The following is a 56,135-nucleotide window of genomic DNA, read 5'->3' on the forward strand; positions in this document are numbered from 1 at the left end:
CAGTGCCATCCGTCGGATCGGTGCCATCGGTCGGATCAGTGCCATCCGTCGGATCGGTGCCATCCGTCGGATCCGTGCCGTCGGTCGGATCGGTGCCATCCGTCGGATCAGTGCCATCCGTCGGATCGGTGCCGTCCGTCGGATCAGCATCATCGTCGTCGCTGCCAAAGGCTATCAGGCCCGCGCCCAGACCTGCGGCGCCAAGGGCGATCATCTCATCAGTGTTGAGCATCCCGGTCCCCGCCCCTTCAGGGTCTTCCCCGGGGACGGGATTGATGACCGTGCCATCCCCCAGAACCAGCAGATGTGGTTCACCATTGGCGGCGGGCTGGTAGAAGCCATTGATCCGGATCGCTTCCCCGCTTTTCAACTCCACCACAAGATCGTCGCCGGATTTGGCATACTGCTGAATATCTGCCCTCAGGGCGTGAATCGGCACATCCTTGATCGTGCCTGCCTGAATTACGTTTTGTGCCATTGCGCGCTCCAGTATTTGGTCCCCTCGGGGAAGGTCCGAATGATGGGGCCTGCGGCCAACAACATCCAATAGTATGCATGCTATATACATACTATTGGATGTGTCAACTGAGTCGCAGGCCACGCCGCCTGCTGCCGCCGATCCGCGTGCAGGGTTGCGTCGAAGGGCGCGCGGAGGGTTTTGGCGGAAATCAACATCCATTGCAGGACGGCCAGATAATGACGCCAGTCGTAAATCGACTTTGGTGGCAGCTTGTGACTGCGTTCGATCACGCGCGTATGTTCGCGCAGGATGTTGCCCTCGGCCGCAACGACCAGCCGGTCGGGATGCCAGAGCTTGAACTGGTCACAAAGATCTTGGGGCTGCTCTATCGACAGGCTCAAATCTACAGTCGTCAGGGTGTGGCCTTGACCGTTCGAACCTCACCGATTGGGTCGGTCGGGCCGCCTTCGAACTCCGCACCGTTTATACCGCGCTGATGGCCGATCTGAAGTGGCCACAGAACTGTTCATGGATGTGACCCGTGCCCCCAGTCCTTGACCCCGGGGGTAGAAAGACCAAGTCGGGATACTTCTGGGCCTTGGCCCGCGATGACCGGCCCTGGGGTGGCACGGCACCGCCGAGCGTGCCCTTCACCTATGCCTTTGGCCGGGGCGGGCAGCATGCCGAGCGCATCTTGCAAGGCTTCGGCGGCATCCTGCACGTCGATGGCTATGCCGGTTACAACTTGCAGGTCGGACAGGTAAGCCTTGTCGACTGCATCCTTGAAGAGAAGGCTCTTGCTGCGCGCGAGGATCAATGCCGTCCGTGCCGCCTTACGCTCTTCAGCCGGGTCAATTCCTTGACGAATGCTGTCTTTGGCTTCACGAGCGCGCTCCCGTGCCATCGCGAGAGACTTCCGGGAATGCGCCCAACCCGATCTCTCTGCGGCGCCCACCAACCAAGACCCCAAGCATCCAGTTTCGGGCACCAGTGGGGGTGATCTGCAGGGCCAGACCTGAAACGCCACCGACCGGAAACAGGACGTTACGCCCGCGCCCGGGATGCACCAGACGTTTCACTTCGAGCGCCGAAAGTTCCTTGGCAATCCATGGCAAAATTCTTCCCCACATTAAGGGTACGAGCATATGCGACATGTGGCAACGGCCTACGACGCGCGGGATCTCAAATATCTATAAAAACTAAGTATTTGTCTACTAGATGCGACAGGACGCAATGGAAAATTGGCTGCCTCCGGGTTCCGCCATTTCTCCCTCAGTCCCTTGCAGACGGTCGTCTGGAATTCTCCGGATTGGCAACGCCTATGGGCTTTCCGCCATGGACATGTTCCGGGATTTTGGTGGAAGGCACGCAATGTGCACAAGCTGACGCAGGAAGATGAATCCTGAAGGTCAGGCTGCGGCTTCAGTCCCTTATAGCGATGACTATATCGCAGTGCCTGACCCACAGCGCCAGGTCTTCATCGCGATCAGAGGATAAGGGCCTGCCCTGCCCCCTCCCGATCAGACAAGCGTCAGACCCGCCCCCTCGACCGTCTCACCGATCACCGAGGCTTGGGCGAACCCGTGGCGGTGGAACGTGTCGCGCACGGCGTCAAGGCTTTCGGGTGCGCAGGCCACCAGCAATCCGCCGCTGGTCTGCGGGTCGCTCAGCAAGGCGCGGTCGGTTCCGGTCAGACCGTTCAGATCGACCTCATCGCCATAGCTGGCCCAGTTCCGCCCCGAGGCGCCGGTGACATGGCCCGCTTCGGCCAGCGCCCGCACCCCGGGCAGCAGCGGAACGGCGGCCCAGTCCAGCCGCATTGCGCAACCCGATCCGCGTGCCATTTCAAGTGCATGGCCCGCCAGACCGAAGCCGGTCACATCCGTCATCGCATGGACACCGTCGATCCGGGCAAGTTCAGGGCCGGGCGTGTTCAGCCGCGTCGTGCTGTCGATCATCGCGCGATAGCCCTCCGCATCCAGCAGCCCCTTTTTCAGGGCCGAGGAATAGATGCCGATGCCCAGAGGCTTGCCCAGCACCACCACATCGCCGGGCCGCGCGCTGCGGTTGCGCTTGACCTGTGCGGGATCGACCAGACCCAGCGCGACAAGGCCGTAAATCGGTTCAACAGAATCGATGGTATGCCCGCCCGCGATGGGAATGCCCGCCGCACGACAGGCCTCGGCCCCGCCATCCAGCACCGCGCGGATCGTTGCGGGCGACAGCACATTGACCGGCATCCCGACCAGCGCCAGCGCGAAAATCGGTGTCGCCCCCATCGCATAGACATCAGAAATTGCATTGGTCGCCGCGATCCGCCCGAAATCGCGCGGATCATCGACCACCGGCATGAAAAAATCCGTTGTCGCCACCACGGCCTGCCGGTCGTTCAGCTGCCAGACAGCGGCATCATCTGATGTCTCGATGCCGACAAGCAGCTCTGCCGGGACCGGCAGTGCTGCCGACCCGCGAAGGATCTCTTCCAGAACGCCGGGGGCGATCTTGCAGCCACAGCCGCCGCCATGGGCAAGCGAGGTCAGGCGCGGTTCGGTCATGGCATCTCTCCGTCAGGGTTTCGAAAGCGCCGCGATGTCGCGGACAAGGGTTGCGGCAAGCCCCTTCAGGGCCTCGGGGTCCAGCGCGGCCGCTTCGACCCGGATCGCATCACCGTCAATCCGCTTGCGGCTGCGCGCATAGGCCGGATCGTAATGCCATGTCATGAGGTCTGCGGCGAGTGTTTCAAAATCGCCTGCGGCGATCAGGCCATGCCAGCCCTCGATCCGCGTTGCGGGCTGATAGGGGCGCAACCGGTCCACGGCCCGGGCCAGAAGCGCGGAATCGGCCGTCATATCGGCATAGCTGCGCGCGAGATAGCGCGCGCGGGTGCGGCGTTCCGCCATGATCTCGATACGCGGCGCATGGCGCATGGCCTGCAGCAGCGGACCGGGCAATTTGATCCGCCCGATCATGCCGCTTTCGGCCTCGATCACCACGGGGCGGGCCGGGTCAAGCACATCACAGGCCATGGCAAGCTGCCCCTCAAACCCGGTCTGGCAGGGCTGCACCCCCATGGAACCGAAGATCGACCCGCGATGGTTCGCCAGCGCCTCAAGATCCAGCACCTGTGTGCTCATGCCGCGCAGCAGATGCAGAAGTTCGGTCTTGCCGCTGCCGGTATTGCCGTCCAGCAGAACGACCGGCGTTGCAAAGGGCCGTTCATACAGCGCCCCCAGCACCAGACGGCGCCACGCCTTGTAGCCGCCGCTGATGGTTTCGGCCCGCCAGCCGATCTGCCCGAGGATCGTCGCAAACGACCCCGACCGTTGCCCGCCGCGCCAGCAGTAAACCAAGGGTCGCCAGCCCCCGGGCCGGTCGATCAGCACCTCTTCGATATGGCGCGCGGCATTGCGCGCGACCAGCGCCGCCCCGATCTTACGGGCATCGAAGGGGGAAACCTGTTTGTAGATGGTGCCGACCCGCGCACGTTCCTCATCATCCAGAACCGGCAGGCTGATTGCCCCGGGAAGATGGTCCTGCGCATATTCTGACGGGGAACGGACGTCGATCACGTCATCGAAGCCAAGCTGACGCAGGTCAGAAAGAGCGGTGAGTGTGACTGGCATGCGTGGGGCGATCCGATCTATGGGGCAGTCCTAGCCCAGCGGATCACAGCTCGCCAGCGAAAACACCGATGCGTAAAGCGTGCAGATCAATGCGGCGGGACCGCATGGTTCATGCGGATCCTGGCCTGTGATCCCGGGCTGCGATCCCGCCCCATTCTCGCCCCATCCCGGCCCCGTCACCGAAAAGGCGCATCCCCGCCCTTCCCATCCGACCGCCGGTTGCCAATGCGCGCGGGATTTCCTATTTTCCGGGCCGAGGACGACCTCACCATCATGGTCATCATTCGGGACGGCCCGGTATCAGGAGATCAGCCTATGGCCTGGATCTTTCTTTTCGCCGCCGGGATCCTTGAAATCGTCTGGGCCTATTCGATGAAGCGCTCGGACGGCTTCACGCTTCCCACCCCGACCGTCATCACCATCGTCACGATGATTGCCAGTTTCGCACTGCTGTCCGTGGCGATGAAAACGCTGCCGCTGGGCACGGCCTATACGATCTGGACGGGCATTGGCGCAGTGGGGGCCTTCGTCGTCGGAATCACCGTTCTGGGAGAGGCCGTCACCCCCGCCCGGATCATCGCGGCCCTTCTGATCGTCAGCGGCATCGTGTTGATGAAGCTGGCCAGCCCGCATTGAACCGTCATCGCGGAAAGGGCCGACCGGGCATCCCGCGCGGGGTCCGGTCCGCCCCTGACGCCGTGATGACGGTCAAATTCATTTGACGCGCCACTTGCGCGGTTTCAGACTCTGCGCCATGCGGTGCCGGTTGCTCTTCCTTTTTCTGCTCTGCCTTCCTCTGCCTGTCCGGGCCGGGACGGCACAGGATCTGCTGGCGGAAACCTTCCTGCTGGCCCAGACCGCGATGAGCAGCGCCGCCGGGCAGGCGCTGTCCCAGATCGGGCAGCGTGCCGCCGCGGGCGACGGGGTTCTGGCCGATCTCTTGCGCGACCGGCAGGCGGTGGAAAAGCAGCTTGCCGATACCGAAACCGCGCTGACCGATCCCGCTGCGGACCCTGTTCATCTGACCGGTGAGGCCGAGGCCCTTGCCGCAAGGATCCGTGAGATCGACACAAGGATCGGCACGGAATTCCCGCGTTTTGCCGATCTGACCCGCCCACGCCCCGCCCCACTGACCGAGGTGCAGGCGCTTCTGGATGCCGATGAGGCGCTGATCCTGATGTTTTCCGGCGCAGAAAAGACCTTTGTCTGGGCCGTCACAGCCAAGGCCGCCGCATGGCATGCAGTCAGCACCGACCCCGCGACACTGGCAGATGTGGTGGCCCGCCTGCGCGAAACGCTGGATCCGGCCTCGGCCCCGGTCCGGGCGGCGGCGGCACTGGATAGCGGATTCGCGCCCTCTGCCGCTGCCTTTCCGCGCGATCTGGCCTGGCGGCTGCATGCCTTTCTGCTGGCCCCGCTGATGCCGGTTTTCGGCACGGCACGGCATGTCTATATCGTGCCGGACGGCCCGCTTTCCGCGATCCCTTTTGCGCTTTTGCCCACAGAACCGCCCGAGGGCGCGGATGACGACCCGGCCGCCATGCGTGCCACACCCTGGATGATCCGCCAGCATGCGCTGACGGTGCTGCCCGCCGTTGACAGCCTGCGGGTGATCCGCGACCTGCCGCCGCCCGATGCGGGCAGACGGGCCTTCATGGGCTTTGGCGATCCCGATTTCGGCGGCACGATGCAGGTGGCCGGTCTGACGCAGGATCTGGCACAGGGGCCGGGTGTGATGCGCGGCGGGCTGGCCGATCCCGACCAGTTGCGCGCGCTGGCCCCACTGCCCCAGACCCGTCGTGAACTGCGCGCCATTGCGGCAACGCTGGGGGCAGCGCGTGAGGATGTGGTGCTGGGAATGGCGGCCACGGAACGCGCGGTGAAAAGTGCCACCCTGTCGGATCGCCGGGTGCTGGCCTTCGCGACCCATGGCCTGCTTTCGGGGGAAATCCGGGGGCTGGATGAACCGGCACTGGTCCTTTCCCCCCCCGACCGCCCGGATGCGGCGGATGACGGGCTGCTGACCGCCTCGGAAATCGCGGACCTGAACCTTGATGCGGATTGGGTCATCCTGTCGGCCTGCAACACCGCCGGAGGGGAGTCACCGGGGGCCGAGGGGCTTTCAGGACTGGCGCGGGCCTTTCTGTTTGCCGGGGCGCGCGCGGTGCTGGTTTCGCACTGGCCAGTGCGCGACGATGCCGCAGCACGGCTGACGACCGAGGCTTTCGCGCGACTGGCCTCGGGCCGGGCGACGGGCAAGGCCGAGGCGCTGCGCCAGTCGATGCTGGCGCTGATGGAAGATGACAGCGACCCGACACTGGCGCACCCGGCGGCATGGGCGCCCTTCATCCTTGTCGGAGACGGGCGATGATGGGACCACCCGCGATGACTCGAAAACGGGCGATGACCGCCGTTCTGCCCCGCTGTCTGCCGCTGCTGCTGGCGCTCTGGCTGGCCTCGGTCCCGGGCGGCAACGGGCGGGCCGATGCGCAGACAATGGCCATGCCCGACCCCTATGCGGTCATTGACGGGCTGTCGCCCTTTATGGAGACGGGCGACATGGAAGGCGCATGGCGCTATCTGGACCGGTCCATCCGTGAGGCGCGGCGGTTGGGGCCGCTGTCGCCCGATTGGGCGCTGGTCTTTGCGATGCTGGCCGACAGTATCCGCAATATCGGTGAAAACCCCGCCTATGCGCTGCAGATCACCGATCAGGGGCTGGATCTTGCCCGTCTGGGCGGCGCGGATTACGCCAATGAGGCGGCAGCATTGGAAGTATCGCGTGCCTATGCGCTGGCCGATCTGGGCCGCATGGCCGAGGCGGTGGAAACCGCCACGCTGGCCCTGCCCGCGCTGCGCGCAACCTTTGGCGATCAGGCAGCGGATGATCTGGAAAGCTATGCACGCGACTGGGCGCAGGGCGATCTGACGATCTTCAACACATCGGCGCTGGTGCTGGCTCGCCGCGCGCTGGACGGGGCCGAGGCCGCCTTTGACCGCGGCGACCATATCGCCGCCCTGACCGCCGCCGCCCGCGCCGATCTGCCCGAGGGCGCGGGCTTCGATCCTGGGGAAACCGCGCTGTTGCGGGCCGAGGCGCTGGCGCTGTCGGGGCGCGCGCTGTTTCTGATGGGACGCCTGCCCGAGGCCAGCGCCACGCTGGACGAGGCGGCGGCGCAGGTGCTGCATCCCGGCTGGCAGACGGGCGATGTCCGCTGGCGCCAACCGCCGCCGCAGGATCCCGCATCACGCGCCCGCCTGACCGAACTTTTCTTCTGGCATGCGCGCGGATCAATTGCCGCCGGACAAACCGATGCGGCGGACCCCGCGCTGCGGATTGCCGGAACGCTGAACGACCGCGCCGCATGGCGGGTGACGCTGCTGCTGCCGCAGGTCCAGATCGCACAGGCCAAGGGCGATGCCGGTGCCGCCGACCGCCTGCTGGCCCGCGCCGAAGCCGAGGCAAAGGCGCAGGGGGACGCCGACTATGCCACGCTGATGCGGTTTTACCGCGCCAACAATCAGGCCGCGATGGCCCCGACCTGGGAAGCGGTCGACCTTGCGGGTCTGGAACGGGCGACCGAGGCGGCACTGATCGCCGCCGCCGCCGGGCCGTCCTCGATCAGTCCCGATTTCATCCGCACCGAGGCGGCCGGGTTCCTTGCGGGCGCGGGTGCGCATGAAAAGGCCCTGCATCTGTTGCGCGGCATCGACAGCACTGCCCCCGCCCGCACGCAACAGGACCGGCAGGAACGCAGGCAGCAGGCCGAGATCCACCTGGGATCGGCCCATGCCATTGCCAGCCGCGACCCGGACGCCTTCTGCCCGGATGTCGAGGGGCTGGGCTGCGTGATCTACAGCCGCGCCCGCGACTGACCGGCCCCCGGGCGCGCAGGTGCCTAACCGGGGATGATCTCGAATTTCACCACATCGACCATGCCGCGATCGGTGATCTTCAGCGCCGGGATCACTGGCAGCGCCAGAAAGGCCAGTTGCAGGAAAGGTTCCTCCAGCGTGACCCCAAGGCCGCGCGCGGCGGCGCGCAGATCGACCAGCCGTTCGCGCACGACCTCAAACGGGTCAAGGCTCATCAGCCCTGCGACCGGCAGCGCCAGTTCCGCCAGCACCCGCCCCCCGGCGGCGACGACAAAACCGCCCTCGATTTCCGAAAGCCGGTTCGCGGCCAGCGCCATATCGGCGTAATCCACCCCCACCACCGCGATATTGTGATGGTCATGGCAGACGGTCGAGGCGATGGCCCCGGCCTGCAATCCGAAGCCGCGCACGAAACCATTGGCGATATTGCCGTTCCTGCCGTGACGTTCGATCACCGAAATGCGGATCAGGTCGCGGGCCGGATCGGGGCGCTTGTCGCCGCCCTCGGGTTCGATGTCTTCGCGCAGATGATCGGTGATGATCTTGCCTTCGACGATCCCGATCACATCGGTCGCGCTGCGGTTGCCGGGGCTGCGGAAATCCTGCGCTGTCACCCGCGGCGCGCGCACCGAATTGCGCCCGACCGGCGCAAGGGCGGGCCGCGCGGCAAAGGCCGCCGCATCCACCACCCGCCCGCCCGCCAGCACCAGCCGCGCATCGCAGGCGGCCAGATCCGCCACAGCCACGATATCGGCCCGCTTGCCCGGCGCGATCTGGCCGCGATCCTTCAGCCCGAACGCCTCGGCCGCCGAAAGGCTGGCCGCGCGATAGGCGGCCAGTGGCGGAGTGCCCAGCGCGATCAGCCGCCGGATCATGTAATCCAGATGGCCATGTTCGCCGATATCCAGCGGATTGCGGTCATCGGTGCACAGGCACAGATAGGCCGATGTCGCCTCGGTCAGCACCGGCTGCAGCGCCTCCAGATCCTTGGAAACCGATCCTTCGCGGATCAGCACCCGCATCCCCTTTTGCAGCTTTTCCAGTGCTTCGGCCGCCGTTGTCGCCTCATGTTCGGTGCGGATACCGGCGGCGATATAGGCGTTCAGGTCACGCCCCGTCAGTTGCGGGCAATGGCCGTCGATATGACCGCCCGCAAACAGGCGCAGCTTGTCCATGGCGCCCGGATCACGATGGATGACGCCGGGATAATTCATGAATTCCGCAAGGCCGATGGCCGAGGGATGCCCCATCAGCCCCGCGATATCCGACGCCCCAATCTCGGCCCCGGCGGTTTCCATATCGGTCGAAGGCACGCAGGAGGACAGTTGCACCCGCAGATCCATCAGCAGATGGTGGCTGGCCTCCTGAAACCAGCGGATGCCGTCCACTCCGATGACATTCGCAATCTCATGCGGATCGCAGATCGCGGTGGTGACGCCGCGCGGGGTCACGCAGCGATCAAATTCATGCGGGGTGACAAGCGAGGATTCGACATGCAGATGCGTGTCGATAAAGCCCGGCACCAGCGTCAGGCCGGAAACGTCGATCACCCGCGCGGCCTCATATCCCGCACCGATGCCCACGATCACCGCGCCGCAGATCGCGACATCGCCCGGGATCATCGCGCCTGTCACAAGGTCGAAAACCTGCCCGCCGCGCAGCACCAGATCGGCCGGCACATCGCCCCGCCCTGCCGCGATCCGCCGTTCGAGTTCATCCATCGCCAAGGTCTCCATCCTTTGCGCCAGCAAAGCAGGAAAACGGGCCGAAGGTCCAGCCCGGGCAAAGCAGGGGGGCCAGCCCCCCTGACCCCCCGGGATATTTCCGGACAGAAAAAGGGGGGCGGGCGGCGCATTGCTTGCCCTTGCGCGCTTGCGACCCCAGTATAAGGAGCCAAGACCGGAGAAATCATGTCTGCCCCCTTTGTCTTCGACAACAGCTATGCCCGCGATCTTGAAGGATTCTATACGCTCTGGCCCGGGGCAGTCGCGCCTGCGCCGCGCATCCTGCGGCTGAACACCGAACTTGCGCAGGAACTGGGTCTGGACCCTGCGGCGCTGGATGCCGAGGTTCTGACCGGCAGCCGCGCGCCCGAAGGGGCCCAGCCCCTTGCCATGGCCTATGCGGGCCATCAGTTCGGCGGGTTTTCCCCGCAGCTGGGCGATGGGCGCGCGATCCTGCTGGGCGAGGTGATCGACAGCAAGGGCGCGCGGCGCGACATCCATCTGAAGGGTTCGGGCCGCACGCCGTTTTCGCGGGGCGGCGACGGCAAGGCGGTGCTGGGGCCGGTCCTGCGCGAATATCTGATCGGTGAGGCGATGCAGGGCCTTGGCATCCCCACAACCCGGGCGCTGGCCGCCTGCACCACCGGCGAACAGGTGCTGCGCCAGAACGGGCCGGAACCGGGCGCGGTGCTGGCACGCGTCGCCGCCTCACATCTGCGGGTCGGAACGTTCCAGTTCTTTGCCGCACGGCGTGAGGTGGACCGGGTGGCGCAATTGCTGGATTATGCGATTGCTCGCCATGACCCCGATCTTGCTGGAAAAACCGCCAGCATTTCGGACAGGGCCTTGGCCTTTCTGGGCCGGGTCACGGCACGGCAGGCCGACCTGATCGCGGCCTGGATGTCGGTGGGGTTTGTCCATGGCGTGATGAACACCGACAATATGACGATTTCCGGTGAGACCATCGACTATGGCCCCTGCGCCTTTCTGGATGCCCATCACCCCGAGGCGGTGTTTTCCTCCATCGACACGCAGGGGCGCTATGCCTTCGGCAATCAGCCGGGGATCGCGCAATGGAATCTTGCGCGGCTGGCTGAAACCCTGCTGTCGGTGATTGCACCCGGGGATGCGGAACAGGCCATTGCCCCGGTGACGGCGGTGCTGGAAGGCTTCCCCGATCTTTACCGCGATGCGTGGTTGCGCCGGATGCGGGCGAAACTGGGGCTTGAACGCGCGATGGCGGGGGATGAAGCGCTGATCACCGGCCTCCTTGACCTGCTGACCGCCCATGGTGCCGATTTCACCCGGTCCTTCCGGGCCCTGTCCGGGGATCGGGCGGTTCTGACCGCGATGATCAGTGACCGGCCCGCGCTGGAGGACTGGCTGGGCCGCTGGCAGCAGCGCGCCGCGCAGGAGGAGGCCCCCCCCGAGGCGCAGGCCGCCCGGATGCGTGCCGCGAACCCGGTCTATATCCCACGCAACCACAAGGTCGAAGAGGCGCTGACCGCCGCCGGTCAGGGCGACATGGCCCCGTTTGAGCGGCTGTTGTCGCTGGTCTCGGCCCCTTTCGATGCGGTGCCCGGGGCCGAGGGCCATGCCCTGCCCGCGCCTGCCGGGTTCGGCCCCTATCGCACCTTCTGCGGGACCTGATCCCGCAATCCGGACCGCGTGTCAGCGCCCGGATTTGTCACGCCAGCTGTCGATCCAGCGGCCGAACCGGCCCCGCGCCGCGCCGGCCCGGTCCTCGACCGCGTCGATACGGTCGCCGATCCGGTCCATGGTCGGGTCGATCGTGCGTTCGCGGAACTGCGCCCACATCCGCCAGAACAGCACAAGGAATCCCGCCACTGTGGTCAGGATCACGATATTGATCCATGGAAAGACCCGCGCATCCGGGCCTTCGACCGGCCAGACCGAAACCGCATTGGGAAAGATCGTGAAAAACTCGTTGCGCCAGCCATAATGCCGGACTGCCACCCATTGCGGGGTCGCATTGGTGGAAATCAGGTTCGTCGCCTGCGCCTGCAGGTTGAAGCTGTTGATCTTGAAATAGGGCGGCCAGCCCCATCCGGTATCCTGATTGCGGTAAACCATCGGCCGGTCATTGGCGCGGAAGGTCTGAATGAAGAAAACATCGTAATTCTGGCCGCTGGAACTGCCCACCTCGGGCGGTGACCAAAAAAATGAGTTTTCGCCGAAATCAATGCGCCGCGTCTCGGTGCCGACGATCCGCACAATATCAACCTGCGGCAAAGTGTAGTGGAAGAACGACAGGACCAGTGTCGCAATCACCGTCAGCAGGGTCCATTTCACATAGCGCATCGGGCCATCCTCAGCCGAAATTCAGAACATAGAGCAACACCAGAAAGACCAGCGTCGGAATGATATAGACCAGCCACAGGAGCTTGCGCCGCAAACCGCCCTGATAGGCGGTCATGCCGGCCTCGATATAGGCATCCCGCTCTCCGGGGCCCTGCGCCGCATCCCATTCCTTTTCAAGTTCCTCACGCCGCAGGGAGCGGGCATAGATCGACAGCAGCACATAAAGCACCGTCATGACGACGAAGCCGATAATTGCCAGACGCACCATCGCAACCATCAGGACCGCTTTCGCAAGGCGCCCCAGGGGCCGACAAGATCGACCATCGTGGGGCTGGGTTTGGGTTCGGGGCGCTCGGCCTCATCCATCCCCGGTTCGGGGCCGAACAGCGCCGCGCGCGCGCCTGCCTTGTCTACCTGATACTCCCGCGCAAGGAAATCCGCGACATAGCCGCGCTTGCGATCCGACCATGTGGCATAGCTGGCGTAGAACAGTTCCTTATGCGTGATGAACATCTGCCGCACATCCAGCGGGGCCAACTGGCTGAGCAGCATGTTCACCAGATCGCGGTCGGCATGGGGGCGCGAGCGCAGCGTGTAGAAATAGGCCGGATGTTCCGAGGTGATGCGCGGCCAGTCGCCCCCCCCTTCAACCCAGGACAGAAGCCGCGCAAGGCCCTTGAATTCATCCGGCAGTGCCGCCCCCAGCCGATGCGCGATCTTGCGCAGATCGGTGCGGGTGGCATTGCCCAGATCAAGCTCCAGCGCCTCGGCGGCATCGACAAGGATGAAATCCATCTTCTGGCGCAGGACGGCCGCACTGTCCATGCCGCGCGCCTTGACGATGGGTTCAACCAGCCCGTTGCGTTCCAGCCAGTCGGCAACCATGTTGCGCATCGACAGATCCATGACCTGACCGACGGGCATTTCGCCAAGGTCTTGAACCGGCCCGACCGAAATCACCGCCGGAGCCTTCACCGTGCGGAAAACATAAAGCCCGCCGAAATGCGAGGTCCAGAAATTCGGCTGCTCAAAACCCATGGCGGGCAGTGAAATCGGCACGCGGGTGACATCGCCGGTGCGCTTGGCCAGACCGATCATCTCGGCGATCAGCAGATCATTGCGCCAGCCATCGGGGGTGCTGCGAAAACGGTCGATCAACTGGCCCAGTTTGGCCGCATCGGCAACATGGCCGCCAATCGTATCGGCCTCGATGGTGATGCGGCGGATATCCAGCAGGCGCGCGGGCGTGTTCATCTCATAGACGGAATTCGCAAGCTCCCCCGCCACGGCATCGCGGGCGGTCAGGGCAAATAACTGCGCCTCATTGGCCTCATAGAACTGGCGCAGAATGCCGCGCGAGGTGGAAAATTTGGCATTCAGCAAGGGCGCGGCCTTCTGCGCCGTGGTCAGCAGGATGAACTGCCGGTTGCAGCCATTGGGGTTGAGATAGATGTCATTGCCCAGCTCATCGCCGATTTCCGGCGAATAGCCGGAAATGTCGATGTGGAAATCGGTCAGTTGCGTCGTCTTGCCGGTCAGGTGTTTCAGCGCACGATTGTAGCGTTCGATGAGGGCGGGGGAGGAGATTTCGACAAGATTGCCGAACATCAGGCCATGCTGGATGAGGCGTTTCATGGGGCCAGCCCATTATTTGCATCCACTTCCATTCGAGCGATTACCCTCTGACAAATCTGGAAAAAATGGTCATCAATTGACGCGAATTCAGCACTATTTTCTTTTTTTGATAAGGCTTCCACCTTCAAATCCAACGCAGAATCCAGCTTCCCAGCCTCAGGATCAGATGAATTGATAAGCAATAAGATCTCAAGTCGTAAAGAAATTAACTGCTCAAGCGCAACTTTTGCACTTTCCCTTGTTATTTGATCCTTGTGACCGCTACTTAACCCAAACGTTAAATCCGCACTAAGTTGGAGTTGAATTGCAGCATAACGGCGCACGGCAGATCGAAACTGCTCAATCTTGACTTTTTTATCATCGAATATCCGAATTTGACGCTGTAGTTCTCTGCTCCTTGCCTGTGACTGGAGATTTGCACGATTAGTGAAATATGCAACCACTCCAGAGGCTATAGCAGTAAGAACCGGCAGACCAACAGCAACTACGATGGCTTGATGCTCAACAACCCAGCTATTTGCGGTCGACCAAAAATCACTCACCCCTTCCCCTCCAGCCACCGCCGCTTGGCCTCTTCCTGCCGTCCGAAATCGCGCACCATGTTCGAAATCGCCACCTCATCCGACTTGTCGGCATAGCGGAATTCCGAATCTGCGTATCGGTTGATCTCCTGAATCACCATTTCCACCGTGATCTTCGTGGTCATGCCCCGGATCATCGCCAGCTTCTCGTCATAGGGTTTGAACAGGAACAGATCGGGGTTTTCCATCCATTCGTCGGGAAGTTCAAAATCCATCGCGCGGACCTTCACCGCATCGGTGATGTTCTTGATCGCGCGGCCGGTAAAGCGCGGATCGGCCTCCTGGATCGCCTTCAGATAGCTGCCGATCTTGGCAATCGTGTCCAGGGGGCCCAGATCGCGGGAAACCCGTTCCCAGACCGCGATCAACCCTTCCTCATGCGGGCGGGAATGGGATTCAAAACTGGCCGACACCGCGCGCTTGATTTCCTGTGCGGCGAACAGCTCATGCGCGCCCAGCGGAATGTCGTGGTTCCGGCCCATCAGCAGCGACAGGATGTCGATGTAATCCTCCCGCGTCTGGGGGCCGTCTACCAGAAATCGCGCCCCTGCCCGCTGGCGCAGGGCGTCATCCACATTCTCGGGGAAGTTCGAAAACATCCCGAAGGTGCAATTGCCGCGCACGACAGTATTCGCCCCGGCAAAAGCCTCCATGAAAACTGCCGTCACCTCCTGCTGGCCCGCGCTGGATTGCCGGTCGCCGCGCTTGCCCGCGATCTGGTCGATATCGTCGATGGTGCCGAAGCCGATCACGGCGGAGTCAAGCACATTGGTGATGAAGGCTTTGGCATTCTGCCCCGATTTGCCCTGATAGCTGTCGATCTGGTCGATGCTGAAATTCTGATAGCGGAACGGATAGCCCGCGACCTTGCAATAGTCATTCAGCAGCCCCGCCATCATCTGGATCAGCGTGGTCTTGCCCGTCCCCGGCGCGCCATCCCCCATGAATGTGAAGATGAATCCGCCCATTTCCGCGAACGGGTTCATCTTGCGGTCGAAATCATAGGCCATCAGCATCTTCGAGAGCCGCAGCGCCTGATATTTGGCGATATGGTTGCCCACCACCTCATGCGGTTTCTTGAAGGTCATGGTCAGCGCCGTGCCGCGCGCCGCGCGGGCAGGCTTGAACCCCGCAATGGTCAGGCCATCGGCCTCAATCCGCCAGCTTGCCCCGACAAAGCCCGCCAGCCGCGCCGCCGTTTCGGCCCGTTGGGCGACCGAGGCCATCAGAAGTTCCGCATAGGCCAGAACGGTTGCCACAAGGCTGCCATCGTCGCTGGCATGGGTGGCGATCATCTGGTCCAGTTCCCAGATCGCGCCATGCAGGGCCAGCGGCGCATTGTCGGTCAGCACCTCATCCACCGTGCCCAGATCGACGGCGCGTTCGCTGGCCTGCGCGGACAGAAGGAAAGCCGCCGCATTGGCAAAGGTGTAAAGCACCGCCAGCGCCTCGGCGGCGAGAAGCTCGGTGAATTCGGCCTTGCGGTCGGCGGCCAGCCGGTTTTCCAGATTGGCCTTCTTCAATTCGGTCAGTGGCGTGGTGCGGGCAAATTCCGCGCCAACGGCCAGCGCGATGGCCAGCGCACGGCGCAGACCCTGCCCGACAGCGGCCTGCACGGGGGAGGTCAGCGGATCATCCTCATCCTTTCCGGCAATCCGGTCCATCAGGCGCACGCCCTCGGCCCGCGCGGTGGAGCGCGTGACCAGCCCCGGCGTGGTGGAGCGGAAGCGCCGCCCCATCGCCGCCACCCCGGGGGAGCGTTCGGGCGCTGTGGCCGCCTGACGCGGGCTGGCGATGCGGGGCGTATGGTCCAGCCCGATCAGCATTTCGGTCGCGGCAGGGTAATGCGCGCGGATATCCTCTTCGCGCAGTTCCATCGTGTCACGCGTCGCCATCGTTACCTCCTGCCGTTGCGGGCTACCGTTGCGGGATGATGCGCCCGCCCGCCCCCACCACGAATTTCCGCACATCCCGGAACCCCGGGGGGTTAAGCTCTGCCAGCGCCTGATAGGGCCGTTCGGGCAGCACGATCATGCGCTCCAGTTTCGTGGCGCCGATATCCTCAAGCCCCTGACCCGCGAAAGGGCTTGAGGCAAAGACCTGACGTTCGGCCGATGAGAACCAGCCGGTCTTGACCGTTTCCACCCGGTCGGACAGCAGATCCTCCACCGTCCAGACCAGCGCCCAGTCCTGCCCCGTGGCAGCCCCGGCATGGGTCAGCACATCCGAGACCGGCCCCGATTGCAGGGTGAAGCCGGACGAATGCATCGGCCCCAAATGGATCCGGCGCAGGCGGCGGGGATGCAGATCGTCGAAATCCTCGTCAAACCCCTTGGCGATGGTCAGCAGCTTCAGCCCGCCCAGCGATTGCGCCATCAGATGCGACTGCACCTGCGGCCAGCGCCGGTTGTCCTTGGGCAGCGATGTGCGGCCACTGTCCTGCACATTCATCAGGTAAATCACCGGCAAGTTGGTCTGGCTGTCATAGACCGCCCAATGGACCATCCAGCTGCGCCGATCGGGCGTTTCGCCCAGCCATTGCAGATCGGGATCGTTGCGCGCCCAGAACAGATCCCGGTCGCGCAGCGTTTCATAGTAAAGCCGCTGTGACAGCGCGAATTGCAGCCGGGTCGGAATGGTCAGATCACCGACGATCTGGCGCACCATCGCGTCCTTCAGTTCGGCCTCGGTCTCCATCCCGGCCAGATGGCGCGTGGCCTGCTGGGCATCATTCGCCATGACCAGCAGTTCCTGCGCGACCGGAAAGCCGCTTTCATGCCGGTCAAAGCTAAGCTTGCCGGGAAGCGGCCCGTCCAGACGCCCTGACATCAGGTATTTATGCGACAGCGCCGTGAAACTGGCGCTGAGCCGCAGGATATAGCTGCCGATGATCCGCGCCTCCAGCCGGGTCAGGCTGCCCTCGGATTCAAGCTCGGCCGCGACCCGGGCCAGATGGCCGGTGATCGCCTCGAATTTGGCGAAATAGCGGCGCGTGACCAGCGTGTCATGCAGTTCCGCATGGTCGTCGGTCAGTGCGGTTTTCGGACCTTGCGCCACTTACCCGCCATACTGGTTCTTGTCGTGTTTCTCGACGATGGCGGCAAAGCGGCGGGCAAAGCGTTCATCCGCCTTGGCCTTCTGCTCAAGGATCTTGCGGGCAAAGACCATGTGATCCTCATGGGCTTCCATCATCTCGGCCATGCGGGAATTGGTGGCGGTGCCGATGGCGGCCATGGCGGCCTGCGCTTCCTGATCGGTCTTGACACCGATTTCATTGATCTGATGCGCCACATCCTGCTGCTGCGCGGTTTTCAGACTGGCGGTCAGCGCATCATAAAGCACCACGCGCTGCTTGGTATCGGTCTGCAGCTTGTTGATCAGCACCATCTGCGTCGCGGCCTGATTCTGCAGGCTGTCCACCCAGGTCTTGCCCTTTTCGATATAGCGTTCCAGCGTCTGCGATTTCGCCAGATGCACCTGTTCGTCCTGCACCATCGCATTATAGCGGGTGTTCAGTTCGGCAAGTTCGGTTTCCAGCCGCGTGCGCGCCGCCGCATCCTGTTCGACGCTGATGCGGTTCTCAAGCTCGATGATCCGGGGATCCATCCCGGCGATCTGGGCGCGCAGCGCCTCCAGCGCGGCCACAGTCGCCTCGCGTTCATCCAGCGTGCCGGTCAGATTGGCCTCGACGCTGGCCTTCTGCCCGTTCAGCATGTCCAGCTGCCCCTGCAGCAGTTTCACGATCACATCGGATTTCGAGATCAGATCCTGCAGCTTGTCGTCGATCGAGGCCGTGCGCAGGCGTTCCTGCCGCATGGATTCGGCCTTGCCGCGCGAAAAGATGCCGATGAAGCTTTCCATCCCCGACTTGTTGCGCATCTCGTCGAAGTCACGCGAAAAGCCCGCCGTCACATCGTCCAGCCCCATGATCAGCTCGGCGATATTGGCGTTCATCAGGTCGGTATGCTTGTGCACATCCTCAAGCGAGGCATTCTCGACATCAATCGCCGCCTCGCCTGCCGCAATCTTGGCACGGGCGGCCTCGATCCGGCTGGTGACTTCGGCTATCTTGCCCTGTGCGGCGGCGACCTCGGTCTGACTTTTGCGGATCTGCGCGTCGAAATCGGCCATTGCGACCTCCCCCATGTAAATTCTGTTTACATATACGGGCCAGCCGAAACCGTTACCAGTGGCACCCGCAAGAAAAACGCCGGGGCAAACCCCGTCGCGTTTCAAATTGCAGGAGGGGCGGCCCGATTGCAATTTCATTCTTTGCCCTGCTGCCCGGCCCGGGCTTGCGGTGCCGAAGGCGGGGTTGCTAGGCTGCGCCCATGTTGACCGATACCGCCATTGCCAAGGCCATTGACGCCCGCCGCGACGATCTTGTGCGCCTGACGCAGGATCTGATCCGTATTCCCACGCTGAACCCGCCGGGGCGCTGTTACCGCGAGATCTGCGACTATCTGGCGGCGCGGCTGGACAACGCGGGGTTTGCAACCGAACTGCTGCGCGCCCATGGCACGCCGGGCGACAGCGACGCGCATCCGCGCTGGAACATGGTGGCGCGACGCCGTGGCGCCCGGCCCGGCGAATGCCTGCATTTCAACAGCCATCACGATGTGGTCGAGGTGGGGCACGGCTGGACGCGCGATCCGTTTGCGGGCGAAGTCGAGGGCGACCGCCTCTATGGGCGTGGTGCGTGCGACATGAAGGGCGGGCTTGCGGCCTCCATCATCGCCGCCGAGGCCTTCCTGTCGCTGGCCCCGGATTTCGCCGGAAGCCTTGAAATCTCGGCCACAGCGGATGAGGAATCGGGCGGTTTCGGCGGCGTCGCCTGGCTGGCCGAACAGGGCCATTACGCCCATGTCGATCACGTCATCATCCCCGAACCGCTGCACAAGGACCGCATCTGCCTTGGCCATCGCGGTGTCTGGTGGGCCGAGGTGGAAACCCATGGCCGCATCGCCCATGGGTCAATGCCGTTCCTTGGCGACAGCGCGATCCGGCATATGGGCGCGGTGCTGGCGGAAATCGAGGAGCGGCTTTACCCGCTTCTGGCCACCAAGCGCACCGAAATGCCGGTGGTGCCCGAGGGCGCGCGGCAATCAACGCTGAATATCAATTCGATCCATGGGGGTGAGGCCGAGCCCGAACCCGGCTATGACGGCCTGCCCGCCCCTTGTGTGGCCGACCGCTGCCGCATCATCCTTGACCGCCGCTTCCTGATCGAGGAAAGCATCGCGGAGGTGAAGGCCGAAATCACGGCGGTGATGGAGCGGGTCAAGGCCGCCCGCCCCGGTTTCAGCTATGAAATCCGCGATCTGTTCGAGGTGCAGCCCAGCATGGCCGACCGCGACGCCCCGGTGGTGCGCAGCACTGCCGCCGCCATCGAACGCGTGCTGGCGCGGCAACCCGATTTCGTCGTCTCCCCCGGCACCTATGACCAGAAACATATCGACCGGATCGGGCGGCTGAAGAACTGCATCGCTTACGGCCCCGGCCTGCTGCATCTGGCGCATCAGCCGGATGAATGGGTGGGGATCGGGGATATGGCCGACAGCGCGAAGGTGATGGCGGGGGTGATGGCGGATCTGTTGGGGGGATAGGTTTCGCCTTTCGCTGGCCCGATTGACAGACCCGCGAAAGGCGGCAGGATGCCTCAATCCTCTGCAGGAATCAGGTCAGGGTTCCAGACAATCTCCCACAGGTGACCATCAGGATCGCGGAAATAGCCGGCATAGCCACCATAGAACGTATCCTGCGCAGGCTTGACGATCTCGGCACCCGCCCGGGCCGCAGCCTCAAGGTTCCGGTCGACCTCCTCCCGGCCTGCCACGTTGTGCCCGATGGTCAGGGCGGTCGGACTGACCGGCTGCGGGACAAGCCCGGTATCATGGGCAATGTCGGACTGGGACCACAGTGCAAGCTTCAGCCCGCCGGACAGGTCGAAAAACACCACTGCACCATGGTCGAACTCCTGCCCGATGATGCCTCTTGTCGGCAGCCCGAGCCCGTCACGGTAGAAAACCAGCGATATTTCAAGATCGGCAACGCCGAGTGTCAGAACGGAGATTCTGGGTTTCATGTCATGCCCTTTCTATCGGCCTCTGCACCACGCAGAAACCCTGATAGTCCTGGGCCGCCGAATTTCAGCGGAAGGACCCGCAAATTGCGGGGGGCGGGCCAACCTTCCCGAGCCTAACCTGTTTCAGACCCCTGAACCGTAACTCCACGCGTCAGAGGGGTCAACGGCACCCCCTTGCACCCCTCCCCGAAAACCCCCAAGACAGGCCCCGCAATCGCGCGACAGCGCGACCGGGGGGAAGTGCGATGAAAGCGGGAATCGTCTGTCTGGTGCTGGCCTATGTGCTCAGCCAGTTCTACCGTGCTTTCCTTGCTGTTCTGACCCCGGTTCTGGGGGCGGATCTGGGTGTGACGGCCGAGGATCTGGCCGCCGCCTCGGGCCTGTGGTTCCTGACCTTCGCCGCGTTCCAGATCCCGGTCGGCATCGCGCTGGACCGGATCGGCCCGCGACTGACCACGGCGCTGATCTTCGCGGCCGGCGGGGGCGGCGGGGCGCTGCTTTTTGCCTTCGCGCAGGGCCCCGGCACGATCAAGCTGGCGATGGCGCTGATCGGGATCGGCTGTTCGCCGGTGCTGATGGCGGCCTATTACATCTTTGCGCGGCTTTATGCGCCCGCCGTCTTCGGCACGCTGGCGGGCGCGCTGGTGGGCTTTGGTAATTTCGGCAATATCGCCAGTTCCCTGCCGCTGGCGCTGGCCGTGGATATGATGGGCTGGCGCGTGACGATGCTGCTGCTGGCCGCGATTACACTGGCCATCGCCCTTGCCACGGCGCTGTTACTGCGCGACCCGCCCCGGCTGGAGGGCAATATCCGCGGCTCCTTGATGGATCTGCTGCGCTTGCCCGCCCTGTGGTTCATCATTCCGATGATCATGGTCTGCTACTTCCCTTCGGCGGCCCTTCGGGGGCTGTGGGTTGGCCCCTTCTATACCGATGTCTATGGCGCGGATGCGACGATGATCGGCTCGGTCACGCTGGCCATGGGCATCGCGATGATCCTTGGCAATTTCGCCTATGGCCCGCTGGACCGCCTGTTGGGCACTCGCAAATGGGTGATCTTCGGCGGCAATGTCGCGGCACTGGCCTGCCTTGCCGCCCTTTGGACCTTTCCGCTGTCAGGGCCGGTCACGATTGCGCTGCTGCTGGCTGCACTTGGTTTCTTCGGCGCCTCTTTCCCGATGATGATGGCCCATGGCCGGGCCTTCTTTCCGCCGCATCTTGTGGGGCGCGGGGTCACTCTGCTCAATCTCTTCAGCCTTGGGGCGACGGGGCTTGCGCAATATGCATCGGGCTGGATCCATGCCGGGGCGGCCCGCAACCCGGCCGAGGCCGCCTTTACCCCGATTTTCGCCGCTTTTGCGCTGGCATTGGTGGTCGGACTTGCGATCTATGCCTTTTCCGAGGACCGCACGGACTGACGCCCCCTTTCGCCTCCTCAACCCTTGCGTTAAACGGGCCGCATAGGAAACAGGAGGCCATGATGGGCTATAAGGTCGTCGTCGTTGGCGCGACGGGAAATGTGGGCAAGGAAATGCTCAACATCCTCGCCGAGCGCGAATTCCCCGTGGATGAGATTGCAGCACTCGCGTCGCGCAAATCCATGGGAACCGAGGTCAGCTTCGGTGACAAGACCCTGAAGACCAAGGACCTTGACACCTTTGACTTCACGGGCTGGGATATCGCGCTGTTTGCCATCGGATCGGATGCAACCAAGATCTATGCGCCCAAGGCCGCCGCCTCGGGCTGTGTCGTGATCGATAATTCCTCGCTCTACCGCTACGACCCGGATGTGCCGCTGGTCGTGCCGGAAGTGAATGCCGACGCGGTGATGGGCTACAAGAAGAAGATGATCATCGCCAACCCCAACTGTTCCACCGCGCAGATGGTCGTGGCGCTGAAACCGCTGCATGACCGCGCGAAGATCACGCGTGTCGTGGTCTCGACCTATCAATCCGTGTCCGGCACCGGCAAGGAAGCGATGGATGAGCTGTGGAACCAGACCAAGGGCATTTTCGTCCCCGGTCAGGAGGTTGCGCCCTCGGTCTACCCCAAGCAGATCGCCTTCAACGTGATCCCGCATATCGACGTTTTCCTTGATTCCGGCGATACCAAGGAAGAATGGAAAATGGTGGCCGAAACAAAGAAGATCCTCGATCCCAAGATCAAGGTCACCGCGACCTGCGTGCGCGTGCCGGTCTTTGTCGGCCATTCCGAGTCGATCAATATCGAGACCGAGGAATTCCTCGACTGGGAAGAGGCGACCGATATCCTGCGTGAGGCGCCGGGCATTCTGGTCGTCGATAAGCGTGAGGCGGGGGGCTATATCACGCCCATCGACTGCGTCGGCGAATATGCCACCTATATCAGCCGCATCCGGCAGGACAGCACCATCGAGAACGGGCTGAACCTGTGGTGTGTGTCGGACAACCTGCGCAAGGGTGCCGCCCTGAACGCGGTTCAGATCGCCGAAGTGCTGGGCCAGCGCTGCCTCAAAAAGGGCTGACCGGATCAGCCGGACCTGCGGAAAGCGCGGCCCCCTGACAGGAGGCCGCGCTTTTCATTGAACGGCAAGCAGCGGACAGGGGTGTGGCATGATCGTCGACAGGTCCAGCACGGAACATTACCTTTGGGGGCAGGATTGCGACGGATGGCTGCTGCTGCCCGGCGACGATCTGCTGGTGATTGAGGAACGCATGCCCCCCGGCACAGCCGAGACCCGCCATTTTCACAACAGGGCGCGGCAGTTCTTCTATGTCCTGTCCGGCACCCTGACGATGGAACTGGACGGTAAGGTGTATCAGGTCAGCGCGCGCCGGGGCATCGCGGTGCCGCCCGGTCAGCCGCATCAGGCCCGCAACGACACGGCAGAGGATGTGTTTTTCCTTGTCATATCGTCGCCCACATCGCGCGGTGACCGCCAGCCCGTGCCCCAAGGTCTACAGGTCAACGCGCCCTGAAGGAACTCCGTCGCCCTTTTCATGGTGCGGGACAGGCCCAGAACCCGGGAGCGAGACCGCGACCGGGACTGGGACTGGGACTGGGACTGGGACTGGGACTGGCCAAAAACTGCCAGAATGCAGCCGGATGGGAAGAAACCCGGCCTGAAAAACGTCAGGGCAAGGCCCAGACTGGGCCTTTTTGCGATGCGGGATGATTTTTTTGCCGCAATCCTATCTGATTAAGATATTGATTTAATTTTATTTTTCCAAAAATCTCCTTCCTGCCTCTCTTTTTTGAACGAAATTATTCACATTTGGTGAAACTCGGGCGGAAAACCGCCCGTATCTCTGGACGTGGCGGGCACCACCTGAGCGGGACGAACCAGAATGACGCTGCTTGACCAACTTCGCACCCTGTGCGCGCTGGCCATCAAGGACCAGACCCGGCCCCTTTCATCCAGAATTCCCTCAACCAGTACTCCCCTGACGGCACAGCCGATTGCATCCTTCCGGGATGCCGATTGCGCGGACCTGCGGCGCGCTGGACCAACCGGAGAACGCCGCCGCGTCACTCGTTTGGAAATCGAGCGGGATCTGGCGCGTCAGCTGGGCTGCTCCCGCCAGATCTGATCGTCGACCCTTTCCATCAAAACCCAGTTCCAGAACCGGTAGCGGCCTTGGCCGAAGGATGCCGGCCATCCGAAAGGACAAGACAATGTCGAATACCGCATCGAATACCGCCCAGACCCTGATCCAGCGCGCCCGTCAGAACCGTCTTGCAGCACTGGCCGCCCGTCAGGCCGCAGGAAATTCCGGCTGCGACGCGCAGTGCAACGCCAGCGCGGCCTGATCGCCCCGACCCGTTCAATCTGATTCCGGACCACAAGATCCGACCATCAACACAACACGAAGGACCACCGACATGATCTCTGCTGAAACCCTCATCGCCCGTGCCCGTCAGAACCGCCTGCAGGCGCTGGCCCATCGCCGCGAGGCAACTGCGGCAGCACCTGCCGGAACCGCCGCCACGGGCTGCGCGAATATCAACGCCGCCCCGCGTGATCCGCAGCCGACGGTGATCTTTACCAGCCGCCGCCGCGAGATGCTGGCACTGGCGTCGTGACGGGCAACCGGACGGGACAGCCCGTCAGACGGGCAGGAATTCCCCTCTGACCGGGTCGAACTGTTCCAGCCCGCCTTCACCCACATCGGTCCAGAGCCCGTGCAGCGTCAGGCTTTCTTCTTCCACCGCCTTGGCGACAAAGGGAAAGGTCATCAGATTGTCGATACTGACCAGAACCGACTGCTTTTCCAGCGCCCGCGCCCGGAAGGCCGCATCGACATCCTTCACCCGCTCATAACCGGGGCGCAGGATATCCATCCAGCGACCGACAAAACTGGAGGTTTCCAGAAGTTCCGGCGCCTCACCCGAACACATGTCGAGGCAGCCCTTGACCCCACCGCAATTGGAATGGCCCAGCACCACGATATGCGCGACGCCCAGACTGGTCACCGCATATTCCACCGCGGCAGAGGTGCCATGCGTCTGCCCGTCGGGCGTATAGGGCGGCACCAGATTGGCGACATTGCGATGGATAAAGAATTCGCCTTCATCCGCCCCGAAGATCGAGGTCACATGCACACGGCTGTCGCAGCAGGAAATCACCATGGCACGCGGATGCTGGCCCGAGGCGGCAAGGCGGCGATACCACGACTTGTTGTCCTGATAGGTCGTGGCCTTCCAGCCATGATAACGCTGAACAAGATAGGCGGGCAGAAGGCGGGCCTGTGGCATGATCGGACATCCTTTCGGGCAGGCGGGTCTTGCGGTCCTGTAACTAGGACGGAACTGCCGAAAATTCGAGAGGCTTCCTGCATCCCCGGCAACCTTTTCTTCAGCACAAGGCGCCAGACTGATCCGGGGTGTGCAAAGGAACGGGACGCGAAATGACCGCGCATGTGATGGCCTTCAGGCCAAAGGAACGAGTACAACAGGATGCCGGACCCATCGCGCTGCTTTACCGGACCATGGGAACGCAGGCGGCCGAAGAGGTGGTGACGCGGGCGCTTGGCGAGGTGATGATGACGATTGCAGGTCTGGCCGGTGCAGGTCTGGGCGGCCAATCGCAGGGCGCTGCCATTGCCGATCTGTCCCGCCCGCTCCGCCGCCTGCAGCGCATGTCGGAACAACTGGGGCTGGTCAGTCTGGGGCTTGTCGCGGGCGATGCGCGCGACTGTCTGGACCATGGCGACCGGATCAGCTTTGCGGCGGTCCTGGCGCGGTTGATCCGGGTTGCAGAAATCTCATTGGCCCCGGAACCGGGACTGCTCGACCACTCCCGCTAGGGAGCACGGGAAGCGACCGGTCGGGCAGGAGCGCCGCATCAGAAGGGGGTTTGTGTGGCGGTATGCGCGCTGCGGCTACCCCGTTGGGGAAGGACGGCGCGGCAAGCCTGCGCCCCTTTTTTGCACATGCATCGCCGGGCGCACCTTCCTTTGATGGTTTCGCCGCACATGACTGGCCCGGATTTGCGTGGACAGCGTGCATATAAGGGAATCGCTTCTCAGCCGCACAGCATCGGTGCAAGCGCATGACCGGCAGAGGCAGATTGTCAGAACCCTGCGCGCGCAGCAGCGTCCGGATGCGGAACACCGGGGACTTTGGCAATTCATGGGCAGGCGGCACGAGCAGCAAGGCTGCATGCATAGATTTCCGATACACGCGGATCAACCGGAGCGATAAGCGGTCATTTGGCCCGCGATTGGGTCACGATGGCGGGATCGGAAGCCGCTTGACGGACTTCCTGACCGACAAAACGGATCGAGGGGAGGCAACGCCATCCCCCCGCCAGATGACCGCTTGCAGGGGCGGGGGGATCGGATAGGGTCAGGCAAAACAGACGCGCAGTCCGGATCGCCCCCGTCAGGGGCAGGGATCCGCCGCCACCCCGCAGCCGGAGCCTTTCGCATGTCCCCCCGTTTCGCCCCTGACACTGCCAACGCCCTGCCGCTTCACCTGCTGGATCCCGGGGCGCTGACGGGGCCGGACAGCCCCCTGTCCGCCGCCGCGCAGGGCTGGCTGCAGGCCTCGGGCTTTGCCGCCGGGCTGGGTGAAACCACGCTGCTGCCCGATGCCGAGGGCGGCATCGCGGGCGCAGTGGTCGGCCTTGGCACATCCGAGGCCCGCCGCCGCACCCGGTTCGGCCTTGCCCGCTCTGTCGCCGCACTGCCCGCAGGCTCGGTCTGGCGGCTGGCATCGGCCACCGACCCCGCCCTGCGCGACGAACTGGCCCTTGGCTGGCTGCTGGCGCAATACCGGTTCGACCGCTACCGCCCCGCCGCCAAACCCGCCAATCCCGCCACTCTGGTCGCGCCCGATGGGCTGGATGCCCCAAGGATCGAGGCGATTGCGGCGGGCGAATGGCTGACGCGCGACCTGATCAATACGCCCGCCTCCGATATGGGCCCGGATGAACTTGAGGTCGCTTTCCGCGCGCTGGCCGACCGGTTCGGCGCTGCGGTTTCGGTCATCCGGGGCGATGATCTGCTGACGCGCAACCTGCCGATGATCCATGCGGTCGGCCGCGCTTCGGCCCGCGCGCCGCGCCTTTTGGACATGCGATGGGGCAATGACGGTCCGCAACTGGTGCTCGTCGGCAAGGGCGTCTGTTTCGACACCGGGGGGCTGGATATCAAGCCTTCGTCCGGCATGCTGCTGATGAAGAAGGATATGGGCGGGGCGGCGACCGTCATGGGCCTTGCGCAGACGATCATGGCCCTTGGCCTGCCGATCCGGCTGCGCGTGCTGGTTCCGGCGGTAGAGAATGCAATCTCCGGTTCTGCGATGCGGCCCCGCGATATCCTGACCTCCCGCAAAGGACTGACGGTCGAGATCAACAACACCGATGCCGAGGGGCGGCTGGTGCTGGCTGATGCGCTGGCCCTCGCGGATGAGGAAGAGGCCACAGCGATTGTCTCGATGGCCACGCTGACCGGGGCTGCGCGCGTTGCCGTGGGGCCGGAGCTTGCCCCCTATTTCACCGACGATGACACAATCGCCGCCGCATTGGAAAGCGGCGCGCGGGCGGTGCGGGATCCGGTCTGGCGCCTGCCGCTCTGGCCCGGCTATGAAACGATGATCGAACCGGGCATCGCCGATCTGGACAACGCGCCCTCGGGCGGTTTTGCGGGTTCCATCACGGCGGCCCTGTTCCTGCGCCGTTTCGTCAGCAATCCGCGCTATCTGCATTTCGACATTTACGGCCACAACCCCGCCGATGCCTCGGCGCGGCCCAAGGGGGGTGCGGGACAGGGCGCGCGGGCGCTGCTGGAGGCCCTGCCCGCCCTTCTGGAGGTGCCGAAATGACCGACCGCCGCCTGACACTTGCCAATGACCGCGTGGCGCATCTGTCGCTGGAAGGCCAGATTGCCGCCCCCCGCTATGCCGAGACAGAGGCCGCCGAGATTGCCCTGCCCGTCATCGATCTGCTGGCCGCCCCGGAAGGTGCCCGTGAAAGGCAGCTTTTGCTGGGGGAACGCTTCGATGTGCTGGAACGGCATGAGGGGTTTGCCTATGGCCGTGCCGCGCGGGACGGCTATTGCGGCTATGTGCCCGAGGATGCGCTTTGCATCCCGACCGGGATCAGCCATTGGGTCTGCGTTCCCGCCAGCCATCTTTACAGCGAACCCCGCGCACAGGCGCCGCGTCATCTGTGGGTCAGTTTCGGCACCAAGCTGCGCGTGTTGCGGCAAGAAGGGGTCTGGGCCGAAACCCCGCATGGCTTCATCCATGCCGGGCATCTGTCAAGCCTTGGCAAATGGCACAACGACCCGGTTGAGGTTGCAGGCCTGTTTCTGGGCACGCCTTACCTGTGGGGGGGGAATTCGCAGGGCGGGATCGACTGTTCCGGGCTGGTGCAGATGGCATGGCTGGCCTGCGGACGCGCCTGCCCCGGCGACAGCGACCTGCAACGCAGCCTTGGGCAGCCGCTGCCCGACGGTACCGCGCTGCAACGGGGCGACCTGATCTTCTGGAAGGGCCATGTTGCGATGATGGTCGATGCCGATCTGATGATCCATGCGACCGGGCATTTCATGGCGACCGTGATCGAACCCGCCGCCGAGGCGCTGGCCCGGATCCGGCAGCAGACCGGGCTTGACCCGCTGATGCTCCGCCGCGCCTGATACGCGGCGAAACCGTCAGTCCAGGGGCGTCAGATCGTGCGCCCGCCATCCACCATCAGCGCCGCCCCGGTCACAAGTCCTGATTCGTCCGAACACAGATAGACGGCGGCATGGGCGACATCCTCGGGCGTGGAAAACCGGCCCAGCGGGATCGAGGCCATGAAGCCCGCCCGCAATTCCGCACTGTCGCCCCCCATGAATTGCGACAGCATCGGCGTATCGCCGGAAACCGGGTTGATGATGTTGACGCGGATGCCATGCGGGGCAAGTTCCAGTGCCATCGATTTCGTAGCAATGTTCATCCAGCCCTTTGAGCTGTTATACCATGCCAGCCGGGGACGCGGCGACACCCCCGCGCCTGATCCGATATTCAGGATCACGCCCTTGCCTGCCGCCTTCATCGCGGGCACGACATGGCGCGCCATCAGATAGACCGATTTCGCGTTGATGCGGAACACGCGGTCGAACTCGGCCTCTTCCACCTCTTCCAGCGGGCCGGGCGGATGGGTGACGCCGGCATTGTTTACCAACACGTCGATCCGTCCGAACCGGTCCAGCACCGCGCGGGCCATGTCCGCGACCGACGCGCCCTGCCCCACATCGACGGTCAGCGCCATGCCGTCGATTTCACGAGCCACCTCTTCTGCGGCCGCGGGGCGGATATCGGCTATCACGACCTGCGCACCCTCGGCCGCGAATTTCCGCGCGATCCCCGCACCATAGCCCGAGCCGCCGCCCGTCACCACCGCCACCTTGCCTTGCATCCGCATCCGGTTTCCTCCGCTTTGACGGGCGGACAATGCACCACCTGGTTAATTGATGCAAACCCCCTTCACGACCGTTCCCGTTTGCACGGGACAGATTGCACAGGTCTGATTGCACGCCCCCCCGCTTGCATGGCCGCCGCCCGCCCGGCATAAGGGGGCGTGGCGATGGCGTCGCCACGGGCATCGCGCCACCCCCTCCACCGTCCTGAACGCCGGGACCTTTCGGGGTCTGCCGCAGGCCCCGTATCCCGAGGTCTGACCATGACATCCCGTCCCGAACAATACCGCTTCCACAATGGCGCCAAGGCCGCCCTGCCCTTTGATCCCGCCGAATATGATGACCGGCTGGCCGGTCTGCGCGATCTGATGGAGATGCATTCCCTCGACGCCGTTCTGCTGACCTCGATGCAAAATGTCGCCTATTATTCCGGCTTTCTCTATTGTGCATTCGGGCGGCCCTATGCCTGCGTGGTGACGAAAACCGATTGCATCACCGTTTCGGCGGGCATTGACGGCGGGCAGCCCTGGCGCCGCGGCCATGGCGACAGCATCACCTATACCGACTGGACGCGCGACAATTTCTGGCGCGTCGTGGCCGGGATTACCGGCACGGGGAAAGCCGTGGGATGTGAGGCCGATCACCTGACCTTGTTGCAGGCGGAAAAGTTCAACCATTTCCTGAAACCGGCGCGCGGCATGGATATTTCCCCCGCGACGATGCAGCAGCGCATGGTGAAGTCCCCGGCGGAACTGGACCTGATCCGTCAGGGCGCGCAGGTGGCCGATCATGGCGGTCATGCGATCCGGGCAGCACTGCGCGACGGCGCGACCGAGCTTGAAATCGCCATGGCAGGCCGAGACGCGATGGAGGCCGAGATTGCCCGGCGTTTTCCCGATGCCGAATACCGCGATACATGGGTCTGGTTCCAGTCGGGGCTGAATACCGATGGCGCGCATAACCCGGTCACGAATCGCAGGCTGCGGCGTGGGGATATCCTGTCGATGAACTGTTTTCCGATGATCTCGGGCTATTACACCGCGCTGGAACGCACGATGTTTCTGGGGGAATGCGATGCGGCCAGCCTGGCCGTCTGGCAGTCCAATATCGCGGCGCATGAGTTCGGAATGGGCCTTTTGCGACCCGGGGCGACCTGTGCCGGGGTGACGGAACAGATCAATGCCTTTCTGGCCGAACGCGACCTGCTGCAATACCGCAGCTTCGGCTATGGCCATTCCTTCGGGATCCTGTCGCATTATTACGGGCGTGAGGCCGGGCTGGAACTGCGTGAGGATATCGACACCGCGCTGGAGCCCGGCATGGTGATTTCCATGGAGCCGATGCTGACCATCCCCGAAGGCCAGCCCGGGGCGGGCGGATACCGCGAACATGACATCCTGATCATCACCGAGGAAGGGGCCGAGACCATCACCGGCTATCCCTACGGGCCTGCGACCAATATCGCCGGATAGGCAACCGCCTGCCGAAACCCGGGCCCATTGCGTCACAGGACACAGAACCCTCGCCCCGAAAGCAACGCCCGGTGCAATTGTGTCACAGTGACGTTGCGCAGGGGTTGACGCCATGGGTCTGCCGGGTCGGAATAGCGCAAAACCATTCAAAGTGAGTCTGCCGTGAAAATTATGCTTCCGCGCCTAGCTGCCATCCTGTTGCTGCCGCTGCTGGCAGCCTGCGCAGCCGCCCCCGTTGTCGAGGAAACGCCGCCCGAATATGCCGCTGTCGAGGATGGCGGCTTTCTGATCCCGGCGGTTGATCCGCTGCATCTGACCGACCTGAACCGGCGGACGGATGTTGTCTATAACGGTCCCGAAGGCCCGGGCACGATTGTCGTCGATACCCATTCCCGCCGACTTTACCATGTGAAAGAGGGCGGCATGGCGACCCGCTATGCCATCGCCGTCGGGCGCGATGGTCTGACCCTGCGCAGCACCACCACCGTGGGCCGCAAGGTGGAATGGCCCAGCTGGACGCCCACCGCCAACATGATCCGCACCATGCCCGAGACCTATGCCGAATTCGCGGGCGGTCTGCCGGGTGGTCTGGAAAATCCGCTGGGCGCGCGCGCGCTGTATCTCTATCGCGGCAGCCGCGACAGCTATTACCGGATCCATGGCACGATCGACAATGCCTCGATCGGGCGGGCCACCTCGGCCGGCTGTATCCGTCTGTTCAATCAGGATGCGATCCATCTGTTCAACGAGGTCGAACTGGGCACTACGGTCCGCATCCGCAGCCGCGAGGAATCGCTGGAGCTTGAGGGCCTGTGGGAAGATGACGAATACGGCCGCATCCAGCCTGCCATGCAGGGCTGAACGGTCCGAGCGGGCGGGGGCCGTGGCCCCCGCTCGCTTTCCCATCCGGCGCGCTGTCACCATCCCGTTTGCGCGCCCCTTCCCGGCTTGATATAGCGCGGCAAAGTGCCCTTGCGAAAGTCGGACCATGGATCATTTCCTTTATCGCGACGGACAGCTTCATGCCGAGGATGTGGCGCTTGCCGATATCGCGGCGGCGGTCGGCACGCCCTTCTACTGCTATTCCAGTGCCACGCTGACGCGGCATTACCATCTGTTCACCGAGGCGCTGTCGCCTTTGCCGCATCTGGTCTGTTTCGCGGTCAAATCCCTGTCCAATCTGGCGGTTTTGCGACTTCTGGGCAGTCTGGGGGCGGGAATGGACGTGGTGTCGGGCGGTGAATACCGCCGTGCCCGCGCGGCCGGTGTACCGGGCGAACGGATCGTGTTTTCCGGCGTTGGCAAGACGCGGGAGGAAATGCGCCTTGCCCTGACCGGCGGCATCCGCCAGTTCAACGTCGAATCCGAACCCGAACTGCGCGCCCTTTCGGCAGTGGCCACCTCGCTGGGCCTGACCGCGCCCATCACGATCCGCGTCAATCCCGATGTCGATGCCCGCACCCATGCCAAAATCGCGACCGGCAAGAAGGAAAACAAGTTCGGCATCCCCATCGCCCGCGCCCCCGAGGTCTATGCCGAGGCCGCGCGCCTGCCGGGGGTCGATGTGGTGGGCATTGACGTCCATATCGGCAGCCAGCTGACCGAGTTGGAGCCGTTCGAACAGGCCTATCTCAAGGTGGCCGACCTGACCCGCGCCCTGCGCGCCGAAGGCCATGATATTCGCCGCCTTGATCTGGGCGGAGGGCTTGGCATCCCCTATGCGCGCAGCAATTCCGCCCCGCCGCTGCCCTTGGATTACGGCGCATTGATCAAGCGCACCGTGGGCGATCTGGGCTGTGAGATCGAGATCGAACCGGGCCGTCTGATTTCGGGCAATGCCGGTGTGCTGGTCTCGCGGGTGATCTATGTGAAAAACGGTGAGGACCGGGATTTCCTGATCCTTGACGCCGCGATGAACGATCTGGTGCGCCCGTCGATGTATGATGCGCATCACGATATTGTCCCGGTCACCGAACCTGTCCCGGCAGGCCCGGTGCAGCCCTATGATGTGGTCGGCCCGGTCTGTGAAACCGGCGACACATTCGCCAAGGCGCGCGACCTGCCAATGCTGGCCGAGGGCGATCTGGTCGCCTTCCGTTCCGCCGGGGCCTATGGCGCGGTGATGGCCTCGGAATATAACAGCCGCCCGCTGGTGCCCGAGATTCTGGTCAACAAGGATCACTTCGCCGTCATCCGCCGCCGTCCGACATTTGACGAAATGCTGGAACGCGATAGCATACCCGAATGGCTGTGACAGAACGCGGCCTCAGGCAGGCTGCATGACACCCGAAGACCGCCAGACCCTCATCGACAGATTACGCATGCCGCTGCGGCTGACCTTTGCAGGTTTGTGGGCCGAACGGCTGGCGCGCGGGTTCTGGCCGCTCTGGTCGCTGCTGCTGGCGGTGCTGGCGCTGCTGTCGCTGGGGCTGCAGGATCATCTGTCGCCGAATGGCCTGCTGGGTCTGCTGGCGCTGATCGGGGTGCTGGCGCTTTGGTCGGTCTGGTATGGCTGGCGCAATTTCCGCCGCCCCCTGAAGGCCGAGGCGATGGTGCGGCTTGATGCCTCACTGCCCGGACGCCCCCTGTCGGCGCTGGCCGACACGCAGGCGATCGGGGCTGCCGATGCGGCCTCCCGCGCGGTCTGGCAGGCGCATCTGCGCCGCATGGCCGACCGCGCCGCCAGCGCAAGGCCGGTTGCCCCTGACCTGCGGCTGGCGCGGCGTGATCCTTACGGGTTGCGCTATATCGCCTTGACCGCGCTGGTCGTGGCGCTGACCTTCGGGTCGGTCTGGCGGGTGGCCAGCGTGACCGGGCTGGGCCCCGGCCCGGCACAGGCGCTGATCGGCGGCCCGACATGGGAGGGCTGGATTCAGCCCCCGCCCTATACCGGCAAACCCACGCTTTACCTGAATGACATCGACCGCGTCACATTCTCGGTGCCGGTCGGCAGCCGCGTCCAGATCCGGTTTTATGGTGAGGTGGGTGCGATCAGCCTTGCCGAATCGGTCTCGGGGCGCAGCGGCAGCGATTTGCCCGCACCAAGCGAACCGGTGCAGGATTTCACCATCGCGCAAAGCGGATCGCTGGGGATCGAAGGACCGGATGACCGGGTCTGGAACATCGTCGCGCTGCGCGACACCCCGCCCGAAATATCCGCCACGGATGAGGTGACGCGCGAGGCCGACGGTCGGATGAAACTGCAATTCACAGCGAAGGACGATTACGGCGTGACCTCGGGCCGCGCGGTGATCGCGCTGGATCTGCCGCAGGTGGACCGCCGCCACGGCCTGACCATCGACCCCGAACCGGTGGAACCTGTGGTGCTGGATCTGCCGCTGCCGATCACCGGCAACCGCGCGGAATTCACCGAAACGCTGATTGACGATCTGTCGAAACATGTGCTGGCCAATCTGCCGGTGACAGTCGCGCTGTCGGCCACCGATGCCGCCGGACAGACCGGTGAAGGCGCGGCCCTGCACATCACCCTGCCGGGGAAACGCTTCTTCGATCCGCTGGCCGCCGCCGTGATCGAGATGCGCCGCGATATCCTGTGGAACCGCGACAATGCCGCGCGCACGGTGCAGATCCTGAAGGCCGTGACTCATGCGCCCGAGGGGTTCGTGCGCAATGAGCGCGCATGGCTGCGCCTGCGGGTCGCGCTGCGCGACCTTGACACGCGGACCGATGGCCTGACCATCGAGCAGCGCGACGCGATGGCCGAAACGCTGTGGGACATCGCCCTGATGATCGAAGAGGGTGATCTGGCCTCGGCCCGGGAACGGCTGCGCCGCGCGCAGGACCGGCTGGATGAAGCGATCCGCAACGGCGCCGACCCCTCGGAAATCGAGGAGCTGATGCAGGAACTGCGCGAGGCGATGGACGATTATATGCGCCAGCTTGCCGAAGAGGCCGCGCGCAATCCCGACAGTCAGGCCGGGATGGAACAAGAGGGCATGGAAATGTCCGGCGACCAGTTGCAGCAACTGCTGGAAGAGCTGCAGCAGATGCTGGAAGAGGGCCGCATGGCCGAGGCCGCCGAACTGATGGAGATGCTGCGCCAGTTGATGGAGAACATGCAGGTTACGCAGGGACAGGGCGGTCAGGGCGGCCCCGGCCAGCAATCCATGCGCGATCTGGCAGAAACGCTGCGCGATCAGCAGGGCCTGTCGGATGACAGTTTCTCGGAACTGCAGAACGGTGATGGCCAGCAGGATCAGGGTCAGGACGGGCAGCAAGGGCAAGAAGGGCAGGATGGCCAGCAAGGGCAGGATGGCCAGCAGGGCGAAGGCCAGAACGGCCAGCAGGGCAATCGCGGTCAGGGTCAGGAAGGCGTGGGCCGGAACGGGCAGGGTCAGGGCCTTGCCGACCGTCAGCAGGAGTTGCGCAACCGGCTGGGCCAGTTGAACGGATCAAACCTGCCTGGCGCGGGGTCGCAGCAGGGGGAGGCCGGGCGCCGGTCCCTTGATGAGGCGGGCCGCGCGATGGACGAGGCCGAGCGCGCCTTGCGCGACGGCGATCTGCCCGGCGCGCTGGACCGGCAGGCCGATGCAATGCGCGCCATGCGTGAAGGGATGCGTTCGCTGGGTGAGGCCATGGCGCAGGACCAGCGCGAGCAGAAAGGCGGCGGTCAGGGCGAGGCCGTGGGCCGCGCCGATCCGAATTCCGCCCGCGATCCGCTGGGCCGTGAACCCGGCGACGGGGCGCGCATCGGATCGGACCGCAACATGCTGCAGGATGAGGATGGCGACCGCCGTGCCGGTGAACTGCTGGATGAGATCCGCCGCCGTCAGGGTGACCTGACCCGCCCGGAAAGCGAACGCGACTATCTGGAACGGCTGCTGGATATGTTCTGAGACCTGCAGCACCGGATCACACGCATTGATTGCAGAAAAAGGCGTCATGCACGGGGGGGGGCATGCACGGGGGGAAGTGATGCGCGGGGGGCTGACGGTGGCCAGCCGCTGCATCCGGTTCGGCAAAGCCCTTGGCGCGGCCAATGCTTCCCGAACGCCCGTTACGCCCCGCGTTCCATCATACGCAGTCTCTTGGTGTCAGTTGCCGCCCATGGATTGCAGGCTGCCTGTCGCCCGCATCAGCAAACCGTCCAGCCCCGCCCGCAGATGGTTTACGCCATTGACATAGCGGGTCATCATGTCTTGCGCAGCGGGGAATTGCTCGACGATCCGGGGGGCTGCGACATAGGCCGAAGCGGCCAGAACCGCCAGAAACACCATCAGGAAGAATCCGCTGCGAAAACCCGATCCGCCCCGGGCGGCGGTCGTGTCCTGCCGGGGCAAGGGATCGACACCCGGACGGGTTTCGGAACTCGCGCGCAGGGTGGAATTGATTTCCTCGATATCCGGCAAAAGATCGCGACGCGCGCCCGGCCTTGCGGTGATCTCGGCCTCAGGATCGGTCCGGTCCTCAGGCTGGGGCTCAAGCTCGGGTTCCGGCGCGCGCAGACGGGCCAGCCGGTTCCGCAATGCGGTGGAACTGCCGGTTTCCTCAAGCCCCAGATCGGTCTGGGTCTCGATCGGGCGCTGTTGTTCGGCACGGCGCGCCGCGGCCTCCCGCTCGGCCTCTTCCTTCAGCACTGCCAGCAGATTTTCGTCCAGCGACCGGCGCGGCTGCGCCGTTTCGGGGCCGGGCATCGGCGTCGCCGGTCCTGTCGCGGTCAAGGGCGCGTCAGGCCCGTCATCAGGAGCGGCGGCATCAGGATCGGCGGCATCGGGATCCGGGGCCGCCGGGGGATCGGTATGCATCTGCGCGGCATGGTCAGACAGCATCGCACTTGCACCTGCGATCGCACCGGCACCTGCGCCCTGCGTGACCGGCCCGGCCTCATCCTCCTCGGTATCGTCATTCCAGACGTCGTGCTGACCGTTCGCCCGCGGCGCGGCAAAGGCCGTTTCCTCGGCCGGTTCCGGCTCGGACATTCCGTGCAGATCCGTCTCGGGACCGACGGAATACTCCGCCCCATCCTCGGCCAGCATACCCGAAGGGCCGACCGGCACCTGATACCATGCGTGACCGCAATTTGAGCATTGAACATCGCGTCCGTCATCGGGGATCGCGCTGTCATCAACCTCATACTGTGCGTCGCAATTCGGGCAAATCAGTCGCATCAGCCCGTCCCCGCCCTGTTCTTAATTCTGCCTGCGCCTCATTTGTAGCGTTGTTAGCGATCACTTCCAAGCCTTTGTCGCAACGGCCGGAACAATCGCGCATTGAAACCCCCTGCCCCATCGGCATACTGCCCGCCGGGGCAGGGCAGAACCGCCGCCTGCCCCGCGCAACGGAGCAGCGCGTGATCGCATTTGAAAATGTCGCCTATAATTACGGCGGCGGGGAACTCCTGTCCGAGGTCAGTCTGAAACTGGCCCCGGGATCCTTCCATTTCCTGACCGGGCCTTCGGGCTCGGGCAAATCGACCTTTCTGAAACTGTGCTACGGGGAATTGTTGCCAACGGCAGGGCGGCTGACCCTGTTCGACCGTGAGGTGCGCGGCCTGAACCGCGATGAGATTGCCCGCATCCGGGGGCGCATGGGGATCGTGCATCAGGATTGCCAGTTTCTGGACCATCTGCCGATGGCCGCGAATGTCGCCCTGCCCGCCACCGTGACGGGGCGGGAGGCCCCGATGCAGGATCTGGCCGATCTGATGGGCTGGGTCGGGCTGGCCGATGTGATGCAGGCGATGCCGCCGCATCTGTCGGGCGGGGAACGGCAGCGCGCGGCGCTGGCGCGGGCCATCATCATGTCGCCCGAGGTCGTGCTGGCCGATGAACCGACCGGAAATCTGGACTGGGACATGTCGCTGCGGCTGCTTCAACTGCTGATTGAACTCAACCGTATGGGCAAGACCATCCTGATCGCGACCCATGACCTGAACCTGATCCGCACGGCCAAGCAACAGGTGGCCGCACGGGTGCTGCGCATCGCAAAGCGGCGGGTGCAACTGGCCGGGGCGGATCTGTGATGCGGCGGATCATTGCGCGGCTTCGCCCCTTCCTTGCCGCCGAGGGACATCGCGACAATGTGGTGCCGCCATCAGGCCATACGGCATGGCTGACCACCTTCACCGCCGGGGCGATGACATTTCTGGCAGTCTTTGCGCTGGCCCTGTCGCTGGCCGCGTCGCGCATGGCCGACCGCTGGGAGGGGGCGCTGGCCCGCACCGCGACGATCCGCATCTCCGCCCCGCCCGACCAGATCGAGCTGCAGACCCGCGCCGTGCTGGACCTTCTGGCGACGACGCCCGGCATCGCCTCGGCCCGGCGCATTGAGCGGGCCGAAAGCCTTGCGCTGCTGGAGCCGTGGTTTGGCCCCGATCTGCCGCTGGACGCCTTGCCCCTGCCGCAGCTTGTCGAACTGACCGAAACCGAGGCGGGCTATGACACCACCGGCCTGCGGCTGCGCCTGTCGGCCGAGGCCCCGGGCGCGGTGCTGGACGATCATACCCGCTGGCGCCGTCCGCTGGTGCTGGCGGCCGAACGGCTCAACCTGCTGGGGCTGGTCTCGATCGGGCTGATCGCCACCGCGATGGGCGCGATGATCGTGCTGGCGGCCAATGCATCACTGGCGGCCAATGCGCAGGTGATCCGCGTCTTGCGTCTGGTCGGCGCAAGGGACAGCTATATCGTGCGCGCCTTCACGCGACGCTTCACGCGGCGGGCCTTTCTGGGCGCGCTGGCCGGGACGGCAGCCGGCATGGCGGGGATCGCATTGCTGCCTGCGGCCGATGCGGCGGGCGGTTTTCTGACCGGGCTGGGCTTTCAGGGGGCGGGATGGCTTTTGCCGCTGCTGCTGCCTCCCGCCGCCGCCCTTGTCGCCTTTTTCGCCACCCGCGCCGCCGCTTTCCGCAAGCTCAAGGAACTGACCTGATGCGCAACTCCTTGCAATGGCTGCTTTCGCTTGTTTTCATCCTGCAGATGTATCTGGCCATGCTGGTTCTGGGGATCGTCTATTTCCCCTGGGCGCTGATCAGCCGCGATGGCGCGCGCGCCGCCTGTCATGCCTTTTGCCGCTGGGTGCGTTTCTCGCTGCGCCTTCTGACCGGGCTCAGGACCGAGGTGCGCGGCCCTGTTCCGCAGGGGGAGGTCCTGATTGCCGCCAAGCATCAAAGCTTTCTCGACATCCTCCTGATCTTCGGCGCGGTCCCGCGCGGCAAGTTCATCATGAAACGCGAACTGATCTGGGCGCCGGTCCTTGGCCTTTATGCGCTGCGCATCGGCTGCGTGCCGGTGAACCGGGGCAAGCGCGGGCAGGCCATCACCCGGATGATGGCCGATGTGAAATCCGGCGCGCAGGATCCGGGACAGTTGATCATCTATCCGCAGGGCACCCGCATCGCCCCGGGCGTCAAGGCCCCCTACAAGGCAGGCACGGCGGCGCTTTACGGCCAGTTGCGGCAGGATTGTGTGCCGGTCGCAGCCAATGTCGGGCTGTTCTGGCCCAAGCATGGCATCCTGCGCAAGCCGGGGCTGGCCGTGGTGGAATTTCTGCCCGCCATTCCACCCGGCCTGCCCAATGCCGAATTCATGGCCCGGATGGAAACCGAGATTGAAACCGCGTCAGACCGGCTGATGGCCGAGGCGGGTTTCCCCGGATTGCGTTAGGAAAAAGCATGGATTTCATCACCGATACCGAAAGCCTGCACCGGCTATACGGCACGCCCGGACAGGCAGCTCAGGTCAAGGTCATGCACCGGCTGATCCCGACCTATCGTGCCTTTCTGGAACGGTCACGCTTTTGCGTGCTGACAACGGTCGGCCCGGATGGCACCGATGGCAGCCCGCGTGGCGATGAAGGGCCGGTCGTCACCGTTCTGGATGACCAGACCCTTGCCCTGCCCGACTGGCGCGGCAATGACCGGATCGACAGCCTGACCAATATCGTCGTCGATGGCCGGGTCAGCCTGATCTTTCTCATTCCCGGGTCCAGCACCGCGATGCGCGTCAATGGCCGCGCCCGTCTGACCGAGGATGCGGCCCTGCGCGACCGGTTCCGCAAGGGCGATGCGCGGCCCCGCACTGTCATCGTGATCGCGATTGACGAGCTCTATCCGCAATGCGCCCGCGCGGTGATGCGCGCAGCGCTCTGGTCCGGCGATCAATCCGCCGGATTGCCCAGCATCGGCGACATGCTGACGGAAATCACCTCGGGTGGGTTTGACGGCAAGACCTATGATGCCGAATGGCCCGGGCGGGCGGCAAAGACGATGTGGTGACGGGCGGGGGGGCGTTGCCCCCCTGCCCCGCCGGAAACAGGTGCGACCGGAGGATGGACAGCGCAGGGTGTCCTCTTCAGGCCGCCAGCCCGCGCGACCCCATCGCGATGTATTTCTGCCGGCGATCCTTGACCAGCGCCTCGGGCGCTTTACCCGCAAGCTCGGCCAGCATGGTTTCCAGCGCCTTGCCGACGGCTGCCACGGTTTCCGTGCGGCCCCGCTGCGCGCCCCCCAGCGGCTCGGCGATGATGCGGTCGATCACGCCCAGTTTCTGCAGATCCTGCGCCGTCAGGCGCAGGGCCTCGGCCGCCTCGCGCATTTTTTCGGCGTCCTTCCACAGGATCGAGGCGCAGCCCTCGGGCGAAATCACCGAATAGACCGAATGTTCCAGCATCGCGACGCGGTTCGCGGTGGCAAAGGCGACAGCCCCGCCCGATCCACCCTCACCGATGATGACCGAGATCAGCGGCACGCCGATTTCAAGACATTTCTGGGTCGAGCGCGCAATCGCCTCGGCCTGACCGCGTTCCTCGGCCCCCTTGCCGGGATAGGCACCGGGCGTGTCCACCAGTGTGATGACCGGCAGGCCGAAGCGATGCGCCATATCCATCAGGCGGATCGCCTTGCGATAGCCTTCGGGCCGGGCCATGCCGAAATTGCGTTCGATCCGGCTTTTGGTATCGCTGCCCTTTTCATGGCCGATCACCATGACCGGCTGATCGCCCAGCCGGGCCAGCCCGCCCATCACCGCATGGTCATCGGCGAAATTCCGGTCCCCCGCCAGCGGGGTGTATTCGGTGAACAATGCCTCGATATAGTCGCGGCAATGGGGCCGGTCAGGATGGCGCGCGACAAGGCATTTGCGCCACGGGCTCAGATCCTTGTAAAGATCGCGCAGCAGCACTGCGGCCTTGGCGTCCAGCGCCACGGCCTCTTTCTCGATATCCATTTCCTTGTTGGACCGCGCCATCGCGCGCAGTTCCTCGGCCTTGCCTTCAATCTCTGACAGCGGCTTTTCGAAATCGAGATAGTTCATCCGGCACTCCCTGCGAACGTTCCCGGCATGGAACGACCCAGCGTATATGACGCCGCAGGACCGCAAATGCAACTCACAGCGCGGGACCGGCCAGACTGATCATTCGGACAGATCATCCCGGTTGGGTCATTCGGACCGGATGAACCCTTCCGCCGCCAGTTCCGCCATCAGAAGCGTGCAGTCGGCCTCAAGCCGGTCCTGCCCGATATCAGGAAAGAGCGTCGACAGCGCCTCGGCAAAGTCGCGGGCCGATCCGGGCAGTTCCAGCATCGCCCAGATCGCGCGGGCCGTCGGGTTAAGCTGCCACAGCATCCCGTCGCCCGGCCACCACAGAAAGGCGCTGTTGCCAAGGACCCGCACCGCCATGCCCGGCGCGCGGCGCCAGACCGCATCGGGATCGACAGGGTCGGCGCGGTCCTGCGGCCCGTCCTCTGCCGCCACCGGTGGAAGGGGCGGGCCGATTTCCAGATCCTTCGGCATAAGGCACGGCCCGCCAAAGGCGCGACGCAACAGCCGCACGGCATCTTCCAGATCCTCATAGACCAGCCGCAGCACCGGCACGCCGTCAAGAATACGCTCGGCGGTGGCATAGGCCCCGGCGGCATGGGCGAAATCGGTGATGCTCTGCTCGACCAGCAGGCGCAGCGCATCCTCGGGCTCCATGGCGTGAAACCCCGCCGCACCGGGCCTGCGGTCCAGCATCACGATGGCACCAAGCGGTGCGGCCCGGCCCTTGCGCGCCAGTCCCGGCGCCAGAAGATAGCCGTAACGGTCATCTGCGGGACCCAGATGCGCCTTAACATGGGCGCGGAATTCCGGCGTGACGGTCGCGGGCAGGGGCAGGCGCAGGCGCGGCGCGATGCCCAGCGCGCGGCCCGTTCCATCCGCACCCAGTGCCAGAACATCGTCGCAGAAGACCGTGATACCTGTCTCTGCCGTCAGCCGCGAAATCAGCGTGGACTTGCCCGCCCGATGCGCGCCGGTCAGCGCAATCAGACGCCCCCCGATCTCGAACGCGCCGCAATGCAGGCCGATACCGCCCTTCCCCGCCATCCCGGCCGAGGCCGCCTGCGCCAGATCGGCAATCACCGCGCAGGCCGCACTGGCCTCGGGCAGATCGTCCAGCGGCGCATCGGTATAGGCGGAATGGACCCGGTACCGTCCGCCCGGGCGCGGCTCGGCCAGTGACAGGACGGGCCCGCCCTGCGCCGCGCGGATCGGCGCGCGATTGGCAGCCGTCTGCGGATCCCAGCCCGAACGGCGGACCCGCCAGCCCCGCAGACAGCGCAGTAACGTCTCCGAGAGCCCCCCTTCGGCCGGCAGGATCACCGGCCGGTACGCGCCCCGCAGATCCAGCCGGATCCATGTGTCCGAGGGGCGTGACAGCACGCCCCCCGTGGCTTCCATCTGCAGATCGCGGAACGTCAAGGATCAGCCTCCGAAGATCGTGCGGACCCAGCCGGGCGTATCGGCGCGGAACGACCGGTTCCCCGAGGACCGCGAGGCCCGCCCCGACGGGAAGGACCGTCCCCGGCTGTTGGCACCACGGCGCGACGGACCCGACCGCCCCCCACGCGAACCACCCCGCGAGGATCCGCGCGACGACCCGCCCCGGGACCCACCGCGCGACCCGCCACCCGAACCGCCCCCACGCGACCCACCGCCGGAACCACCACCGGAATTGCCGCTGGCATGGGCTGCATTCAGCCCCAGAAGCGCCGGTGCCATATAGGCAGAGCCTGCAACAAGGCCCGCGCGAATCAGCAGACGGCGGCGCGAGACATCGACAGTGTTATCGGTTTTCTTCGTCATCCGGTTTCCTTTCCTGATCGGTCATGAACCTTCCGAGGTTCTGTGAGGAGAACCGATGCCAAAGGGGTTTCATTCCGGATCTTTCCGAAGATTTTGGATCAGATCAGACAAGGTACTGAAAATATTTAACAACATACAGGATACGGAACCGTATGTCGCAATCCCCTTCTGGTCAGACCGTCCGCAATATCCTCTGCGTCACGTCAACGGCGGGGGGGACAGGCCACAAGCAGCAACGCCCCGGACACGGGGTCCGGGGCGTGCATCCTCCCATAGCGCCGCAGGGCCTCCTCTTCCCATACGCGGCGCGGGCATCTTTCAGTTCCGTCTGAAAAACCGGCAAATCTTAGGTAAAGCTGACTTCATCCAGAGCGGTTTGTCAACGAATCCCGCTCAACCGGCAATCATTTCCGACTGGCGTACGATGACCTCGGCCTGTTTGATCGAGGCGATATCGACCAGCCGTCCCTTGTAGACTGTTGCCCCCTCACCGCGCGCCTTTGCGGCCTCCATCGCGGCAAGGATCTCCCGCGCTTCGGCAACCGCGGCCTCGGACGGGGTGAAGATCTCATTGGCCAGCGCGACCTGTTTCGGGTGGATCGCCCATTTGCCGACCATGCCCAGCGTCGCCGAACGGCGGGCCTGCGCGCGAAAGCCCTCATCATCGCCGAAATCGCCGAAAGGCCCGTCCACCGGCAGCACGCCATGGGTACGGCAGGCCGCGACAATGGCCGCCTGCGCCCAGTGCCAGGGGTCCGACCAGTGCCGCGCGCCATCCTGCAGCATGTAGTAGTTTTCCTGCGTCCCGCCGATGCCGGTGGTCTGCATGCCCATCGAGGCCGCGAAATCGGCGGCCCCCAGGCTCATGGCCTGCAGGCGCGGGCTGGAGGCGGCGATTTCTTCGACATGGGTAATGCCTGCAGCACTTTCGATGATGACCTCGAACCCGATCGGGCGGGTGCGCCCCTTGGCCCGTTCAATAGCGGTAACAAGCGCATCCACTGCATAGACATCGGCAGCGCAACCCACTTTCGGGATCATGATCTGATCCAGCCGGTCCCCCGCCTGTTCCAGCAGATCGACCACATCGCGATACCAGAACGGCGTGTCCAGCCCGTTGATCCGCACCGACAGCGTCTTGCGGCCCCAGTCCACTGCATTGATCGCGGCAATAATATTTGCGCGCGCGGTATCCTTGTCGCCGGGGGCGACGGAATCCTCCAGATCCAGATTGATGACATCAGCCGCCGAGGCAGCCATCTTTTCGAACAGGGCCGGGCGGGAGCCGGGGCCGAACAACTGGCAGCGATTGGGACGGGCCGGGGGGGCGGGTTGGAGACGGAAGCTCATCTTCGGATCCTTCAGTAAGGAAGTTGCCTGACGGTCAATTCCTGCGATATAATGTTGCGCATCAATCCGCAAGACGCCTTTTGCGCCGCAGCAATGCAGATGCGGCATCCCGTGACTTGCCGGAACGCGGACGAGGAGGCCGCCGCGCAACGCGCCTTCATCGCTTGACCCGCCCGCCACAAGCGCGGATAGAACGGGGGTCCCGCGCAAAGGAGTGTTCCATGACCCGCATCGTCCATGTCAACGGCCAGTATCTGCCCGAGGCCGAGGCCACCGTCTCGATCTTCGACCGGGGGTTCCTGATGGCCGATGGCGTTTATGAGGTGACATCGGTTCTGGGCGGTAAACTGATCGACTTTCCCGGCCATGCGGCACGGCTGGAACGGTCTTTGGCTGAACTGGACATGACCAGCCCGGTCACGACCGACGAATTGCTGGCGATCCACCGCGAACTGGTGGCGCGCAATTCCATCACCGATGGCATGGTCTATCTGCAGATCACGCGCGGCAATCCCGGTGACCGCGATTTCGCCTATCCCGATCCGCCGGTGACGCCGACCATCGTGCTGTTCACCCAGTCCAAGCCCGGCCTTGCCGACAATCCGGCGGCAAAGACCGGCATCAAGGTCGTGTCCATCGAGGATATCCGCTGGGGCCGCCGTGACATCAAGACGGTGCAGCTGCTGTATCCGTCGATTGGCAAGATGATGGCCAAGAAGGCCGGTGCCGATGATGCCTGGATGGTCGAGGACGGCTTCGTGACCGAAGGCACCTCGAACAATGCCTATATCGTCAAGAACGGGCGGATCATCACGCGGCAACTGGGCACGGATATCCTGCACGGCATAACCCGCGCCGCCGTGCTGCGCTTTGCCGCCGAGGCGCAGATGGAAATCGAGGAACGCGCCTTTACCATCGACGAGGCGCTTGCGGCGGATGAGGCTTTCGTGACCTCGGCCTCGGCCTTCGTCATGCCGGTGGTTCAGATCGACGGCGCGGCGGTGGGGGATGGCCGCCCGGGCCGCGTCGCAACCCGCCTGCGGGAAATCTATCTTGACGAAAGCCGCAAGGCGGCGCTGTAGGGCGCAAGGCGGGGATCGGCTTCGTGCCGTCGCCCCGCCTTGACAACCGCCAGGCCGGAGCCGGGGGCTACCGCCCCGCCCTCCATCGCCCTTTCGCTGCGGTCAGGCCGTGACCATCCCCTGCTGGACCGGCACCTGCTGACCCTCATTCGTCACAAGCAGCCGATCCACCGGAAAGGACTCCCGGGTGATGCCATCCAGCCGCGCGATGGCAAGACCGTTGATCATGACAAGCATCCCGTCCGCATCAGGATCATCCTCGACCGTCAGCACCGGTGCATCGAACCCTTCCAGGTCAACGATAAGCTGGTCATCCACGCCATTGAAATCGGTGATGATGACCGGGCGGGGGTCTTCCATATCCATTTCTTCCGCAACGCGTTCGATGCCAAAAAAGTCCTCGCCCGCGCCGCCCGCCATCCGGTCAAGATAATCCCCGACCAGCGTGTCATTACCCTGACCACCGTAAAGCTCGCTTGGCGCGCTTTCAGTTCCCTCACCCAAGGCGAACAGAATGTCGTTCCCCGCGCCGCCCTCAAGCGTATTGCGCCCTTGCCAATCTGCCAGCACGTCATCTCCGGCGCCGCCGACAAGCAGATCATTCCCGGCCCCGCCGATTAGGGTGTCGGATCCTGCCCCGCCATAGACCAGATCATCCCCGTCCATCGCTTCGATCAAGTCTGCCCCGCCCAGGCCTTCAATCCGGTCTGCCATTTCGGTGCCGGTGATCGTGTCCGCCCCTTCCGTGCCTGTCAGAACATTCTGCGCGACATCGAATTCCAGCGCCTCGGACGGTATGTCCCCGGGCGCGACAAGGAAGATGCGGGCAAGCTCTGTCCCTGACCGCAGACGGATCAGCGTGCCGTCGATCTCGTCATCCGCAACAAGCTCGACCTCGGACTCGGCATAGCCCGACAATTCCAGACGGATCCGGTCCTCTGCGGGGTTGAAATCGACGATCGTCAGCGGCTCAAACTGCTGGGCGGCGCCGGTTTCCGCGCTCAGTTGCACAACGAACCGGTCCCGCCCCTCGGCTCCGGACATTTCATCGCCCCAATCGCCGACAAGCGTGTCATCGCCCGCCCCGCCGAACAATTCATCCTGTCCGGGTTCTTCGGCGCCATCCACGGCGTTCAGCAGATCGGCACCATCACCGCCCAACAGATAATCCGTTCCACTGTCATCGGTCAGGACGTCATCGCCGGTCCCGCCGGACAGTTCATCCTCTCCGCGGCCACCAAACAGGGTGTCACTGCCCGCCCCGCCCGAAAGGCCGTCGGACCCTGCCCCGCCGTAAAGAAGGTCTTTCCCTGCATCGCCCGACAGCGTGTCATTGCCTTCACCGCCGAACAACTGGTCATAGCCGATCCCGCCAGACACCTCATCATCGCCGCCGAATGCATCGACAGTGTCATTGCCGCCAAGCGCCGAAATCAGGTCATCATCATCGGTGCCGTGCAGCAGATCCGCGTCTTCGCTGGGTTCGGCATCCGGTTCGCGTGCGGGACGATCCTCATCATCGTCATTGCTGGAACCATCAAGAAGAAGCCCCCCCAACAGCAGCATGGGCAGGGCAAGCAGGGCGAGAATTTCCATGGCAACCTCTAGAAAACACAAAACACACTGGAAACTGCCCTCCTAGGCGCAGGATTCCCTGATTCCGTTTATCGCGACACGAATGGGTCTCCGTCAATTCCTTAACGGAACCTGTTTCTTAGCAAGGACATATACGACCAGTTTTCAGATACTTGTGCCGATTATGATGGGTATCAGCCGCCCTTTTCGACATTCTCGCGAAATGCCTGCGCGAATCGATCCTGCTTTGCCGCATCCGCCTCGGTCTGATGGGCCGCGCGCCAATCGTCATAGGGCATCCGGTAGACAATCTCGCGCGCGTCTTCCTTGCTCATCTCCAGACCGCGCGCATTGGCCGCCTCCTGATACCAGCGCGACAGGCAGTTGCGGCAGAAGCCTGCAAGATTCATCAGGTCGATATTCTGCACGTCGGGGCGCTCGTCCAGCAGATGATCCATCAGGCGGCGAAAGGCGGCAGCCTCAAGCTCGGTGCGGGTGGCGGCGTCGGGTATTCCAGTCATGTCATTCTCCTTTCGCGGTCACGTCATCCAGCGCGGCCCGGATCAGCGGAGCCAGCCGCGCCGCCCAGTCCCGCTGTGCTGCCTCATCGGCGATCAGGTCGTTGCGCAGTTCGATCAGCGTATTGTGGCGGCCCATCCGCAGCGCATGCCGGTCAATGGCATCGCCGGGCAGATGGCCCGTATAGGGCTCGTTATCGCCGACGCACAGATCCGGCTCGGCCTCCAGCCGCGCGATCAGTGCCCGCGACAGCCGGTCATCCAGATGAGAATAAAGCACCCCCACCTGCCAGGGCCTCGGCGCACGCCCCCGCAGACAGGGCGTGAAGGAATGAATCGCGATCACCACCGTATCGGGCCTGCGCGCCGCCAGCGCCGCATAAGCCGCGTGATAGGGACGATAGAGACCGTCCAGCCGTCTTTCGCGTTCCGCCGCATCGGCCTGCCGGTTGCCCGGAATGATCGTGCCGTCATAAAGTTTCATCAGCAGCGTCGGATCGTCCTCACCCCGGTTGGGATCAATCACAAGGCGTGAGAAATCCGACAGGATCGCGGGCGCGTCCAGCGTCTCGGCCAGCGCCAGCGTCAGCCCCGCCGCGCCGGGGTCATAGGCGATATGGCGGGCCATATCCGCCGGCCCGATGCCCAGATCGCCACCAGACACATCGGCAGGCACCCGGTTGGTTGCATGATCGCAGGTGACCAGAAAGCGCGCAGGACGGTCCGCCCCGAAAATGCGGTAAGGTTGCGGATCGGGCTGTGTCACCTTCATTCTCCCGTCATGTCAAGCTGCGAGGAAGATCTAACCCTCCCGCCCGGAAAAGGGAACCGCAGCCTTGCCCCGCACTGCCCCCTGCCCCCCGGATTTCGCGCCTGATCAGCCGCCCGACCGTTGCCCCCAGGGGGGATTTCGGCCATAAGGCGCTTGGCCCACCGATAGACCCACTTTGCAACAGGGAACGAAGAACGCATGAGACGCCTTCGCAATGTCAAGGTCGTGGCCACGCTGGGCCCGTCCTCCTCCGATTACGACACGATCCGCGCACTGTTTGAGGCAGGAGCCGATGTGTTCCGCCTGAACATGAGCCACGGCACCCATGACGACATCGCCGCGCGCCACCGCATCATCCGCCAGATCGAAAGCGATACCGGACGTCCGATCTGCATTCTGGCCGATCTTCAGGGCCCGAAACTGCGTGTCGGCACGTTCGCGGCCGAGGGCGGTGAGGATTTGGCCCCCGGCGCGGCCTTCCGGATGGATCTGGACCCGACACCGGGCGATGCAAGCCGTGTGCAACTGCCGCATCCCGAGATTTTTGCCGCACTGGAACCGGGGGCGACGCTGCTGGTCAATGACGGCAAAATCCGCCTGAAGGTTGAAACCTGCGGCAGCGATTTCGCGGATTGCACCGTGGTGGTGGGCGGCGTTATTTCCAACCGCAAGGGCGTGAACGTCCCCGATGTCGTGCTGCCGCTGGCGGCGCTGTCGGAAAAGGACCGCAAGGATCTGGAATTCGCTGCCAATCTGGGTGTGGACTGGCTGGCCCTGTCCTTCGTGCAGCGTCCCGAGGATGTGCTGGAGGCGCGCGAACTGGCCAAGGGCCGCGCGGCGATCCTGTCCAAGATTGAGAAACCGGCGGCGGTGAAAGCCTATGACGCGATCCTTGCCGTTTCCGACGGCATCATGGTTGCGCGCGGCGATCTGGGCGTCGAAATGCCTGTTCATGCCGTGCCGCCGATCCAGAAACGTCTGGTGCGCGGCGCGCGCGCGGCGGCGAAGCCTGTGATCGTGGCCACGCAGATGCTGGAATCCATGATCGAATCCCCGGTGCCCACCCGGGCCGAGGTTTCGGACGTGGCCACCGCCATCTACGAAGGCGCCGATGCGGTCATGCTGTCGGCGGAATCGGCGGCGGGGCAGTATCCGGTCGAGGCCGTGCAGACGATGAACAATGTCGCGATCTCGGTCGAAAGCGACAATATCTATCGTGAGGTGATCGAGGCCAGCCGCCGCGCCGAGCGCAAGACCGTCGCGGATGCCATCGTTTCAGCCGCGCGTGAGATTGCCGAAACGACCGATATCAAGGCGATCTGCTGTTTCACCCAGTCGGGCACCACCGCCACGCTGGTGGCGCGCGAGCGCCCCCGCGTCCCGATCATCGCGCTGACGCCGCTGATGGGCACGGCGCGCAGGCTGTGCCTGACATGGGGCACGCATTGCGCGATCACCGACCGTCAGGACCGCTTCAAGGGCGCCGTCATCGCTGCGGCCAAGGTGGCGCGGCGCGACGGTTTCGCGACCGAACGTGACCAGATCGTGGTGACGGCGGGCGTGCCGTTCAACGTGCAGGGCACAACGAACATCCTGCGCGTTGCCCCCTGCGACGAGCGATTGATTTTCAACGCGGATCCCGAATAATCTGACCCCGGGCAATGCTGGGGAATGGTGGCGGGATGGATCCGGATCTTATGCTTGTGATCGGGCTGGTTCTGGCCGTTCTGACCATCCCCTCCATGCTGTCAGCCTATGCGGAATCCCGCCCGCCCCGGGCGGCGGCCATCGTGTCGCTGATTGCCGGGGTCCTGATCGCCGTGGCGCTGACAAACAAGGCGGGCGGCTACAGCATCGCCGAGATCCCCGATGTGTTCTACCGGGTGATCGGGCGCTATCTGAACTGACCGGCGAAACTGCCGGAAATCCACGAAAACACTGCCAAAAACAGGTGTTTTCTCTTGCACCCCAGGGCGGGCTTGCCTATACGGCCCGCTCTGACCCCGCGCGTCCGGCCAAGAGGCATGCCGAGTCGCGCGATAACCACTCGAAAGAGGAGATGGAAATGCCCAAGATGAAGACCAAATCCGCGGCCAAGAAGCGTTTCAGCTTCACCGCGACCGGCAAGGTGAAGGCTGGCCCTGCGGGCAAGCGTCACGGCATGATCAAACGCTCGACGAAATTCATCCGCGATGTGACGGGGACCATGATCCTGTCCGATGCGGATGCCAAGATCGTCAAGAAATACATGCCCTATAACCGGTAAGGAGAGCCAGATATGTCCCGCGTCAAATCCGGCGTCGTTACCCACGCCCGCCACCGCAAGGTGATCAAGGCTGCCAAAGGCTATTACGCCGCGCGCAGCACGAACTTCCGCACCGCCACGCAGGCGGTCGACAAGGCGAACCAGTATGCGACCCGTGACCGCAAGACCCGCAAGCGCAATTTCCGCGCGCTGTGGATCCAGCGGATCAATGCCGCTGTTCGCCTGTTCGATGCCGAACTGAACTATTCGCGCTTCATCAACGGTCTGGCGCTCGCCGGGATCGAAGTGGACCGCAAGGTTCTGGCCGATCTGGCCGTGCATGAGCCCGAGGCGTTCAACGCCATCGCGGCGCAGGCCAAGGCCGCCCTGCCCGCCTGATCGGCAGCAGCACCCCAAATGAAAAAGCCCCGCTTCCGGCGGGGCTTTTTGCATTATGGCCTGTGCCGTCAGTGCCCGAGGATCTGGCTGAGGAACAGCTTGGTCCGGTCGCTTTTCGGATTGTTGAAAAACTCCTTCGGCTCGTTCTGCTCGACGATCTGCCCCTGATCCATGAAGATCACCCGGTTCGCCACCGCCTGCGCAAAGCCCATTTCATGCGTGACACACAGCATTGTCATGCCTTCTTCGGCCAGTTCGATCATCGTGTCGAGCACTTCCTTGATCATCTCGGGGTCCAGCGCCGATGTCGGTTCATCGAACAACATGATCCGGGGTTTCATGCACAAGGACCGCGCGATGGCGACGCGCTGCTGCTGCCCGCCCGACAGCTGCCCGGGATATTTCAGCGCCTGTTCGGGGATCTTGACCTTGCGCAGATAATGCATGGCCACTTCCTCGGCCTCTTTCTTGGGCGTCTTGCGCACCCAGATCGGGGCCAGCGTGCAGTTCTCCAGAATGGTCAGATGCGGGAACAGGTTGAAATGTTGAAACACCATTCCGACCTCGGACCGCACCTTGTCGATATTCTTCAGGTCCGAGGTCAGTTCCGTGCCATCCACGACGATCTTGCCGGCCTGATGTTCCTCCAGCCGGTTGATGCAGCGGATCAGGGTGGATTTTCCCGACCCCGAGGGGCCACAAATCACGATCCGCTCCCCCCGGTTGACGGTCATGTTGATGTCGCGCAGCACATGGAAAGTGCCGTACCATTTGTTCATGTCACTGATCTGGATGGCCACCTCATCGGTGACTTGCATCTGACTGCGGTCGATCTGACGTTCGATTGCGGCTTCGGACATTGCGGGCTCCTTAGCGATGGTCTGTCTTCAGCTTGCGCTCCAGATACTGGGAATAGCGCGACATGCCGAAGCAGAAGATGAAGAAACAAAGGCCGATAAACCCGAACAGTTCCCAATAGATACCGTTCCAGTCACTGTCGGCCCGAATGGCGTTCGAAAGCCCGATCGGATCAAGAATGCCGATGAAGACCACCAGCGTGGTATCCTTGAACAGCCCAATGAAGGTGTTGACGATGCCCGGGATCGAGATTTTCAGGGCTTGCGGCATGATGATCAGCCGCTGCGCCTTCCAGTAATCAAGGCCAAGCGCATCGGCGGCCTCATACTGTCCACGCGGCAGGGCGGCAAGACCGCCCCGGATCACCTCGGCCATATAGGCCGAAGCAAACAGCGTCACCATGATGATGACCCGCAGGATGATGTCGAAATTCGTCCCCGGCGGCAGGAAGTAGTTCAAGAGCAGAGACGCCGTGAACAGCAATGTGATCAGCGGCACGCCCCGGATGAACTCGATGAACCCCACCGAAACCGTCTTGATCAGGAACATGTCCGACTGTCGCCCCAGCGCCAGCACGATACCGATGGGCAGCGACAGCGCGATCCCGGTGACGCCAATCACGGTCGAGACCATGAAGCCGCCAAAACTGTCGGAACGGATCGGCATGATGCCGATGGGCAGAGCCCCGGACAGCATGTTCGAGATCGGCCCCGTCAGATAAAGCCACCACAGGATCGTGGCAAGGACGCCAACGATAGTGGCCGCCAGCGTCGACAGTGGAAGCGTCACGCGATAGGCGAGATAGCCGACGGCAAAGCCCGCCATTGCGATGATCGGAAACCAGATCGTCCCCCCCCAGAGCAGCCAGAAGGCCAGCGCCGGATAGATCGCACTGAACCAGAACAGTTTGCGCGGCGCGCCCGCGAACAGGATCGGTGCCAGCGCCACCAGCATCAGTACGAAAGCCAGCGTTGGACGCCAATAGGCCGAAGGCGGGTAGAACCCGAAGATCAGCTGATGCCAGCGATCCTTGATGACGCCGAAACAGGCGCCCGTCGCTCCGTCAAGGATCTGGCGGCATTCGGCAAGGCTTTCCGCATTCCAGACCGCATTCAGAAACCACGGACCGATATGCAGGACGATCCAGATGACCGAACTGATGCCCAGCACGGTCAGGATGATGTTGAGCACCCCCGAAAACAGGTTTTCGCGCAGCCAGCGGATCGCGCCGACCTCGGTCAGGGGTGGGGTGGCCTCGGGCAGCATCGAGTCGCGGACATAGGCCACCGTATTGGAATGGGTATCGCTCATCTCAACGCTCCTTCAGCCGGACGCTGTTGTTGTAGATGTTCATAAGCCCCGAGATCAGCAGACTGATCGCAAGATAGACCAGCATCAGAAGCAGCATCCCCTCCAGCTCACGGCCGGTCTGGTTGATGGTGATGCCCCCGAGGGTCGAGCGCAGATCCATATAGCCCACCGCGATCCCCAATGAGGTGTTCTTGGTGATGTTCAGATATTGCGAGATCAGCGGCGGGATGATGACCCGCAGCGCCTGCGGCAGGATCACAAGGTTCATCGTCCAGGACGGGCGCATCCCCAGCGCAAAGGCGGCCTCGGTCTGCCCGCGCGAAACGGCCAGAATGCCCGCCCGCACGTTTTCCGCGATAAAGGCGCCGGTATAGAGCGACAGCGCCAGCCACATTGCGATGAACGAGTTGCGCAGGAAGGTGCCATCCTGAAAGTTGAACCCCTGCAGCGACGGGTAACTCAGATGGAAACCCAGCGCGATAAGGACAACCGTGATCGGCGCAAACAGGATCAGCAGCGATTTCCACCATGTGACCGGGCGGAGACCGGTCGCCTCTTGCACCGCCGTCGCGTGGCGGAGCAGCCGGATATTCGCCCAGAGCGAGCCAACAACCACCGCCAGAATAAGCAGGAAATTGATTGAGACCGAAATGATCCCCAGATTGATGGCCCCCAGTGACGTGGTGAACAGCGGCCCCGGCACATAAACGCCCCGGTTGGTGATCGCGACCGTGTCGAAGAACAGCATAGACGAGGTAGCATTCTCACCCCGGAAGGCCGAGGGGGCCGGCATGCTTTCGGTCATCACGGCAAAGATGACGATGATCCACAGCAGCAGCGGCACGTTGCGGAAGGCCTCGACATAAAGGCCCATCAGCCGCGAGACGATCCAGTTTTTCGACAGACGCAGCACCCCGGCAATCACCCCGATCACCGTGGCGGTGACACAGGACACCAAGGCCAGCAAAAGCGTGTTCAGCAACCCGACCAGCATGGCCCGGCCATGACTGCTGTCATTGGTGTATTCAACAAGGCGCTGGTTGATGTCGTAACCGGCACGGACGGACAGGAAGTTGAAATTGAAATCCTTGCCCAAGGCCCGCAGGTTTTCGACCGTGTTGTCGACCAGCCAGGCGAAACCCGCCATCAGCATGAACATCACCACGATCTGAATCGTCATGGATCGGTAGCGCGTATCATAGAGCAGCATGCTCGGCCGAAACGACGCACCCGAACTTTCGTTCGTCATTGCCATAAAATATCCCCTGTCTCTGAACGGCGCTTTATCGCGCTCTGGACGCCGGGCCGGATCTGTCCGGCGCGTCTGTCAGATTTCGATTGTGGAGGGAAAAAGGGCGCGGTCCAGCCGCGCCCTTTCTGGTCAGTTCAGATCAACGGAAGGGCGGCGAATAGAGCAGCCCGCCTTGGGTCCATTGCGCGTTCAGACCGCGCGCCAGACCGATCGGGGTCGATTCACCGATCGTTGCGGCGAAGATCTCGCCATAGTTGCCGCCCGCCATGATGGCGCGCTTGGCCCATTCATTGTCCAGACCGAACATCGGCCCCAGATCGCCTTCATTGCCAAGCAGGCGGTTGATCTCGGGGTTTTCGGTGCCCTTGGCCAGTTCTTCCAGATTGGCCGAGGTGACGCCCAGTTCTTCGGCCGCGATCAGCGCGTTCAGCGTCCACATCACGATTTCCGACCATTGGTCATCGCCATGGGCAACCAGCGGGCCCAGCGGCTCTTTCGAGATGATTTCGGGCAGAAGGATATGGTTTTCCGGATCCGCAAAGGTCGCGCGGGTCGCGGCTAGGCCCGAAGCGTCAGTCGTGTAGACGTCGCAGGCACCGGCCAGATATTGCTGCTGGGCTTCGGCATTGGTCTCGATCGGGACCGGCTCATAGCTCATGTTGTTGACCTTGAAGTAATCGGCCAGGTTGAGCTCGGTCGTGGTGCCGGTCTGGATACAGACGGTCGCGCCGTCCAGTTCCTTGGCCGAGGACACGCCCAGGGCCTTGTTCACCATGAAGCCCTGACCGTCATAGTAGTTCACGCCTGCGAAGGTGAACTTCAGGTCGACATCGCGCGAGAAGGTCCAGGTCGTGTTACGGGCCAGCACGTCGATCTCACCCGAGGCCAGCGCGGTAAAGCGGGTCTGGCCGGTGGTGGTGACGAATTTTACCTTCTTGGGGTCGCTCAGAACCGCTGCGGCAACGGCGCGGCACACCGCCACGTCAAAGCCTTGCCATTCCCCGGCCGAATCCGGCGCGGAGAAGCCGTTGACCCCGGTGGACACGCCACAATTCAGTTCGCCGCGCGCCTTCACGTCATCCAGCTTGGCAGCCGATGCCGTTCCAGCAATCGCAGCGGCGGCAGCCAGCGTGCCGACGAATACGGTTTTTTTCATGTTTACCTCTTCCTGATTGTCCGCATGTTTGCGCGGAATTATTGCTCCCTCCCCCTTGCGGGGGTTGAACCTGATCGAAGGATTGCTCCCTCAGTGCCCGTCAGTTTCGACCGAAGCGGTTTGAAACGTCAAGAGCAAGCCTTGCCGCGTCGTAAAATTCCGGTTTTTCATTGGCTTGGCAAAGGTCTGCCGCAACTTGCGGCATTGCTGCCTGCAGATTAGGCAAGATTGTTACCCGCACAATCCGAAGAATCGCCCCGCATCGGCAAAGGCTGCCCGTTTCGCCGCCTCGGATTCGAGCGCGAAATCGTCCTGCCCCCAGATCTCAGCCTGCCAGTGCTCATCAATGCGCGACAGGGCGAAGGCCTCTTCCACCATCAGGCGCGCGCGGATGACCGCAAGCGCCAGCACAAGCGAACCCGAGATCGCGACAAGATCATGAAACGCCACCAGCCGGAACGCATCCAGCGCCCTGACCGCATCTGCCAGCCGCCCGGTCGCAGCCCGGTCCTGCGCCACGGGGATCACCCCCGTTGTCACCGCCAGCCGCGCGCCGAATGTCGCCTCGGCCCAGTCCAGAAGCGGATCCCAGCCCGCCCTCTGCCGCGCAATCAGCGCTTCGGGTCCGGGCGCGCGGTAGCACAGCAGATCCGAGGCACCGTAAGCCGCAACCACCTCCGTCACCTCGGAAAATTGCAGGCGCACCTTGTCCAGCGCGGAATTGGCCATGCGGGTCATCGGCATGGTTTCGGGCTTCACCACCCCCTCCTGCGCCTGCCATTCGGCGCCGATGGCATCAGCCATGTCCTGCGTCGGAAGGATCAGCGACGTCTTGGCCGGGGTCCGGACCGCGCGCCCGTCCAGCAGCACG

The 56,135-nt window shown here is 63.9% G+C and carries 56 protein-coding genes and 1 pseudogene (1 of these 57 running past the window's edge); 28 read left to right on the top strand and 29 right to left on the bottom strand.

Annotated elements, in window-relative coordinates:
- Together JL811_RS13830 and JL811_RS13835 are read right to left on the bottom strand one after the other, a co-directional pair.
- Positions 1–478 (bottom strand): BapA prefix-like domain-containing protein (locus JL811_RS13830; protein WP_202689306.1); only part of this gene is annotated, 478 nt, incomplete at its 3' end.
- 80 nt (positions 479–558) lie between these two features.
- Complete coding sequence (locus tag JL811_RS13835; protein ID WP_202689548.1) at positions 559–861, bottom strand: hypothetical protein; 303 nt, start codon at positions 859–861, stop codon at positions 559–561.
- Between JL811_RS13835 and JL811_RS13840 the strand changes: the two are divergent.
- Positions 844–1,205, top strand: a pseudogene (locus JL811_RS13840) (IS66 family transposase); the annotation flags it as partial. The gene JL811_RS13835 and the pseudogene JL811_RS13840 sit on opposite strands and share 18 nt — an antisense overlap.
- Positions 1,206–1,341: 136 nt before the next feature.
- On the opposite strand, the gene JL811_RS19985 reads toward JL811_RS13840, so the two are convergent.
- The 3 genes from JL811_RS19985 to mnmH all read right to left on the bottom strand — a co-directional run bounded on the left by JL811_RS19985 (position 1,342) and on the right by mnmH (position 4,083).
- On the bottom strand, positions 1,342–1,614 hold the full coding sequence (locus JL811_RS19985) for an Arm DNA-binding domain-containing protein (protein ID WP_237684993.1): 273 nt from the start codon (positions 1,612–1,614) through the stop codon (positions 1,342–1,344).
- A 366-nt stretch (positions 1,615–1,980) separates the two neighbouring features.
- Positions 1,981–3,015: a selenide, water dikinase SelD gene (gene selD / locus JL811_RS13850; RefSeq protein ID WP_202689307.1), complete on the bottom strand. Its 1,035-nt coding sequence runs from the start codon at positions 3,013–3,015 to the stop codon at positions 1,981–1,983.
- 12 nt (positions 3,016–3,027) lie between these two features.
- Complete coding sequence (mnmH, locus tag JL811_RS13855; RefSeq protein ID WP_202689308.1) at positions 3,028–4,083, bottom strand: tRNA 2-selenouridine(34) synthase MnmH; 1,056 nt, start codon at positions 4,081–4,083, stop codon at positions 3,028–3,030.
- Between the two features lie 315 nt (positions 4,084–4,398).
- Between mnmH and JL811_RS13860 the strand changes: the two genes are divergently transcribed.
- The 3 genes from JL811_RS13860 to JL811_RS13870 all read left to right on the top strand — a co-directional run bounded on the left by JL811_RS13860 (position 4,399) and on the right by JL811_RS13870 (position 7,959).
- On the top strand, positions 4,399–4,719 hold the full coding sequence (locus JL811_RS13860) for a DMT family transporter (protein WP_202689309.1): 321 nt from the start codon (positions 4,399–4,401) through the stop codon (positions 4,717–4,719).
- A 130-nt stretch (positions 4,720–4,849) separates the two neighbouring features.
- Positions 4,850–6,454: a CHAT domain-containing protein gene (locus JL811_RS13865; protein WP_202689310.1), complete on the top strand. Its 1,605-nt coding sequence runs from the start codon at positions 4,850–4,852 to the stop codon at positions 6,452–6,454.
- Positions 6,451–7,959 (top strand): hypothetical protein, encoded by a 1,509-nt coding sequence (locus JL811_RS13870; protein WP_202689311.1) that lies wholly within the window; start codon positions 6,451–6,453, stop codon positions 7,957–7,959. The genes JL811_RS13865 and JL811_RS13870 overlap by 4 nt, the downstream gene beginning before the upstream one ends.
- Positions 7,960–7,982: 23 nt before the next feature.
- On the opposite strand, the gene ade is transcribed toward JL811_RS13870, so the two are convergent.
- Positions 7,983–9,680 (bottom strand): adenine deaminase, encoded by a 1,698-nt coding sequence (ade, locus tag JL811_RS13875; RefSeq protein ID WP_202689528.1) that lies wholly within the window; start codon positions 9,678–9,680, stop codon positions 7,983–7,985.
- Positions 9,681–9,869: 189 nt separating this feature from the next.
- Here ade and JL811_RS13880 point away from each other — a divergent pair, with 189 nt between their 5' ends.
- Positions 9,870–11,333: a protein adenylyltransferase SelO gene (locus JL811_RS13880; protein ID WP_202689312.1), complete on the top strand. Its 1,464-nt coding sequence runs from the start codon at positions 9,870–9,872 to the stop codon at positions 11,331–11,333.
- A gap of 21 nt (positions 11,334–11,354) precedes the next feature.
- Here the strand turns inward: JL811_RS13880 and JL811_RS13885 are convergent, their stop codons facing one another.
- Genes JL811_RS13885 through JL811_RS13915 form a run of 7 tightly spaced genes read right to left on the bottom strand, consistent with a single transcriptional unit; the run spans position 11,355 to position 18,352 of the window.
- A complete protein-coding gene (locus JL811_RS13885; RefSeq protein WP_202689313.1) occupies positions 11,355–12,005 on the bottom strand; it encodes a DUF1523 family protein in 651 nt (216 codons plus the stop codon).
- Between the two features lie 10 nt (positions 12,006–12,015).
- Positions 12,016–12,282, bottom strand: a complete 267-nt coding sequence (locus tag JL811_RS13890) for a hypothetical protein (RefSeq protein WP_202689314.1) — start codon at positions 12,280–12,282, stop codon at positions 12,016–12,018.
- Positions 12,282–13,640 carry a DUF6638 family protein gene (locus JL811_RS13895; RefSeq protein WP_202689315.1) on the bottom strand — a complete coding sequence of 453 codons (1,359 nt, stop codon included), beginning with the start codon at positions 13,638–13,640 and terminating at the stop codon, positions 12,282–12,284. Before JL811_RS13895 ends, JL811_RS13890 begins: the two co-directional genes overlap by 1 nt.
- Positions 13,637–14,182, bottom strand: a complete 546-nt coding sequence (locus JL811_RS13900) for a hypothetical protein (protein ID WP_202689316.1) — start codon at positions 14,180–14,182, stop codon at positions 13,637–13,639. The genes JL811_RS13895 and JL811_RS13900 overlap by 4 nt, the downstream gene beginning before the upstream one ends.
- A complete protein-coding gene (locus tag JL811_RS13905; RefSeq protein WP_202689317.1) occupies positions 14,179–16,116 on the bottom strand; it encodes an AAA family ATPase in 1,938 nt (645 codons plus the stop codon). The genes JL811_RS13900 and JL811_RS13905 overlap by 4 nt, the downstream gene beginning before the upstream one ends.
- Before the next feature lie 22 nt (positions 16,117–16,138).
- Positions 16,139–17,278, bottom strand: a complete 1,140-nt coding sequence (locus JL811_RS13910) for a hypothetical protein (protein WP_337924751.1) — start codon at positions 17,276–17,278, stop codon at positions 16,139–16,141.
- On the bottom strand, positions 17,279–18,352 hold the full coding sequence (locus JL811_RS13915) for a coiled-coil domain-containing protein (protein ID WP_202689530.1): 1,074 nt from the start codon (positions 18,350–18,352) through the stop codon (positions 17,279–17,281).
- A 200-nt stretch (positions 18,353–18,552) separates the two neighbouring features.
- On the opposite strand from JL811_RS13915, the gene JL811_RS13920 reads away from it, so the two are divergent.
- The gene (locus JL811_RS13920; protein WP_202689318.1) at positions 18,553–19,827 is read left to right on the top strand and encodes an acetylornithine deacetylase/succinyl-diaminopimelate desuccinylase family protein; all 1,275 of its coding nucleotides are present in this window, start codon (positions 18,553–18,555) and stop codon (positions 19,825–19,827) included.
- Positions 19,828–19,880: 53 nt separating this feature from the next.
- Here the strand turns inward: JL811_RS13920 and JL811_RS13925 are convergent, their stop codons facing one another.
- Positions 19,881–20,306, bottom strand: coding sequence for a VOC family protein (locus tag JL811_RS13925; protein WP_202689319.1), 426 nt, complete (start codon positions 20,304–20,306; stop codon positions 19,881–19,883).
- Positions 20,307–20,551: 245 nt separating this feature from the next.
- On the opposite strand from JL811_RS13925, the gene JL811_RS13930 reads away from it, so the two are divergent.
- The 6 genes from JL811_RS13930 to JL811_RS13950 all read left to right on the top strand — a co-directional run bounded on the left by JL811_RS13930 (position 20,552) and on the right by JL811_RS13950 (position 24,368).
- Complete coding sequence (locus JL811_RS13930; RefSeq protein WP_202689320.1) at positions 20,552–21,724, top strand: MFS transporter; 1,173 nt, start codon at positions 20,552–20,554, stop codon at positions 21,722–21,724.
- A gap of 62 nt (positions 21,725–21,786) precedes the next feature.
- Positions 21,787–22,809 carry an aspartate-semialdehyde dehydrogenase gene (locus JL811_RS13935; protein WP_202689531.1) on the top strand — a complete coding sequence of 341 codons (1,023 nt, stop codon included), beginning with the start codon at positions 21,787–21,789 and terminating at the stop codon, positions 22,807–22,809.
- A gap of 88 nt (positions 22,810–22,897) precedes the next feature.
- Positions 22,898–23,263 (top strand): cupin domain-containing protein, encoded by a 366-nt coding sequence (locus tag JL811_RS13940; protein WP_202689321.1) that lies wholly within the window; start codon positions 22,898–22,900, stop codon positions 23,261–23,263.
- Positions 23,264–23,632: 369 nt separating this feature from the next.
- Positions 23,633–23,875 carry a hypothetical protein gene (locus tag JL811_RS13945; protein WP_202689322.1) on the top strand — a complete coding sequence of 81 codons (243 nt, stop codon included), beginning with the start codon at positions 23,633–23,635 and terminating at the stop codon, positions 23,873–23,875.
- 85 nt (positions 23,876–23,960) lie between these two features.
- Positions 23,961–24,095, top strand: a complete 135-nt coding sequence (locus JL811_RS20170; RefSeq protein ID WP_273542497.1) for a hypothetical protein — start codon at positions 23,961–23,963, stop codon at positions 24,093–24,095.
- Positions 24,096–24,167: 72 nt separating this feature from the next.
- Positions 24,168–24,368 (top strand): hypothetical protein, encoded by a 201-nt coding sequence (locus JL811_RS13950; protein ID WP_202689323.1) that lies wholly within the window; start codon positions 24,168–24,170, stop codon positions 24,366–24,368.
- A 24-nt stretch (positions 24,369–24,392) separates the two neighbouring features.
- Here the strand turns inward: JL811_RS13950 and JL811_RS13955 are convergent, their stop codons facing one another.
- Positions 24,393–25,040 carry a carbonic anhydrase gene (locus JL811_RS13955; protein ID WP_202689324.1) on the bottom strand — a complete coding sequence of 216 codons (648 nt, stop codon included), beginning with the start codon at positions 25,038–25,040 and terminating at the stop codon, positions 24,393–24,395.
- Positions 25,041–25,192: 152 nt separating this feature from the next.
- Here JL811_RS13955 and JL811_RS13960 point away from each other — a divergent pair, with 152 nt between their 5' ends.
- The 3 genes from JL811_RS13960 (at position 25,193) to JL811_RS13970 (ending at position 28,429) form a co-directional block, all read left to right on the top strand.
- The gene (locus JL811_RS13960; protein WP_202689325.1) at positions 25,193–25,591 is read left to right on the top strand and encodes a hypothetical protein; all 399 of its coding nucleotides are present in this window, start codon (positions 25,193–25,195) and stop codon (positions 25,589–25,591) included.
- Positions 25,592–26,213: 622 nt separating this feature from the next.
- Positions 26,214–27,611: a leucyl aminopeptidase family protein gene (locus JL811_RS13965; RefSeq protein WP_202689326.1), complete on the top strand. Its 1,398-nt coding sequence runs from the start codon at positions 26,214–26,216 to the stop codon at positions 27,609–27,611.
- Positions 27,608–28,429, top strand: a complete 822-nt coding sequence (locus JL811_RS13970) for a C40 family peptidase (RefSeq protein WP_202689327.1) — start codon at positions 27,608–27,610, stop codon at positions 28,427–28,429. The genes JL811_RS13965 and JL811_RS13970 overlap by 4 nt, the downstream gene beginning before the upstream one ends.
- A gap of 29 nt (positions 28,430–28,458) precedes the next feature.
- On the opposite strand, the gene JL811_RS13975 is transcribed toward JL811_RS13970, so the two are convergent.
- Entirely contained in the window at positions 28,459–29,199 is a 741-nt protein-coding gene (locus JL811_RS13975; RefSeq protein WP_202689328.1) for a glucose 1-dehydrogenase, read from the bottom strand.
- A 258-nt stretch (positions 29,200–29,457) separates the two neighbouring features.
- On the opposite strand from JL811_RS13975, the gene JL811_RS13980 reads away from it, so the two are divergent.
- From JL811_RS13980 to JL811_RS13995, 4 genes are all read left to right on the top strand, one after another.
- Entirely contained in the window at positions 29,458–30,666 is a 1,209-nt protein-coding gene (locus JL811_RS13980) for an aminopeptidase P family protein (RefSeq protein ID WP_202689329.1), read from the top strand.
- A 171-nt stretch (positions 30,667–30,837) separates the two neighbouring features.
- Entirely contained in the window at positions 30,838–31,527 is a 690-nt protein-coding gene (locus tag JL811_RS13985; RefSeq protein WP_202689532.1) for a L,D-transpeptidase, read from the top strand.
- Positions 31,528–31,654: 127 nt separating this feature from the next.
- Entirely contained in the window at positions 31,655–32,920 is a 1,266-nt protein-coding gene (gene lysA / locus JL811_RS13990; RefSeq protein ID WP_202689330.1) for a diaminopimelate decarboxylase, read from the top strand.
- A 25-nt stretch (positions 32,921–32,945) separates the two neighbouring features.
- Positions 32,946–35,522 (top strand): DUF4175 domain-containing protein, encoded by a 2,577-nt coding sequence (locus tag JL811_RS13995; RefSeq protein ID WP_202689331.1) that lies wholly within the window; start codon positions 32,946–32,948, stop codon positions 35,520–35,522.
- A 198-nt stretch (positions 35,523–35,720) separates the two neighbouring features.
- Here JL811_RS13995 and JL811_RS14000 read toward each other — a convergent pair whose 3' ends face one another.
- Positions 35,721–36,794 carry a zinc-ribbon domain-containing protein gene (locus tag JL811_RS14000; RefSeq protein ID WP_202689332.1) on the bottom strand — a complete coding sequence of 358 codons (1,074 nt, stop codon included), beginning with the start codon at positions 36,792–36,794 and terminating at the stop codon, positions 35,721–35,723.
- A gap of 182 nt (positions 36,795–36,976) precedes the next feature.
- Between JL811_RS14000 and JL811_RS14005 the strand changes: the two genes are divergently transcribed.
- The 4 genes from JL811_RS14005 to JL811_RS14020 are packed head-to-tail and all read left to right on the top strand — an operon-like array spanning position 36,977 to position 39,898.
- Positions 36,977–37,648, top strand: coding sequence for an ATP-binding cassette domain-containing protein (locus JL811_RS14005; protein WP_202689333.1), 672 nt, complete (start codon positions 36,977–36,979; stop codon positions 37,646–37,648).
- Positions 37,648–38,553 (top strand): cell division protein FtsX, encoded by a 906-nt coding sequence (locus tag JL811_RS14010; RefSeq protein ID WP_202689334.1) that lies wholly within the window; start codon positions 37,648–37,650, stop codon positions 38,551–38,553. Before JL811_RS14005 ends, JL811_RS14010 begins: the two co-directional genes overlap by 1 nt.
- A complete protein-coding gene (locus tag JL811_RS14015; RefSeq protein ID WP_202689335.1) occupies positions 38,553–39,287 on the top strand; it encodes a lysophospholipid acyltransferase family protein in 735 nt (244 codons plus the stop codon). The genes JL811_RS14010 and JL811_RS14015 overlap by 1 nt, the downstream gene beginning before the upstream one ends.
- An 8-nt stretch (positions 39,288–39,295) precedes the next feature.
- Positions 39,296–39,898 (top strand): pyridoxamine 5'-phosphate oxidase family protein, encoded by a 603-nt coding sequence (locus JL811_RS14020; protein WP_202689336.1) that lies wholly within the window; start codon positions 39,296–39,298, stop codon positions 39,896–39,898.
- Positions 39,899–39,974: 76 nt separating this feature from the next.
- On the opposite strand, the gene JL811_RS14025 is transcribed toward JL811_RS14020, so the two are convergent.
- From JL811_RS14025 to JL811_RS14040, 4 genes are all read right to left on the bottom strand, one after another.
- Positions 39,975–40,934, bottom strand: coding sequence for an acetyl-CoA carboxylase carboxyltransferase subunit alpha (locus JL811_RS14025; RefSeq protein ID WP_202689337.1), 960 nt, complete (start codon positions 40,932–40,934; stop codon positions 39,975–39,977).
- A 126-nt stretch (positions 40,935–41,060) separates the two neighbouring features.
- Entirely contained in the window at positions 41,061–42,362 is a 1,302-nt protein-coding gene (locus JL811_RS14030; RefSeq protein ID WP_202689338.1) for a PqqD family protein, read from the bottom strand.
- 3 nt (positions 42,363–42,365) lie between these two features.
- Positions 42,366–42,746: a hypothetical protein gene (locus JL811_RS14035; protein WP_202689339.1), complete on the bottom strand. Its 381-nt coding sequence runs from the start codon at positions 42,744–42,746 to the stop codon at positions 42,366–42,368.
- A gap of 393 nt (positions 42,747–43,139) precedes the next feature.
- Positions 43,140–44,096 carry an L-malyl-CoA/beta-methylmalyl-CoA lyase gene (locus JL811_RS14040; RefSeq protein ID WP_202689340.1) on the bottom strand — a complete coding sequence of 319 codons (957 nt, stop codon included), beginning with the start codon at positions 44,094–44,096 and terminating at the stop codon, positions 43,140–43,142.
- 221 nt (positions 44,097–44,317) lie between these two features.
- Between JL811_RS14040 and JL811_RS14045 the strand changes: the two genes are divergently transcribed.
- Positions 44,318–45,178, top strand: coding sequence for a D-amino-acid transaminase (locus tag JL811_RS14045; protein WP_202689341.1), 861 nt, complete (start codon positions 44,318–44,320; stop codon positions 45,176–45,178).
- A gap of 102 nt (positions 45,179–45,280) precedes the next feature.
- Here the strand turns inward: JL811_RS14045 and JL811_RS14050 are convergent, their stop codons facing one another.
- From JL811_RS14050 to JL811_RS14060, 3 genes are all read right to left on the bottom strand, one after another.
- Positions 45,281–46,774 (bottom strand): calcium-binding protein, encoded by a 1,494-nt coding sequence (locus JL811_RS14050; RefSeq protein WP_202689342.1) that lies wholly within the window; start codon positions 46,772–46,774, stop codon positions 45,281–45,283.
- A gap of 173 nt (positions 46,775–46,947) precedes the next feature.
- On the bottom strand, positions 46,948–47,274 hold the full coding sequence (locus tag JL811_RS14055; protein WP_202689343.1) for a DUF1244 domain-containing protein: 327 nt from the start codon (positions 47,272–47,274) through the stop codon (positions 46,948–46,950).
- Between the two features lies 1 nt (position 47,275).
- Positions 47,276–48,043, bottom strand: a complete 768-nt coding sequence (locus JL811_RS14060) for an N-formylglutamate amidohydrolase (protein WP_202689344.1) — start codon at positions 48,041–48,043, stop codon at positions 47,276–47,278.
- Between the two features lie 198 nt (positions 48,044–48,241).
- Here JL811_RS14060 and pyk point away from each other — a divergent pair, with 198 nt between their 5' ends.
- From pyk to rplT, 4 genes are all read left to right on the top strand, one after another.
- A complete protein-coding gene (gene pyk / locus JL811_RS14065; protein WP_202689345.1) occupies positions 48,242–49,690 on the top strand; it encodes a pyruvate kinase in 1,449 nt (482 codons plus the stop codon).
- 35 nt (positions 49,691–49,725) lie between these two features.
- The gene (locus JL811_RS14070) at positions 49,726–49,950 is read left to right on the top strand and encodes a hypothetical protein (protein ID WP_202689346.1); all 225 of its coding nucleotides are present in this window, start codon (positions 49,726–49,728) and stop codon (positions 49,948–49,950) included.
- 158 nt (positions 49,951–50,108) lie between these two features.
- Positions 50,109–50,309: a 50S ribosomal protein L35 gene (rpmI, locus tag JL811_RS14075; RefSeq protein ID WP_028031553.1), complete on the top strand. Its 201-nt coding sequence runs from the start codon at positions 50,109–50,111 to the stop codon at positions 50,307–50,309.
- Positions 50,310–50,321: 12 nt separating this feature from the next.
- Positions 50,322–50,687, top strand: coding sequence for a 50S ribosomal protein L20 (gene rplT / locus JL811_RS14080; protein WP_202689347.1), 366 nt, complete (start codon positions 50,322–50,324; stop codon positions 50,685–50,687).
- 68 nt (positions 50,688–50,755) lie between these two features.
- Here rplT and JL811_RS14085 read toward each other — a convergent pair whose 3' ends face one another.
- The 5 genes from JL811_RS14085 to JL811_RS14105 form a co-directional block, all read right to left on the bottom strand.
- Positions 50,756–51,547, bottom strand: a complete 792-nt coding sequence (locus tag JL811_RS14085; RefSeq protein ID WP_273542498.1) for an amino acid ABC transporter ATP-binding protein — start codon at positions 51,545–51,547, stop codon at positions 50,756–50,758.
- Between the two features lie 10 nt (positions 51,548–51,557).
- On the bottom strand, positions 51,558–52,856 hold the full coding sequence (locus JL811_RS14090; protein ID WP_202689348.1) for an amino acid ABC transporter permease: 1,299 nt from the start codon (positions 52,854–52,856) through the stop codon (positions 51,558–51,560).
- A gap of 1 nt (position 52,857) precedes the next feature.
- Positions 52,858–54,111 carry an amino acid ABC transporter permease gene (locus tag JL811_RS14095; RefSeq protein WP_202689349.1) on the bottom strand — a complete coding sequence of 418 codons (1,254 nt, stop codon included), beginning with the start codon at positions 54,109–54,111 and terminating at the stop codon, positions 52,858–52,860.
- Positions 54,112–54,247: 136 nt separating this feature from the next.
- Positions 54,248–55,264, bottom strand: a complete 1,017-nt coding sequence (locus tag JL811_RS14100; RefSeq protein ID WP_202689350.1) for an amino acid ABC transporter substrate-binding protein — start codon at positions 55,262–55,264, stop codon at positions 54,248–54,250.
- Positions 55,265–55,495: 231 nt separating this feature from the next.
- Positions 55,496–56,135, bottom strand: the 3' portion of a protein-coding gene (locus JL811_RS14105) for an ATP12 family chaperone protein (protein WP_202689351.1). 68 nt of this gene lie beyond the right edge of the window; 640 of the gene's 708 nt are visible here — the last part of the coding sequence; its start codon lies beyond the right edge, outside the window — the gene reads right to left on this strand; it ends in the stop codon at positions 55,496–55,498.

It is taken from the genome of Szabonella alba (assembly GCF_016765775.1).
Taxonomy (GTDB): Bacteria; Pseudomonadota; Alphaproteobacteria; order Rhodobacterales; family Rhodobacteraceae; genus Szabonella; species Szabonella alba.

What these genes read in the sequence shown, in the direction of transcription:
- JL811_RS19985 (WP_237684993.1), bottom strand. Translation starts at nt 1,614, where the DNA reads ATGTCGCATATGCTCGTACCCTTAATGTGGGGAAGAATTTTGCCATGG.
- selD (WP_202689307.1), bottom strand. Translation starts at nt 3,015, where the DNA reads ATGACCGAACCGCGCCTGACCTCGCTTGCCCATGGCGGCGGCTGTGGC.
- mnmH (WP_202689308.1), bottom strand. Translation starts at nt 4,083, where the DNA reads ATGCCAGTCACACTCACCGCTCTTTCTGACCTGCGTCAGCTTGGCTTC.
- JL811_RS13860 (WP_202689309.1), top strand. Translation starts at nt 4,399, where the DNA reads ATGGCCTGGATCTTTCTTTTCGCCGCCGGGATCCTTGAAATCGTCTGG.
- JL811_RS13870 (WP_202689311.1), top strand. Translation starts at nt 6,451, where the DNA reads ATGATGGGACCACCCGCGATGACTCGAAAACGGGCGATGACCGCCGTT.
- ade (WP_202689528.1), bottom strand. Translation starts at nt 9,680, where the DNA reads ATGGATGAACTCGAACGGCGGATCGCGGCAGGGCGGGGCGATGTGCCG.
- JL811_RS13880 (WP_202689312.1), top strand. Translation starts at nt 9,870, where the DNA reads ATGTCTGCCCCCTTTGTCTTCGACAACAGCTATGCCCGCGATCTTGAA.
- JL811_RS13885 (WP_202689313.1), bottom strand. Translation starts at nt 12,005, where the DNA reads ATGCGCTATGTGAAATGGACCCTGCTGACGGTGATTGCGACACTGGTC.
- JL811_RS13890 (WP_202689314.1), bottom strand. Translation starts at nt 12,282, where the DNA reads ATGGTTGCGATGGTGCGTCTGGCAATTATCGGCTTCGTCGTCATGACG.
- JL811_RS13895 (WP_202689315.1), bottom strand. Translation starts at nt 13,640, where the DNA reads ATGAAACGCCTCATCCAGCATGGCCTGATGTTCGGCAATCTTGTCGAA.
- JL811_RS13905 (WP_202689317.1), bottom strand. Translation starts at nt 16,116, where the DNA reads ATGGCGACGCGTGACACGATGGAACTGCGCGAAGAGGATATCCGCGCG.
- JL811_RS13915 (WP_202689530.1), bottom strand. Translation starts at nt 18,352, where the DNA reads ATGGCCGATTTCGACGCGCAGATCCGCAAAAGTCAGACCGAGGTCGCC.
- JL811_RS13920 (WP_202689318.1), top strand. Translation starts at nt 18,553, where the DNA reads ATGTTGACCGATACCGCCATTGCCAAGGCCATTGACGCCCGCCGCGAC.
- JL811_RS13925 (WP_202689319.1), bottom strand. Translation starts at nt 20,306, where the DNA reads ATGAAACCCAGAATCTCCGTTCTGACACTCGGCGTTGCCGATCTTGAA.
- JL811_RS13930 (WP_202689320.1), top strand. Translation starts at nt 20,552, where the DNA reads ATGAAAGCGGGAATCGTCTGTCTGGTGCTGGCCTATGTGCTCAGCCAG.
- JL811_RS13935 (WP_202689531.1), top strand. Translation starts at nt 21,787, where the DNA reads ATGGGCTATAAGGTCGTCGTCGTTGGCGCGACGGGAAATGTGGGCAAG.
- JL811_RS13940 (WP_202689321.1), top strand. Translation starts at nt 22,898, where the DNA reads ATGATCGTCGACAGGTCCAGCACGGAACATTACCTTTGGGGGCAGGAT.
- JL811_RS13945 (WP_202689322.1), top strand. Translation starts at nt 23,633, where the DNA reads ATGACGCTGCTTGACCAACTTCGCACCCTGTGCGCGCTGGCCATCAAG.
- JL811_RS20170 (WP_273542497.1), top strand. Translation starts at nt 23,961, where the DNA reads ATGTCGAATACCGCATCGAATACCGCCCAGACCCTGATCCAGCGCGCC.
- JL811_RS13950 (WP_202689323.1), top strand. Translation starts at nt 24,168, where the DNA reads ATGATCTCTGCTGAAACCCTCATCGCCCGTGCCCGTCAGAACCGCCTG.
- JL811_RS13955 (WP_202689324.1), bottom strand. Translation starts at nt 25,040, where the DNA reads ATGCCACAGGCCCGCCTTCTGCCCGCCTATCTTGTTCAGCGTTATCAT.
- JL811_RS13960 (WP_202689325.1), top strand. Translation starts at nt 25,193, where the DNA reads ATGACCGCGCATGTGATGGCCTTCAGGCCAAAGGAACGAGTACAACAG.
- JL811_RS13965 (WP_202689326.1), top strand. Translation starts at nt 26,214, where the DNA reads ATGTCCCCCCGTTTCGCCCCTGACACTGCCAACGCCCTGCCGCTTCAC.
- JL811_RS13970 (WP_202689327.1), top strand. Translation starts at nt 27,608, where the DNA reads ATGACCGACCGCCGCCTGACACTTGCCAATGACCGCGTGGCGCATCTG.
- JL811_RS13975 (WP_202689328.1), bottom strand. Translation starts at nt 29,199, where the DNA reads ATGCGGATGCAAGGCAAGGTGGCGGTGGTGACGGGCGGCGGCTCGGGC.
- JL811_RS13980 (WP_202689329.1), top strand. Translation starts at nt 29,458, where the DNA reads ATGACATCCCGTCCCGAACAATACCGCTTCCACAATGGCGCCAAGGCC.
- JL811_RS13985 (WP_202689532.1), top strand. Translation starts at nt 30,838, where the DNA reads ATGCTTCCGCGCCTAGCTGCCATCCTGTTGCTGCCGCTGCTGGCAGCC.
- lysA (WP_202689330.1), top strand. Translation starts at nt 31,655, where the DNA reads ATGGATCATTTCCTTTATCGCGACGGACAGCTTCATGCCGAGGATGTG.
- JL811_RS13995 (WP_202689331.1), top strand. Translation starts at nt 32,946, where the DNA reads ATGACACCCGAAGACCGCCAGACCCTCATCGACAGATTACGCATGCCG.
- JL811_RS14000 (WP_202689332.1), bottom strand. Translation starts at nt 36,794, where the DNA reads ATGCGACTGATTTGCCCGAATTGCGACGCACAGTATGAGGTTGATGAC.
- JL811_RS14010 (WP_202689334.1), top strand. Translation starts at nt 37,648, where the DNA reads ATGCGGCGGATCATTGCGCGGCTTCGCCCCTTCCTTGCCGCCGAGGGA.
- JL811_RS14015 (WP_202689335.1), top strand. Translation starts at nt 38,553, where the DNA reads ATGCGCAACTCCTTGCAATGGCTGCTTTCGCTTGTTTTCATCCTGCAG.
- JL811_RS14020 (WP_202689336.1), top strand. Translation starts at nt 39,296, where the DNA reads ATGGATTTCATCACCGATACCGAAAGCCTGCACCGGCTATACGGCACG.
- JL811_RS14025 (WP_202689337.1), bottom strand. Translation starts at nt 40,934, where the DNA reads ATGAACTATCTCGATTTCGAAAAGCCGCTGTCAGAGATTGAAGGCAAG.
- JL811_RS14035 (WP_202689339.1), bottom strand. Translation starts at nt 42,746, where the DNA reads ATGACGAAGAAAACCGATAACACTGTCGATGTCTCGCGCCGCCGTCTG.
- JL811_RS14040 (WP_202689340.1), bottom strand. Translation starts at nt 44,096, where the DNA reads ATGAGCTTCCGTCTCCAACCCGCCCCCCCGGCCCGTCCCAATCGCTGC.
- JL811_RS14045 (WP_202689341.1), top strand. Translation starts at nt 44,318, where the DNA reads ATGACCCGCATCGTCCATGTCAACGGCCAGTATCTGCCCGAGGCCGAG.
- JL811_RS14050 (WP_202689342.1), bottom strand. Translation starts at nt 46,774, where the DNA reads ATGGAAATTCTCGCCCTGCTTGCCCTGCCCATGCTGCTGTTGGGGGGG.
- JL811_RS14055 (WP_202689343.1), bottom strand. Translation starts at nt 47,274, where the DNA reads ATGACTGGAATACCCGACGCCGCCACCCGCACCGAGCTTGAGGCTGCC.
- JL811_RS14060 (WP_202689344.1), bottom strand. Translation starts at nt 48,043, where the DNA reads ATGAAGGTGACACAGCCCGATCCGCAACCTTACCGCATTTTCGGGGCG.
- pyk (WP_202689345.1), top strand. Translation starts at nt 48,242, where the DNA reads ATGAGACGCCTTCGCAATGTCAAGGTCGTGGCCACGCTGGGCCCGTCC.
- JL811_RS14070 (WP_202689346.1), top strand. Translation starts at nt 49,726, where the DNA reads ATGGATCCGGATCTTATGCTTGTGATCGGGCTGGTTCTGGCCGTTCTG.
- rpmI (WP_028031553.1), top strand. Translation starts at nt 50,109, where the DNA reads ATGCCCAAGATGAAGACCAAATCCGCGGCCAAGAAGCGTTTCAGCTTC.
- rplT (WP_202689347.1), top strand. Translation starts at nt 50,322, where the DNA reads ATGTCCCGCGTCAAATCCGGCGTCGTTACCCACGCCCGCCACCGCAAG.
- JL811_RS14085 (WP_273542498.1), bottom strand. Translation starts at nt 51,547, where the DNA reads ATGTCCGAAGCCGCAATCGAACGTCAGATCGACCGCAGTCAGATGCAA.
- JL811_RS14090 (WP_202689348.1), bottom strand. Translation starts at nt 52,856, where the DNA reads ATGAGCGATACCCATTCCAATACGGTGGCCTATGTCCGCGACTCGATG.
- JL811_RS14095 (WP_202689349.1), bottom strand. Translation starts at nt 54,111, where the DNA reads ATGGCAATGACGAACGAAAGTTCGGGTGCGTCGTTTCGGCCGAGCATG.
- JL811_RS14100 (WP_202689350.1), bottom strand. Translation starts at nt 55,264, where the DNA reads ATGAAAAAAACCGTATTCGTCGGCACGCTGGCTGCCGCCGCTGCGATT.